Consider the following 44,260-nt stretch of genomic DNA (forward strand, 5'->3'; position numbering starts at 1 on the left):
AGCCGGACTGACGGAAATCACGGTTCATGTAGAAGTTACGCAGCTCGACGGTGGCCTTGCTGTCATCGAGAAATGCGGCGTTGGCGGTGCCGGCAGTGCCTAACGCAACGCCTAGGCAAAGGAGGCTTCGGGTGGTCTTGCGGTGGTCTTGCATGGTCTTTCCTCTTGTTGTTATTGGGTTGGCCTCAGCGAATGCCGTGCCAGCTCTGGCAGGGCGCGCTAACAAATCCCGGAACAGCGTGCGCAGAGCGTCATCGGAGCAGGATGTGCAGTTGCTGCGCCGAGGATCTGAGGCAGCGGCGACGGATCGGATGTCCAATGGTGCGGACATGTTCAGGGCAGGAGCCAGGAAGTGTTCAGTCCGCTGGACGCTTGTCGGGGAGGCTATGAAGCGCCGCATTCATCCTGAGCAGCATGAATGCGGCGGCGGCTTCAGTGCCGGCCTTGATGGCTCTTCACGCATACAAAGCTGGAGGCGTCGTTTACATCGCCGCGTCGCTTGTACTTCGGCCAGCCTGGGTATTCACAAAGTGGGCGAGTGCGACCGGGGACGGCGACGGTGTCAGTGACGACCTGGCGCTTGGGTGCCACGCCCAGCTCGACCCAGTTCTCCAGCGCTGACAGCGAGTCCCAGGCGGCGTTGAACACCGTGCTGGCCGCATGGGCGTAGCCAGGGATCTCGTAGTAGCGCATGAACCGACGTGTCTGCCCGACGCCCATGTCCTGTTGTACGCGCCGGTAGTACTCAGCCGTGGCGCGGGTGCTGACCAGCTGATCCGAAGTGCCGTGAGCCATCAGAATCTTGCCGCCATTGGCAACGAATGCCGACAGATCAGTCTGGTTGACGTCCTGACGCAACGACAGCGCATCGACTCGCGCTTGCCACGGGCCAAGGTTGGCGGGGTCAAGGGTCAACGAATTGAATGCCGGATTGCGGGTCACGAAATAGCGCACCCACTCATCCCAGAACCCGGAGTGGTAGGGCGCGCCCTCGGTAAAGCCTGTGCCGTGTACCGGCATCGGATAGTCGGGCTGCAGGGTATTGAGGCCAAGCCGGTTGACGATCGCTTGCAGGCCTTCGCCAGGCCGACCCAGATCGGTGCCCCAGGTATTGAAGCCGGGGTAGCCGCGTTCGCCACTGGCCAGGGGCTGGCTGAAACGGATCGGCGTATCGAACACCTTGAGCGCACTGATCTGCGCATCGGACAAGCAGTTGCGACCCGTGTCAGCGCCATCGGGGCAGCGCAAGGGGCGGCCGTTGAGCTTGGCGATTGCTGGATCGAACTGGGCGTTACATGCCGCCTGGTTGCTGATCACCCTGTCGCGCACGCCATCAAGCCCGTCGCAGGCCTGCATCGAGGCTTCCAGCAGGGCAGAGCGCTTTTCCAGGCTGGGGTAGGCGCCCAGCGAGGCTAGCGCGCGGGTAATGCGGCCAAATTGCAGATCGAGTGCGGCGGCGTTGTAGGCCGGGTAGAGCACGATCGCGCCGTGAAAATCCGTTGGCCACTGCTGCACCACCGCAAGCGCCTCTCGGCCGCCGGTGGAACCGCCGGCGAAGTAGCTGCGCACCGGAGGCTGGCCGTAGCGTTGCTCGATCAGGTACATCGCCGTATCACGGGTTTTCTTCAAGGCATCGTGACCGTAGTTGGCCAAGGCCTCTTCGTTCCAGGCGAAGTCGCCGGGGTTGAGGGGATTGGCCACGTGGCCAGAGTCGCTGGCGAACACCGCATAGCCCCGGCCCAGCGGCGTCGGCTGGTCGACCGGGCCGGCCGGAACATTGCCGGCCACGTTTGGCACGGTGCCGTTATAGCCGCCACCGCCATACATCATCGCTTTGCTGTTCCATTGTTCAGGCAGAACGATGCGCATCCTGATGTTGGGTGCGCTCCGGTCAATCGGCGCGATCTCCACGCTCAGGTCGCAATATGGGCCAAAGGTTTGCGGTGCGCTGCCACCGCCTGGCACCAACGTCGCAGCGGTGACTCTCGCACCAGAGGTCGGCAGAGCTATCGCAGCGGCAGGAATCCGGGCACCGCCCAACTCAGCGCAACTGGCAGCGAGCGTCGGTTCGGCCGCTGCCAGCGCGAGTAAGGCCGGGATCGTCAGCCGCAGCCGCTGGGATGTGGCGTAGCGAAAGCGGGGTGCATGGGGTGCTTTCATCTGGCGTTTCCTTCTTCTTGTTGTCATGCCTTGCAGCTGACGCCACAAGGTGGATACCCGAGAAGACAGCGCTGCAACCGGGCCTGGAGGTTGAGCCAAAGCTGTGCCAGTCATACGTGGGTGGAGGACGAGGCCGATGACCGGTCACCAGATCACCTGCGGACCGCTCTAGCGCGTCGAGCAGCAGGCTGAACGCGGTGCTCTCTGACGATCTCGTCTGTCCAGGTTGCAGGACATGGACAGGCGCAATGTCGTCCCGTCTGGACACTCTGTATGGCTACTCGGACTTTTTCGACAGGCGGTGCGGGGAGAGTCGCAGAAAAGCTGCGTTCAGGCGTGACGGGGCGCCTGAGCGATGACGTCTGTGCTTGTAGCACGCGAAGCGTCGCGGTTGTCGCCAGTTAGTCCAAGCGGATCTGATCCGCGAACCGGCTATTCCAAAACCTCCCGACTATACTTTCGTCGCGTGCGCGCACAGGCCGCATGCCCCCGCCTATTTTTTGTAGAGATCAGCCCGCCCCATGGAAACGCTTTACCTCATCTTCCTGCTGCTGCTCGCAGTCGGCGCAAGTCGCATCCTGGCCAATGTCGTTCCGCTACCACTGCCGATCATGCAGATCATCATGGGCAGCGTGCTGGCGCTCCCGCCGTTTGGTATGGGCGTGGAACTGCGGCCCGAGATCTTCATGCTGCTGTTCATTCCCCCGCTGTTGTTCTACGACGGCTGGAAGATACCCAAGCGCGAATTTACCGAGCACGGTCCGGAAATGACCGCCATGGCGCTGGTGCTGGTGCTGATCATTCTCGTGGTGGTGGGCTATTTCATTCACTGGTTGTTGCCGGCCATCCCGCTGGGCGCCAGTTTCGCCCTGGCCGCGATCCTTTCGCCAACCGATGCGCTGGCGGTGATCGCCATCGCCCAGGGCCGGCTGCCACGGCATATGTCTCACCAGCTGGAAGGTGAGGCGATGATGAACGACGCCACAGGCCTGGTCTCGTTCAAGTTCGCCTTGGCTGCGGCCATCACCGGTTCGTTCTCTCTATTGAACGTCACCGGAGAGTTCTTCGTTATTGCGCTGGGCGGGCTGGCAATCGGAGCAGGACTGAGCTGGTCGGTGGGCAAGGCCAAGCAGTGGATGACCGCGCGGGACCTGTTCGATCCGTCGACCTACGTGGTGATGATCCTGCTGCTGCCGTTCGCTGCGTTCTTCCTGGCTGAGCATGCCGGCATGTCCGGCATTCTTTCGGCAGTGGCAGCAGGCATGGTGCAGAGCCGCATCGACATGCTGCCGGTCAAAACCAGCACCCGCATCCTCAACCGTAGCATCTGGGAAATGCTCGATTTCAGCTTCAACGGACTGGTGTTCCTGTTGCTGGGTCTGCAGTTCCCGCGGATCGTTGAGCGTGTCTGGCAAGCGGCCGGGCACGAGACCTACAGCATGCCGATGCTGGTGTTCAGTGCGCTGGCGATCATGGCGCTGCTGCTGGTAGTGCGCTTCGGGTTCGTGTTTGCCTATCACTGGGGCGAGGCCCGGGTGCGCCGCCTGCTAGGCAAGACGGTTCAGCCCAAGCCCCTTGGCTTGTTCTCGGCACTCAGCGCGGTGGCTGGCGTGCGCGGCGCGATCACCCTGGCCGGTGTGCTCTCGATCCCATTGATGATTGGCGACACGCCGTTTCCCGGCCGGGATCTGATGATCTTCCTCGCCGCGGCGGTGATCATCCTGTCCCTGCTGATCGGGGCGCTGGGTATTCCCTATTTCCTCAAGCAGTTACCCAACAACGACTTCGAAGAACATCGGGAAGAGTTGAAAAAAGCCCGCCGAATCGCCGCTCAGGCGGCGGTCAGCTGGCTGGAGAACTGGAAACAGGCCAACCCGGTCGAGAACCCGGACGAGATGCTGCTGCGCAGTGAAGTCACGGCGCGGGTTACCGAATCCTACCGGCACGACATCGAGGCCCTGATGGATCATCACGGCCGGGCGAATCAGGCACGTGAAACCATGGCGCTGGAGCGCGATATCCGCCTCAACGCCATTGCTGTGCAGCGCAAGGAAATGTACCGGATGAGAAAGCGGCACGAGATCGACGAGCAGATGCTGCAGACGCTGCTACGTGAACTCGATTACGAAGAGGCTGCGCTGGGCGCTGGTGAGAGCGTCTAACCGCCTACCGAGTCCTGTTGTTGCTCGGGTTCAAGTACGGCGATCGTATGGTCGCTGTGCTTGAACGCCACCAGCTGGGTCAACCAGGCCTGCAGCACCGGAGAGTGAGATTTCCGGTTGCGCATCGCGATCGCCAGAATCTCGCGAGCAATGGTGACAACCGCGCTCTTGCTGCCGAGAAAGTGCCAGTTGAACCAGCCATCGCCATAGGTCAGCGGCGTGTGCTGCCCGGCTGGTAAGGGGATGTAGACCTTGACCGAAAGATCGAAAAGCACTTCCGGCTTGGAGATGATCAGCAGCTTTACATCCGCCACCTTGCTCAACCAATAGCGATGATCGAAACGCCCCCCCGTCAGTTCCGCAGACTGGCTCAAGGCATCGTTGATCAGCGCTCGGTTATCGATGAGTTGCACGGTAATGGCTTCCGTCTGCAGGGTGGTGGTTGCGCATTTCGGGCTGAAGCGATCAATACGCATCAGGACGAAATCCGCGAGGTAGCACCGCGCGAGGCTTACAGCTGTGAGCTGTTCAGCCTTCGCTTGGCATGACGGGTTATCGGTTGATCGAGGGTTTTGTTTAGCCCCGAGCGCGCGAAAAGTTTGTCCGTCACGCAGCTCTTATCTGCTGAATGCCTTTGTCGCTGCCACCATTCCCGGTGTAGGTGATCGCATAACCGTCGGGGCGTACACGAGCAGAACGAAGGCGTGCGGGGAGACAGCAGCCTGCAGCGAACGGATGACGCTCTGGCGGACGCCGTCTCGGAATCAGATGCGGAAGCCCGCTTAGTCGTTGGAGTCCAACCACACCCACAGACCAGCACGAGTGCGTTCCGGCCGGCGTTGCACCGGCACTCGCTCGCAGCGGGGTTTGAGCATCAGTAAGCAATCCGCCGCGAGGCTTCAACGTGATCTGCTGCATGCCTCTGATCAAGCACAGGGGCGTCAGCCCGAAAGCGGAAGGTCCAGCGGTTCAAGGCCGTCCATTAATAGTTGCTCGGCGTAGCCGACGATGCTCAATCAGCCAGACCATTAACGTCATTTGGCAAACAGCTGGCTCATGTCCTTGAAGGCTTTGAATTCCAGGGCATTGCCGCAGGGGTCGAAGAGGAACATGGTGGCCTGTTCGCCTACCTGGCCTTGAAAACGCACATAGGGTTCGATCACGAACTGAGTGCCGCGGGCGCGCAGGCGCTCTGCCAAGGCTTCCCACTCGGGCCAGATGAGCACGATGCCGAAATGCGGGACCGGGACGTCGTGACCGTCTACCGCGTTGGTGTGTGCGGCTTCCTGCGTAGCAGTGCGCGGGTGCTCGTGAATGACCAGTTGATGGCCGTAGAAATCGAAGTCGACCCAGTGCTCGGACGATCGTCCTTCGGCCAGGCCGAAGACTTCACCGTAAAAGCGGCGCGCGGCGGGCAAGTCGTAGACGGGAATCGCAAGGTGAAAAGGGGAGAGGCTCATCAGGGCTTCCTTCTGTTGTGGGGCCTTGAGTGCCATCTTGCCGATTTGTCGCACCCGTCAACAGCGGATATCGTTCATGTCGAGCCTCGAATATTTCGATCAATCTAGGTCTTTATGATCCGTGAACTGAGAACTTTTCTCGCAGTCGCCCGCTGCGGCAGTTTTGCTGCTGCAGGCAACAAGGTCGGCCTGACTCAATCCGCTGTCAGCGCTCAGATCAAGAATCTCGAAACGGCGCTGGGCCTGCGTTTGTTTGATCGAACGGGCCGCTCGGCTTATCTCAACCCGGCCGGGCTGCGCGCCGTGCCGATGGCCGAGCAGATCCTGGAGACGTTCAGTCTGATGGGGCAGCCGGACTCTCTCGAAGACTACCGGGGCGAACTGCGCATCGGCGCGATCGGGACCGTACAGACCGGACTGTTACCGTCAGTGCTGCTTCGCTTGCTGGAACAAGCGCCGGGTGTCGCGCCAAAGCTGATTCCCGGCGTTTCGCTGAATCTGCTGTCGCAGGTCGATGCTGGCGAGATCGACCTGGCCATCATGATCCGACCGCCGTTCGCCCTGCCCAAGGAACTGCATGCCGAGCTGATTCAACGCGAGCCGTTCGTGCTGATCACGCCGCTCGACGTAGCCGGTGATGACCCGCTGAAACTGCTCGTCGAGCAGCCTTTCGTGCGTTACGACCGCAGCTCTTTTGGCGGTCGGCAGGTGAGTCAGTTCTTGCGCAAACATCACCTGGATGTACGCCCAGGCCTGGAACTCGATGAGCTGGACGCCATCGTCAAGATGGTCGCCTGTGGTTTAGGCGTCGCGCTGGTGCCAGAGGCCGGCTTATGGCTCGAGCGTCAGCCGACCGTTCGCGTCCTGCGTCTGGGGGGCGCGACCTTTCACCGGGAGCTGGTCTTGGTTGGCCGACACAGCGCCCGACAGCTGCCGGTGCAGCAGCTGTTTCGCCGCTGTGTGCGGGAAGTGCTGGCGGAGCAGGGACGTCCGGCCCCGGCTTGGTGAATCGACGAGATAGAGCGTCTGCCTGCCGCGCCGAACGTCGGCTACAGAAGGCTTTTTCCGGGGCATGCCGGGCTCTCGGGCTACCCTAGTCAAGGTGGAAGGCAATGCAATGCCGCGCATATGGATTCGCCTCAGAACGGTAACCGACTCTGTGGGTCCAACCTGAAGCCCGCCATACACTCCATTGGATAATCTGCATGGCCCAACCAGATCTGCAATCCCGGCTTGCTTTCACGCTGCAATCGGCTGGATTGCTGGAGTGGTACGTCGAACTGGACGATTCGCTGAGCGATACCCAGGCGACGGTCGAAGCCGTTACCCATGCGCTCGATGCCTGTTCGTTAGGCAGCACCTCGCTCACCGAATTTCTTGAACATATCCATCCCGACGACCGCGATCCGGTTGCCGAGCATGTCGCCATCGCCCTTTCGACCGGTAATGAGGTGCGCTTCGAATGCCGTGTTCTGGTGGGCGACAGCGGCGTGCAGATGGTCAGCGTGTCTGGTCGCTCCACTGCCCATCCCGAACTACGCGCGCTGCACTTCATCAGCCAGGACGTGACTGACTGCCGCCGCTCCGAGGCGATTGCCGAAGGGCAGATGCGCTCACTCGAGCTGGCGGTGGCCGGTGCACCTTTGACGGAGGTGCTGGTTGAACTTACCCGCTCGGCGCAAAAGCAGTCGGCTGGAACCATTCGTGCAGCGATCATGCGCCTGGATGAGGACGGCAAGCTGCGATTCGTTGAAGCCTCCAGCCTCCCAGCGGATTTTGTCGCAGCGGTAGATGAAATGGATGCCGGTTCCAATGAATCGAGTTGCAGCTTGGCGGTAAGCACCGGCAAGCCAAGTGTTGCCGTGGATATCGGTAGCGATCCGTACTGGGCCACGCACCGGGACAAGGCGCTCGAAAATGGCCTGCGTGCCTGCTGGTCGACACCCGTGCTTTCCGACGGCGGCGAGGTGATGGGCACCATCGCCTGTTACAGCACTGTCTGTGCAGCGCCATCGTCTTTGGAGCAGGAAGGCATCACCCTCCTGGCCAACACGGCGGCATTGGTGGTGCAGCGAGATCGAGCCAACCGGGCGCGAGTCAAGGTTGAGCGAAAAATGGCAGCCAACGAGCGCCGCTTCAGGGGGCTGGTCAGGGCCACTAACAGTCTGGTCTGGTCGACCAGCCCGCTGGTGGACATCGTCGAGCCACAGCCTGACTGGATTGAATTCACAGGCCAGACGTTTGAGCAGTCGCGGGGCAAGGGCTGGCTTGAGGCCGTGCATCCAGAAGATCGCGCCGAGCTTGAATCCGTCATGGAAGAAATGCGTTCGGTCTATACCAACAAGCGCGCGGAGTACCGCATTCGTCGGGCGGACGGCGAGTATCGGCATATGTCCGGTCATGCCGTGCCCATCTTCGATGACCGCGGAATTATGAAGGAATGGTCAGGCGGGCTGACCGACATCACCGACCGCAAGCAGGTCGAGCACCGGCTGCACCACATGGCCACGCATGACTCCTTGACGGGACTTCCCAACCGAACCTACCTCAACGATCACTTGCGCGAATTGGTCAATTTCATCCCGGAAAACCAGCAGCTGATGATCATGCTGATCGACCTGGATCGCTTCAAGGAAGTGAACGACTCGATGGGGCATGGCTACGGCGACGTGCTGTTGGTGCAGATTGCCCATCGCCTGCGTGAGGCGCTGCCATCCGGTGATTTGGTGGCGCGCCTGGGCGGGGACGAATTTGTGGTGGTGGCCCATTTACCTGACGGCGTGCGCTCGGCCGAGCGGCTGGCGACCGACCTGCTGCGTGCGATCCAGGTGCCCTGCGATGTACTCGGCACCCGTTACTACCCCTCGGCATCGATGGGCATGTGTCTGTATCCAAACCCTGACACCACCATCGACGAACTGCTACAGCACGCCGATATCGCCATGTATCGCGCCAAGGATGCCGGCGGCACCGGGATGCAGTTCTTCTCCGCCGAGATGAGCATCGAGACGAAGAACCGCATGGCGCTGGAGCTCGATTTGCGCGAAGCGCTGGAACGAAACGAGTTCGTGCTGCATTACCAGCCGCGCATCTGCCTGGACGACGACACCCCGTGCGGTGTGGAAGCGCTGATCCGTTGGAACCACCCAAGCAAGGGACTGGTTTCACCGGCAGTGTTCATTCCCATCGCTGAGGCCACGGGCCTCATCTGCAAGATTGGTAACTGGGTGCTGCAGCAGGCGTGCAAAGACATTCAGCAGTTGACCGAGCGCATCGGTACCGAGTTGATGTTATCGGTCAACGTGTCACCGGTGCAGCTCAAATCGCCGACATTGTGCAGCGAAGTCAGTGGAGCATTAAGTGCGGCCGGGTTGGATACGCACCGTCTTGAACTGGAGCTGACCGAGTCCGGGCTTATCGAAGACACCGACACGTCTCATCAGCTGCTGAGAAACCTTGGGGCCATCGGCGTGCGGCTTGCCATCGATGACTTTGGCACCGGATACGCCGGAATCGCCTATTTGCGCCAGTACCCTATTGATGTCGTGAAGCTCGACAGGACATTTCTCTGCCCCTCGAGCAAGGCCGACAACTGTCTCGACTTCATCAAGGCAGTGACCGAAATGTGTCACTCGCTTGGCATGCGCGTTGTGGCCGAAGGTGTGGAGGATGCCGATATGCTGCGTCAGTTGATGCGGTCGTCATGCGACGAGGCGCAGGGCTATCTGTTCGCCCAGCCCATGCCGCTGACCAAGCTGGGGGACTACATCATCGATCGCCGGGCGAGTTGAGCTTTACGCCGTTACTGCCCGCGCTGCACTCGTTTCTTGTAGGAATCAGATGCACGGTGGCTTCTGCCCGCACGGTCGGCTCTGTACCATTTGCCTACACCACTACATTAGAGCGGCGGCTGACTGGCGCACTGCTGTCCAGCACAGCAGCCCCTTCAGACTATAGGGCGCTTACGTAGTGGCTTCTTCTATGCAGACGTTTGAGTGCTAAACGGACGCGAAGGGCAACCTCACCTGTTCCTAACTACCGGAAAGCACCGACGTGACTGCTGACATTTCATCCGAGGCCAGGCGGCTATTGATTGGCACTGGCTGCGGCGTCGATTTCTCTCACCTGATCCAGCTACTGGACGAAGAGGGCTATGAGATCGCTTTCTGCTCCAGCGACAGTTTTTTTCAACAGCTGGATCACCGTGTAGGTGCGGTGATCGCCACCGACCGGTTCCTTGCATCGGCGATGGCGAGCGGCGGCGCCATCGCGGAGCCAAGCGACAAAGCGGATATCCCGTTTATCCTGATTTCCGACATCCGGAGTGAATCACGCGACGACTTCACCGCGATCAAGGAGCGGTTGCCTGCATGGTTAACGGACCTGGTGATTCTTGAGCAACCGGTAACACCGGCAGCTCTGCTGAGTACTGTGGCGATGGCTTGGCGCTCACGGCTCCGTCAGTTCGAAATTGCAAACCGCCTTGTCGAACTTGCTGAGCAGCAGGCGACGCTAGAGAGGCTGGTCGAACATCTTCCGGTTGGCATATGCCTGATCGACGTGAACGGGACCACCGTACTCAGCAATCCCACCTACGAGCGGTATGTGCCCAATCGCAGAATCCCATCTGCCGACACTCAGCATGCCGAACGGTGGGTGGGGCTGGACAGCGAGGGTCAACTGATACCGCGCAATCGGTTCGCCGGCGCCCGTGCGCTGCGCGGAGAAACGGTGGAAGGAGCGGATTTCCGCTACTACCCAGACGAAGGGCCCGAGCTGTGGACGCGCGTCAATGCCGTGCCGTTGTATGACAGCCAGCGGAAGATCAAAGGCGCCGCTCTGGTGGTCATCGACATAAACGCTGAAAAGCAGAACGAAGAGATGCTGCGCCGTTTCAACGATGATCTCGAGTACCAGGTAAAGGCACGCACCTGTGCGCTGGAAGAGGCATTGGAAAAGCTGACGCAGGAGAGCCAGGAGCGCGCCCGAACCGAAGAGCAGCTCCGTCAATCCATGAAGATGGACGCGGTGGGTCAGCTCACGGGTGGCATCGCTCATGACTTTAACAACATGCTGACCGGTGTGATCGGCGCGCTGGACCTGATGCGCCTTCGTATTGGTCGGCAGCAATACGGCGATCTGGATCGCTACATGACGGCCGCTCACACGTCCGCCAGCCGAGCGGCGGCCCTGACCCAGCGTTTATTGGCGTTCTCCCGCCGACAGTCGCTGGAAGCCCGCGCTACGTCGGTGAACCCACTGATCCTGTCGTTAGGTGATTTGCTCAAACGGACCATGACGGAGCGAATCAAGCTTGAGCTTCAGCTTGACGACAATGCTGGACTGGCATTGGTCGACCCCAATCAGCTTGAAAACGCCTTGTTGAACCTCTGCATCAATGCGCGTGATGCCATGCCCGACGGGGGCACGCTGGCGATTGTGACCAGCCGAGCTGATGTCGACGAGGCAGACGCGATTCGTCTGGGTGGTAACAAGGGCTGCTATGTCAGCATCAGGGTATCGGACACCGGGGTTGGTATCCCTGAGTCTGTGCTGGGGAAAATTTTCGAACCGTTCTTCACGACCAAACCTTTGGGACAAGGTACTGGGCTGGGCCTTTCCATGGTTTACGGATTCGTCCAGCAGAGCAGCGGGTTCGTCTCGGTAACCAGCGAGGAGGGCGCCGGTACGTCGATCACCTTGTATATACCACTGGCGCAGACGTCTGCTGTCGAGAAGGCATCGACCGTCGCACCCGTGGATTTTACCTGCGGTAAAAGGCAGACGATCCTGGTGGTCGAGGACGATGATTCGGTACGCCTGCTGCTAGCCGCGGCGCTGGGAGACTTTGGCTATCAAGTCCACCTCGCTGAAGACGGTCAGCAGGCGTTGAGTCTGCTCGAGGGCTTGCAGGCGTTGGACTTGTTGATAACCGACGTCGGGTTGCCTGGCCTGAACGGTCGCCAGCTGGCAGAAATCATCCAGCAGAAACGGCCAGATCTGCCCGTCCTGTTTATCAGTGGCTACGCGGAAAACGCGGCGATTCGATCCGAGTTTCTCGGCGTGGGGATGAGCATGATGACCAAACCTTTCACGCTCGAGCATCTGGCAGATACGGTTTCAGCCGCCTTTGAAGCGCAGGCTGCATCGGGCGCTGTTTGAAGACGCACGCACGCAACGGGCAGGCGCAGGCACTGGCCAGTGCCTGCTGGCTTGATCGCCGTTTAGCACCCGCCGACCTCGACGACATGCTCCACCCGCGCATCCGCCAGGACCTGCTGGAACAGCAGCGGTGACATGGGGCGACCGAGATAGAAGCCCTGCGCCTGGTCACACGCAAGCTCGGTCAGCTTTCCAAGCTGTGCAACTGTCTCGATACCTTCGGCGGTAACGGTCAGCGAGAGGGCGTGACCCATGCTGACAATGGCGTGGACGATTGCTTCGCTGCTTTGTGACTGGTCAAGTCCGGAGATGAAGCTGCGGTCGATCTTGATGCCGTCGAACGGATAGCTGCGAAGGTAGCTCAGGGACGAATAGCCAGTGCCAAAGTCATCCATGGACAGGCGAGTTCCCAGCGCCTTGAGCGCGTTCATGGTCGTCAGCGCCGAGGCGGCATCTTCGAGCATGACGCTTTCGGTGATTTCCAGCTCAAGGCGCTGCGGCGCAATGCCCGTGCTCTTGAGAACGGTTGCGATACGGTCGACTAGATCACTGCGCTGAAACTCAACCGGAGACAGGTTCACCGAAACCATCAGCTCGTCGCCCCAGCTTAGGGCGTTAAGGCAGGCTTCACGCAGCACCCAGTCGCTGAGCTCCACTATCAAGCCGGTTTCCTCGGCCAAGGGTATGAAACAGGCCGGGCTGAGCAGGTCGCGGATTGGATGCTGCCAGCGCACGAGGGCCTCGGCACCGACGATGGTTTGCGAAGACGCATCGTAGCGCGGCTGGAAATCGAGGCGGAACTCATGGCGGCGCAACGCCTGCCGCATGTCCATTTCGAGTTGGCGACGCTCCATGATGCGCTCGTTCATCGCCGGCTCGTAAAACCGGAACAGGTTACGGCCGCTGGACTTGGCTTCGTACAGCGCGATGTCGGCATAGCGCAGCAGGTCCTCCGCGGTCAGCCCGTCGAAGGGCGCCGAAACGATACCGATGCTGGCGCCTACGCTGACGTCGTTGGTTCCGATTCGTATAGGTTGGTTGATCTGCTCGATCAGCCGCAGGCATAGGCGCTCTGCCTGCTCCTGGGTGCGGCAGTCGGTGGCCACAACGATGAACTCGTCGCCGCCAAGCCTTGCTACCAGGTCTGTCTCCCGTGTGCCGCCGGTGAGCGCTTTGGCCACTTCGCGAAGCACCACATCGCCCGCAGCGTGACCAAAGGTGTCGTTGACAGGCTTGAAGCGGTCCAGATCCAGAGCGAGAAGAAACACGGGGTGGTCACCACTCAGGCCTTCGCTCAAGCGGGTGTTGAGAAAATTGTTCAGACGGTGACGATTGGCCAGTCCCGTTAGGGCATCGTGCTGGCTGATGTGCTCGATGTGCGCTTTGGCTTCGATTTCCTCGGTGATGTCGCAGACAGTGCCCTGATAACCCTGCAACTGTTCTGCAACCCGCACGGCGCGGGCGGAGAGCTGGCAATAGCGTGGGCTCTGGTGGTCGTCGCGCATTTCACATGGAATGGGTCTGCGACCGGCAGCGACGCCGCCTTCGGCAATGGCTGCCATCAGCTGTTTGTCGTACGCCAGCAACTCGGTGAGCGGACGCCCTATCCAGGCGTGGCAGGCTAGCCCCGTGACCTGCGTGAAACGCTCGGACAGAAACGTCAGCCGCTGTTCTGAATCGGTTTCCCAGATCCAATCCGAGGACGCCTCCGAAATATTCTTGAAGCGCTGCTCGCTGACCCGTAACGCTTGCTGAGAGGTATCGATCATATCCGCTGCATGGATAACGCGCCGACGCAGCCAGAACATCAGCATGGCGACCAGTGTTCCGAGCAGCGACCACATCGGCAGGAATGTCTCCAGCACCGACCTGCCCAGCGCCTCGCTTTGCCATTGCAAAGTGGTCGCCATGCCGATGCTTTCTTGCAGCGTCAGCATGGGTCTCGAGCCGTCGGGAACGGTGCCGACGGTAGCGGTGAGGCCGATCAGGTCGAACGCTTCGTCCATCACTTTCAGTTTTGGGCCGGTCAGCACGTCGACATAGACGAGATAGGACAGGTTGTCGAAATCGTCGTAAGAGCTGTCTGGCCGTATCACAGCGGCTGACACAACCGCCGGCATTCCTGTGACTGAAAAGTAGACCTGCGTGACACCGTCTTCGGCAGACCGGCTGCGGGCGCTGGCCAACAGCGCGGGCAGGTCGCCGGCTATCCAGTCGTGCGCTTCGACGTCGCTCAACTCGCCATCGACGATGGCATAGCGGGTCGATGCGTCGGGACCCAGAACGAAAACGCCGTCCAGGCCGTACTTCGAAAACAGCGACGGGCCGATGTTATCGCCTTCGAACGCCCAGCCTACATCCACTTCGTCGCTCATATGCTTGTAGGCGTCGTTCCAGAAAGCGTAGTCGGCCAGCGCGGTGCCGATCTTGTCTCGCCGGCTCTCCATTGCCTTGGCTGCGTCTGTTTCGCTGTGCTGTACCTGTTGTTCGTCCAACTCCATGCACAGATAGACCAGCGCCAGGGCGACGGTGATGAAAAGCGCAGCGACCACATAGATAAAGCCGATCGACGCCCGGCGGGTCATGGCGGTGTAGCCCGCGGCTTCGTTGGGGATGCTAGTTGCGATGGGACGTATCATCGATATGGCCGGGCTCGAGTGAGTTGCGCTGAGAACGCTTGCACGGTCTGTATCGGCTGAAGCCCGTCTTGCCGCTGTGCTGGTCGGCAGATTCCGACCGATGGCGCGAGGCACGATTCCTATCGCTGCACAAACGTTCTAGCTCGCCTGCTCCTCCGCGAGTCGATAATCTCCGTTGGATACGCGGTGGCCAGAAGCCGGGGGCGACATGAATGACAGCAGCTGGATCGACCTGAAGTTGGATGCCGAAACAGGCATCGAGACCATCCGCGCGCATTTCGAAGGCCATGCCTACGATCCGCATTGGCATGACAGCTACCTCATCGGCTTCACGGAGCAAGGCGTTCAGCAGTTCCACTGCCGTAGGGCCCTGCACAGCAGCATTGTAGGTCAGGCGTTTCTGCTGGAGCCGGGCGAGATCCACGATGGCCGTGCGCCGACTCCCGGCGGCTTCACCTACTCGACCTTCTACCTGCAGCCCCATTGGCTGGAGGCCCAGCTGCGCGGGCTGTTCGAAGACGCACCGAGCGATTGCCTGCCCAGTTTCAAGGAAACCCTTGCCGATGAGCCGGGCCTGGTGAAGCACATCGCCTACGCATTTCAGGCCGTTCACCTCAACGAGATACGCATCGTGCGCCATGCCGCACTCGACGGTCTGCTGGATGTGCTGTCGAGGCGGATGCACTGGCGCAAGCGTCTGGAGACTTCCGCGCCGCTGCCGGCAGTTGCGGTCAGGACCAGGGACTACCTCCATGCCCATCTTGACCAGGACATCGGCCTCGACGAGCTTGCAGCCGTAGCCGGGGTAGACCGCTTCCGCTTGACCCGTGCGTTCAAGGCTTCCTTCGGACTGGCACCCCACGCCTATCTCGTTCAGCTCCGGCTAAGCGCCGCTCGCAAGCTGCTGCGGCAGGGTTTGGCACCCGCTAACGTCGCTATGGAGCTGGGCTTCGCGGACCAGAGCCACCTCGGACGGTGGTTTCGACGCACTTACGGGCTTAGTCCAGCGGCGTATCGAAAAAGCTGCTCAAACCTTCCAGACTGCTGAATCGAACAGACACAAAGTGGCAGGACCGAAACTGGAGACCTGCCCATGCCTTCCGCCGATTTACATTCATTTATCGCCACCCGAACCGTTGTCAGGGTGCAGCGATGAACCAGCTTCTTCCGTTTGTACTCTTCACCTTTGTCGCTTCGATCACCCCTGGGCCCACCAACATGCTCGTGCTCAGCAGCAGCGCCCGTTTCGGTTGGCGCGCCGCTCTCCCTCTGCTGACGGGCGCCTGCCTAAGCGCCGCGCTGATCGTCATGCTGGTCGGCCTGGGGTTGGGCGAAGTTCTGATGCGGCTACCAGCTGTGCAACATGCGATGGCCTGGTTGGGCGTTGGCTGGATCACGCTGTTGGCCTGGAAACTCTGGCGCAGCGCCGATGAGCCCTTGGACACAGACTCGGCAGGCATACGCATCGGGGCATGGGGCGGGGCGGCTTTGCAGCTGATAAACCCGAAGACGTGGATGATGGCACTTGCGGTAGTCAGCGTATTCGCGGGCGCTGACGCAGGTCTGGCAGGATACGCGGTCTACGCGCTCGTCTTTCTTGGCATAGCGATGCCTTGCCTGATCGGGTGGGCCGCGCTCGGCCGTGGGGCGGCCAAACTGCTGCGCTCCAGAGCGTCGCTGCGGCGTTTCAATCAGGCCATGGCGCTGCTGCTGCTTGTCTCGGCATGGAGCAGCCTGCTGATGTAAGGCGCTTTCTCGCGGCTGCGTTTAGCGCGCTACGCCTGGTTCGCAAAGGCAACTATCATGCGCCGACGGGACGCTTGCACTTTCATCGCGACGGCTGGGGAACCAAAGCCGGATCTATGAGGGTCGAAGCGCCTAGACAATGACCACCACCGGTCGTGGTTTTCGATTGCCTCCCGTGCGGCGCTGTTGCCTGAGGCGACCTACTTACCCTTCAAAGGAACGATAGATGAGCATCGACCTCAACGCAGGACGCCTCCCGGAAGAACATTCGCTAACCAACATTCCGCGCCTGATCTCGCGCTACTACAGCGAGCGACCAGATCCGTCCGATCCAGCGCAGCAGGTTTCTTTCGGCACCTCCGGGCATCGCGGCTCCTCGCTGAAGGCGAGCTTCAACGAGTGGCACATCCTGGCGACCACCCAGGCGATCTGTGACTATCGCCGGGAGCAGGGCATAAATGGCCCGATCTTCGTGGGCATGGACACCCATGCGTTGTCCGAGCCGGCATTCGTCTCCGCGCTGGAAGTACTGGCCGCCAATGGCGTCGAGACGCGCATCGACGCCGGCTGCAGCGAAACCAATGGCGAGCCGGGCTATACGCCGACGCCTGCTATTTCCAACGCCATTCTCGAGTACAACGTCGGTCGCAGCAGCGGCCTGGCTGACGGCATTGTCATCACGCCGTCGCACAATCCGCCCGCTGACGGCGGCTTCAAATACAACCCCACCAACGGCGGCCCGGCCGATACCGGCGTGACCAAGTGGATCCAGGAGCGTGCCAATGCGCTGCTGGTCGCCGGGCTCAAGGGCGTCCAGCGAATGGATTACGCCCAGGCGCTCAAGGCGCCCACTACTCAGCGCTTCGATTTCATCGACAGCTATGTAAGCGGCCTGGAGCAGGTGATCGATCTCGAAGCGATCCGTAATTCCGGGCTGAAGTTTGGCGTCGATCCGCTGGGCGGGGCTGGTGTGCACTACTGGACGCGCATTGCCGAGCGCTACAGCCTGCCGCTTGAAGTGCTCTCGACCCGCGTGGATCCCACCTTCCGCTTCATGCGCCTGGACTGGGACGGCAAGATCCGTATGGACTGCAGTTCACCGCATGCCATGGCTGGTCTGATCGAGAACAAGGACCGCTTCGACGTCTCCTTTGCCTGCGACACCGACCACGACCGCCACGGTATCGTCGCGCGCTCGGTGGGTCTGTTGAACCCCAATCACTACCTGTCGGTTGCCATCGAATACCTGTTCACCCATCGCCCCGAGTGGAGCGCCACTGCCGGCATCGGCAAGACGTTGGTGTCGTCTTCGATGATCGACCGCGTCGCCAAAGGCATCGACCGCAAGGTCGTCGAGGTGCCGGTGGGCTTCAAGTGGTTCGTCGACGGTTTGATGGACGGCAGCCTGGGCTTCGGTGGTGAAGAATCCGCTGGCGCGTCTTTCCTGCGCAAGCAGGGTGGCGCCTGGTCAACGGACAAGGATGGCCTGATCCTCGGCCTGCTGGCGGCAGAGATCACCGCAGTGACCGGCAAGGACCCAGGCGAGCGCTATCAGGCGCTGACCGAACGTTTCGGCGCTCCGGTCTATCAGCGTATCGATGCTCCTGCCAACCGTGAGCAGAAGGCCAAACTCGGCAAGCTCTCGGCGTCTCAGGTCACGGCGGGCGAACTGGCGGGTCAGCCAATTACCCAGATCCTTACCGAAGCTCCAGGCAACGGCGCCGCCATTGGCGGCCTCAAGGTGGTAACCGACAACGGCTGGTTTGCCGCGCGGCCGTCCGGTACCGAGGACGTCTACAAAATCTATGCGGAGAGTTTCGAGGGCGACGCTCACCTCAAGCGCATTCAGGACGAGGCCAAGGCGCTTGTCGACAACGTGCTCGCAGAATAAAAGTTTCTGCACTGCTTGGGCGGCAAGGTGTTGCAGGTTGGTTTGAACGGAGCAGGCGTTTGTTTGGTGCAACTCAAACGTCAGCTCCTGGCAGCGGAGCCGTTTACTCTCGGCGCGACCTGAAGCACACACCTCAGCTGGGGCACGATTCCCAGCTGAGGGTGTGAACGCGTTCGGTGTAATGGCGGTGGATGCAATCAGGTTGTCGTGCGGCCTGACGTCCATTTGGGCTCGCTCCGCCAAAGCCGGGGTGATTGTGCTTGTGTCGTATGAAGGCTGAATAAGGCCAACAGGTCATCTAGCCAGCAGGTCGCGGAGATTGGCCGCCGCCGTCATCAGAGAGAAAGGTATCGCTTGAAAGACCATACCCGAGAGGCGCTTGAGGCAGAGATAAAGCAGGCAGGAACCAATGCTGAGCAGCAGACGTGCCCCGATCTCCCGCAGCCGGCTGCCGGAATGATGACTCAGGCGACAAGCGCGGACGGTCCGGCGCATGTGCAGGGACCTGCCGGGGAAACTGCTACCAGTTCGGGCGCGCGTGTCAGTACCGACGCACGCCGACTTGCGGTGTTCCACAACCTCGACGAGCTGGCGATTATCCTGACCGACCCGGCCGGTGTCGTTACCGACTGGAATGCGGGCGCCGAGCGGGTGATGGGGTGGCGCGCGGAAGAAATGATCGGCCAGAGCATCGAACGTATCTTTACGGCCGCCGATCGAGCCACGCATCGGGCCAAACAGGAAATGGACGATGCCCTCCACCAGGGTCGCATGACCCATGAACGTTGGCATCTGCACAAGGATGGTCAGCAGTACTGGATGTCGGAGGCAATGTCGCCGCTGTATGCCGATGATCGAAGCCACATCGGCTACATGAAAGTGCTCCAGGACCGAACCAGCGAACAACTGGCGGGCCGTGCTATCGAGGAATCCCAACAGCGCTATCGCCTGGCTGCAGAAGCTACCAATGACGCCATCTGGGATTGGGATCTGAGCAGCAACCAAGTGCTTTGGAACGAAGCGTTGGAACAGGCGTATGGCTACTCGCTAGCGGACGTCGACAATGCGGCAGAGTGGTGGATCGGCCGCATCCACCCCGACGACCGCACACGGATTCATTCATCGATCTACGCCGTTATCGATGGAAACGGGGCCACATGGACAGATGAGTACCGCTTTCTACGTCAGGACGGCACATACGCCGAGGTAATCGACCGCGGCCAGGTCATTCGCAACGCTGCAGGTCGGGCGGTTCGCATGATTGGGGCGATGCTTGATCTGACGCGCCTGCGCGCCGTGGAAATAGCGTTACGTCAGAGTGAGGAGCGTTTCAGGACCATTCTGGAAACGATCGAAGCAGCGTTCGCGATTGTTCAGGTCAAATTCGATGCCAATGATCAGCCCGTGGATTACATGTTCGTGGAGGCCAACCCAGCCTTCGAACGGCAGGCTGGCGTCGATCTGAGAGGCAAATGGGTTACTGAATTCGCCCCGGAGCTGGAGCAGTTCTGGTTTGAAACCTACGGCCATGTTGCCAAAACCGGTGAACCGGCCAGTTTCGAGAATTATGCGGAAGCATTCGAGCGTTGGTTCGATGTCAGGGCGGTTCGGGTCGGAGACCCCGCCGAGCGCCAGATCGCGATTCTATTCAGCGATGTCACGCAAAGGCGAGCTGCCGAAGAGCGTCTGCGCATCAGTGAAGCGCTGGCGCGAGAAAACATTCAGCGCGTTCAGCTTGCCCTGGCGGCGGGCGCGATCATCGGCACCTGGAACTGGCATCTGCCGAACGACCGGTTCACGGTCGATGAAGGCTTTGCCCGTGCCTTCGGCCTCGACCCGGCTTTAGGTCGTGAAGGTCTGAGCCTTGCGCAGGTCATCGCCACTGTGCACGCCGAGGACCGGGAAGGACTGCAGGCTGCCATTGCGGAAGCAATTTCCCGCGGCGGTGCCTATGCCCACCAATACCGGGTACGGCGTGCTGACGGCAGGTACTACTGGATAGAGGCGAATGGACGTGTCGATCATGCCCTGGACGGTACCCCTCAAAATTTCCCGGGCGTTCTGATCGATGTCGAGCACAAGCGGTCGATCGAGGCAGAGCGCGACCGGGCAACCGCAGCACTGAGAACGCTCAATGACACGTTGGAACAACGTGTGGCCGACCGGACTGCAGCACTGATGCAGGCTGAAGACAAGCTGCGACAGGCGCAGAAGATGGAAGCAGTCGGACAGCTCACTGGCGGGCTCGCCCATGACTTCAACAACCTGCTCGCGGGTATCTCGGGTGCATTGGAGCTGATGAGCCTGCGTTTGTCCCAAGGCCGTCTGGACGATATCGACCGATACCTGGCGACCGCCCAGGGCGCTGCAAAACGCGCAGCCAGTGTGACCCACCGGCTTCTGGCGTTTTCACGGAGGCAGACGCTCGATCCACGGCCGATCGACGCAAATCTGCTGGTGGAGGGCATGACAGAGCTGATTCAGCGCACGGTCGGCCCTGGCATCCAGGTCAACACTGTCAGTGCAGATGACCTGTGGTCGGCGTCCGTCGACGCCAGCCAGCTTGAGAGTGCCATCCTCAACCTGTGCCTCAATTCACGCGATGCCATGCCGGACGGCGGACGGATCACCATCGAGACGGCCAACAGATGGCTCGAGGGCGAATCGGCCCGTGCCTACAATGTTCCTGAAGGCCAATATCTGTCATTGAGCGTTACCGACACCGGAACGGGCATGACGCCTGCAGTGATTACCAAGGCCTTCGAACCCTTTTTCACGACCAAGCCGATCGGTCAGGGTACAGGCCTGGGACTGTCGATGATCTATGGCTTCGCCAATCAGTCTGGTGGTCAGGTTCGTATTGATTCAGAGGTCGGGCGCGGTACCCGGGTGTCGCTGTTCCTGCCGCGCTATAGAGGCGACGTGACCGAGCCCCTAGTTGCCCCGGCGTGCACTGATAGTGTCCTCGGCGAAGCCAGGGGGACCATTCTGATTGTCGATGACGAACCCACCGTGCGCTTGTTTCTCATGGATGTACTGGGCGAACTTGGCTATACGCTGATTGAAGCGGCCGACAGCATCGGCGGCCTCAAGGTGCTGCAATCGGACGTCAACATCGATCTGCTCATCACCGACGTCGGCTTGCCCGGCGGCATGAATGGACGGCAGATGGCCGATGCGGGCCGGGAAGTCCGTGCCGATCTGAAAACTTTGTTCATCACCGGTTACGCAGAGAGCGCAGCCCTTGGGTATCAAACGCTTGGGCCAGGGATGCAGGTGCTGACGAAGCCGTTCGCTATCGACACGCTTACCACCAGGGTTCAGGGGCTGATGACTCGGTAGCCTGTCGGGCAGGAGCACCGTTAGCGATGGCGGCTTGCGCCTGTCTGAAGGCTGACGTCAGTGGGTAGATGACTCGGGCAGCTTCGCGATCACCTTGATTTCGAACTGAAACCCATAAAGCCAGGTCACGCCAACGGCCGTCACGGTAGGGTGCGGCGCGCTGCCCCAATATTCCGGCACAACGCTCCAGACTCGCTCGAAAATGGCCTGTGGGTCGACCATAAAGACGGTCACGTCAACCACATCGTCAAACGTGCAACTGGCAGCCTTGAGCACCGCGTTCAGGTTCTCAAAGGCGAGTCTTACCTGAGCTTCAAGTTCGGGTTCCGGCGATCCGTCCTCGCGGCTGCCGACCTGGCCCGATACGAACAGCATTCCATTGGATCGAACGGCCGGCGAGTAACGGTTCTGCTCATAAAGTGCTTGTCGCCCAGCAGGGAAAACCACGTCACGTGTGTTCATAAGAGCCTCTTGCGTCGGTTGATCTCGATGGAGACTGTAGAGCTGCCCGTTGCAGGGATAAACTCGCCAGCCTGTTCAGCACTGTTCTCAAACTCCAAACAATCTCAGCACCGGAGCCGACATGGACCGCTTTGTCGCGATGCAGGCCTTTGCTCGAGTGGTCGAAACCGGCAGCTTCACCAAAGCTGCCGACACACTGCACCTGAGTAAAACTAGCGTGACCCAACTGGTGCAACAGCTCGAAGCGCGGCTGCGCGTAAAGCTGCTCAACCGAACGACACGCAAAGTCAATGTCACCGCCGATGGTGCCGCGTATTACGAGCGCGTGGTGCGGTTATTGGCGGATCTGGATGATGCCGAAACCAGCCTGTCCAGTGCGTCGACATCGCCGCGTGGTCGTCTCAGGGTGGACGTGCCCAGCCCGTTTGCGCGTTCCATCCTGATACCGGCGCTTCCCACCTTTCATGCGAGGTATCCGGAAATTCAGCTGGACCTGGGTGTCAGCGACCGGATGGTGGATCTGATCGACGAGAACGTCGATTGCGTGGTGCGCGGGGGGGAACTCACCGACCTGTCACTCATGGCTCGACACATTGGTGACCTCCAGCTGGGGGTCTATGCCGCACCCAGCTACCTCGAGCGAGCAGGAACGCCGTCCCATCCACGTGAGCTGGAGGACACGCATCACCGCATCGTGGGCTTTTTGTGGGCGCGCACCGGGAAGGTCTTTCCCTACGCCATGCATCGCGACGGCGAACGCGTCAGCGTCATGGGTCGTTACGTGCTTTCTGTGGACGACGGCAACGCCTATCTGGCTGCCGGCCTGGCGGGATTGGGTGTGTTATGGCTGCCTGACTACCTGTCCCACGCTCATCTGGAAAATGGCGACTTGGTGCCATTGTTTGAAGACTGGCGCCTTGAGCCGATGCCGCTGTATGTCGCCTTCCCACCGAACCGGCACGTCAGCCTGAAGGTGCGCGTCTTCATCGACTGGATCGCTGAGCTGATGGCTCAGCAAGCGCCGGTTGCGCGTCGGGAGCGCGCGTAACCACTGTCGCACCCTGCGGATGCCTTGCTGTCACACCGAGGAGTAGACAGAACAGGAGGGTGCATGTCGGTCGAGGCGGATTTTTCACTGCTTGAATCACTGTTGCTAGCCCGCGGGCCTGGCGGCCAGGAAGAGGAAGTCCGGGCGGTGTGCCGCGCGGAGCTTGAAGCGAGCTGCGATGAGGTCTGGGTCGATGCAGCGAACAACCTGATCGGGGTGATCCGTGCTGCAAACGTGGCGCGAGAAACGGCGCAGTCACGAGCGATTCGGGTCATGGCACATCAGGATGAGATCGCGATGGTGGTCAAACGCATCGGCGACGATGGGCGGCTTCACGTCGTTGCGCTGGGTGGGGCCTTTCCGGTGAACTTCGGGATGTGTCCGGTCGATGTGATGGGCGAATCGCAGAATCTGGCGGGGGTGCTGTCGTTTGGCACCATGCACGGGACAGCCGAATCGACCCAGTCGATGGATATCCTCAGCGGCAATGTGCAGTGGCGCGATGTACACGTCATCACCCGGCGAACCAGAGACGAGCTGGCGCAAATGGGCGTAAGACCGGGCACTCGGGTCGTTCTGAGTCAACATTGGCGTCGACCATTCCGCGTACACGACGCCATTGCCGGCCACTTCCTCGATGACCGCGCGCCGGTGGTTGCCGTTCTGCGTGCAGCCGAGGCGCTGGCTGAGCGCAAGGGCGAGCTCGAACAGGACCTGTATTTCGTGTTGACCACCAACGAAGAGGAAACCAACTCGGGCGCGCAGTACGCGGCGCGAACACTGCCGGGCGTGGTGTGCATCGCGATTGAAGTGGGACCCATCGCGCAAGAGTACGGCACGCGGTTGTGCGCGGACCCGATCATCCTGACCGGGGACGAGAAGGGCCTGTACACCAAGTCCGTCTCCGATGATCTGTTGGGCGCGGCCATCCGCTGTGGCTACACCCCTCAACCGGCGCTGATGCCCGGCTTTGCCTCCGATGCCAGCGCAGTGCTCAGCTCGGGCTCTTCGCCTCAAGCCGGTTGCCTGGCTATTCCAACGGAAAATACGCACGGCTACGAGTTGATTACCGATGACGGCATGCACGCCTGTGCGCGCACGCTCATCGAGTACCTACTAAATGCAGCGTAAACAGGCTGGCCGCAGCTGGCCGGATTCTCGCCGTCACAGGCGCAACTGAGCCAAGGCGAAGCAGCAAACACGGGTGCTCTGCTTGTCTCAGGCTCTATCAGACCAAGCACCTCACCCCTTCGGCGTCATTGAACGCAAGGGCGTCCAGCCAATCGGACACTGGCGTTGCGCTATGTATGCCAGGGTACGCATGTACAGATTCCTAGACATCGGGTCGGCTGTCGTTGAGTCACGTAACCTTTTAAAAAGCCCTGCAACGTGGCGATTTCAGGGACGCCTGAGGCTTTTATAGCTCATCCAACCTATTGGCACGGCTTTCGCTCCATTGTCTGGGTCTTGCCTGTTCGCTCGGTACCTTTCAGCGAACCGGACCGCCAAATGTGGCGCCAGAACAATAAGGAATCTTGCAATGAAGCCCCGTCCCGAATCTGCTGACGCGTCAGTTTGCTTTGTGTCGTCTGTCTCCGTCTTACCCTTAATGGCCCATGCTGTGTATTGCACGCGCGGTATGTCCCGCGCCGCCATAGGTGACGCTGTGCGCCTGCGGAGGCCAGTATGAAACTCAACGGCCGATCGGCTCTCGTAACTGGCTCGACCAGCGGAATAGGGCTCGGCATCGCGTGCAAGCTGGCGGAGGCGGGCGCGAATGTGATGCTCAATGGTTTTGGCGATGTCGATGCCGCCGTTGCGCAAGTATCAGCGTATGGCACCCGCGTCCTGCATCACCCAGCTGACGTGTCGGACGCCGATCAGATTGCGGAAATGGTCGCCGAGACCGAGCGCGAATTCGGCACCCTGGACGTGCTGGTGAACAACGCGGGTATCCAGCACGTTGCGCCGATCGAGAGCTTTCCGGCAGAGCGTTGGAACAGCATCATCGCCATCAATCTGTCTTCGGCCTTTCACACCATCCGCCTGGCCTTGCCCGGAATGCGGCAGCGCAACTGGGGGCGGATCATCAACGTTTCCTCGGCCCACGGGCTGGTGGCTTCGGCTCAGAAGTCTGCCTACGTGGCGGCCAAGCACGGCTTGGTCGGATTGACCAAAAGTGTCGCGCTGGAAACCGCCACTACCGGAATAACCTGCAACGCCATCTGCCCGGGTTGGGTGCTGACGCCTCTGGTGCAGCAGCAGATCGACAGCATTGCCAAAACCCATGGCGACCCCAAGCGTGCAACGCGTGAGTTGTTGATGGAGAAACAGCCGTCACTGGACTTCGTGACGCCGGAGCAACTCGGTGAATTGACGCTGTTCCTGTGTAGCGATGCAGCCATTCAGGTGCGTGGTGTCGCCTGGAACATGGATGGCGGCTGGGTCGCGCAGTAGCTGCCTGAAAAAACCATGGTGCAGCGGTACGGTTCCAACCGGTTCCGCTGAGCTGCCGCAGGGTGCGGACGGAGAGACGCGATCACTCACACCCTGCGGCAAGTTTTCTGGACGGCTTGGGACGAAGCAGCCGACCGCGTGCAGCGGCGCGTTGACCTGTTCACGAGTTCGTGGCGTATCTCGATGATCTTGCGGCGTGACTTCAGCGCTCGCTCAAGCCATGCAACTGAAGCTTTGAGTACAGGCTTGCTCTGGAGATGCCCAGCTCGACCGCTGCGCGGCGGCGGTTGCCTTTGCAGGCGAGCAGGGCGGTCTGCAAGGCGCGGCGTTCAGCCTGGGCGATGCTCTCTGCGAGGAGTTGCAGGGGGGCGTTGGGTTCCGGAGTGGGTTCAGCAAGCATCGGCTCACTGGGGGTGAAGGCAGCCTGCGGCGCGGCGGCAGTCTTCGCGCCCAACAGCGGCAGGAAATGGCGCGCTTCCAGCGGTGTGCCATCCGCGCTCAGCTGTGCGCGTTCCAGCAGGTTGCCCAATTCGCGCACGTTGCCGCGCCAGGGCTGGTTACAGAGCAATGCAATGGCACTCGGTGCAAGTTCCATTGGTGCTTGTCCGGAGCGGTTGGCAATGTCATCGAGCAGATGTTCGATCACGGCCGGTATGTCAGCGGCACGGTCGCGCAACGGCGGCACCTGCAGCGCCAGCACGTTGAGCCGATAGTAGAGGTCATCGCGAAACTCGCCGGCGGCGACCTTGGCTTCCAGATCGATATGCGTGGCGGCGATCACCCGCACGTTCAGTGGCTTGACCTGGTTGGAGCCCAGCGGCTCGATTTCCTGCTCCTGCAGCACCCGCAACAGCTTGGCTTGCAGGGCCAACGGCAGATCGCCGATTTCGTCGAGAAAAAGCGTGCCGCCGTTGGCCACTTCGAACTTGCCGATGCGCGCCTTGCGATCTGCACCAGTAAAGGCGCCAGGCGCGGTGCCGAACAGCTCGGCTTCGACCAGCGTCTCGGGAATTGCCGCGACGTTGACGGCAACGAAAGGCCCATTGGCGCGCGGCGACAGGTTATGAATGCCCTGAGCCAGCAGCTCCTTGCCGGTGCCGGTCTCGCCGCGGATCAGCACGGTGGCGTCCAGCTGTGCGGCGCGACGAGCCTGACGTTTAACTTCACTGGCGGCCGGACTGGTGCCGATAAAGCCTGCAATGGTGTAGCGCGCCCGGCGAGCCTTGGCCAGTTCGTTCTGGGTCGCGACCAGCTGCGTCTGCAGCGTGGTGAACTTGGACATCAAGGGCTTCAGGTGCCGGGCTCGGTCGAATAGCACGAAACCCAGGGCGCCGACCAGGGTGCCGTCCTCGTCACGAAGCGGGATTCGCGTCACGACAAAATGCTCGCTGCCGAAGGCCATCAGATCGAGCATGCTCGGCTGGCCGCTCTCCACCACTTCGCGCAAGCGGCTGGCGGGCAGCACTTCTTCGATTTCCTTGCCGAGAACACTGCGCGGGTCGCTGATGCCTATCTTTTCCGCGTATTTGTCATTGATCCAGACGATACGCGCCTGGCGATTGACCGCGATGGTGCCTTCGCACTGGGCATTGAGGTGGTCGAACAGCAGCGGCATGGCCACCGCCCGGAAGCGTTCGGGAGATACGCCGATGGTCAGGCCGTTGAGGTCAAGGTCGTTGCGGGCGATTGCCATGGGTTCGAGCTGTCCGGTGAGGTTCGGCCGATTATGGAAGGCGCCGGCTGCCGTGGGCAAGGCAGCCGGTCCGGGCTCAGAGTCCGTACACCTCGTTGGGCAGCCACGTGGCCAACGGCGCAAAGAAGAACACCAATGCCAGGCCGAGCAGCTGAATCAGGATGTAGGGCATAACGCCGAGATAGACGTCTCGCGTCGTGACCTCCGGAGGGCAGACGCCTTTGATGTAGAACAGCGCGAAGCCCACGGGCGGAGTCAGGAAGGAGGTCTGCAGGCACAGCGCGAAGAGCACCGCGAACCACAGCGGGTCGACGCCCATGGAAAACAGTACCGGCGCAACCAGCGGCAGGATGATCAGCGTGATTTCCACCCAGTCCAGGAAAAAGCCCAGCAGGAAGGTGATGAACAGTACGGTTAGCAGCACGCCGGTCTGACCGAACGGCAAACCCGTGAGCGCGGCACGGATCACGTCATCACCGCCCAGGCCGCGCAGCACCGCGGCGAACACCGTGGCGCCGATAAAGATGCCGAAGATGAATGCCGAGGTGCGGCTGGTCTGGTAGAGCGCTTCCTTCAACACCGCCATGTTCAGCTTGCGGCTGAGGGCCGCCATCAGCACCGCACCAAACGCACCGACCGCAGACGCTTCCGTCGTTGTAGCAATACCGAAGAAGATCGAGCCGAGCACGGCCAGAATCAGGACGAAGGGCGGCACCACTGCCCAGAACACATCGATCAGCGCCTTGGCATCAAGCTTCTGGCGATTGGCAGGAGCAGGCGCAAAGTCCTTCTTCAGCCACGACACCACCACGATGTAGAGGATGTACATCAGGGCCAGCATCATCCCGGGTACCAGAGCACCCATGAACAGCTTGCCCACCGAGGCTTCGGAGGTGCCGAGTCGGTCGGCCATCAGGACCAGCATGATGCTAGGCGGAATCAGAATGCCCAGCGTACCGACCGAACAAGCGGTGCCGACGGCAAGGCTCTTGTTGTATTTGGCCTGCAGCATCGGCCCGATCGAGAGCATGCCGAGCAGGGCCACCGAGGCGCCGACGATACCGGTAGAAGCGGCCAGCAGGATGCCCACCAGCACGACCGTTACGGCGTAACCACCACGCAACGGACCGAGCACCCGGACCAGGCTGTGCATCAGCCGCTCGGCGATGCCGGAGCGGTCGAGCATGATGCCCATGAAGATGAACAGCGGAAGGGCAACCATCAGCTCATTGGCGACGATGCCGTAGATGCGTGCGTCCAGTACCCCAATGGTGCCGTCCCAGGTGAACCAGAGGTCAGCATCGAAGTGTTCGACCATGACGTGCCCGAGTACCGCGAACAACAATCCGATGCCGGCCAGTGACCAGGCGACCGGGAAGCCAAGCAGCAGTAGCCCCATGAAGGTGGCGAACATGCTGATGACGAGAATTTCTTCCAGACCCATGATTACGGCTACTCCATCAGGGCTGCGAATGGCCGCGGTCGCGGTCATGCGTCGGGGCTATAAAGGCCCGGGGAAAGTTGAATAGCAGCGTGCTGCAGCGTGTGGCCCGTGACAGCAAGGCCAGCGCAACCAGCGTCAGCCCGATGGGCAATACGCTCTTGAAGATATACCGGTGCGGCAGCCCACTTGGCGCCTGAGAACGCTCGTCATAGATGAAGGCTTGGTAGGCGAAGGGCACCAGCGCGTCGACCATCAACACCACGATCGGCAATGCCAATATCAGGATCGCCAGCAGTTCGATGATGGCCTGGCTGCGCAGCGTGAATTTCTCGCGCAGCACGTCGACGCGGACATGGTCGTCACGCACCACGGCATAGGCCAGGGCGAGCATCAAAGCGGCACCGAACAGATGCCAGGACAATTCTTCCAATGCAATCGAGCCGCGAGACAGCACGAAGCGGCTGAACACGTTGGTCAGCACCACCGCCAGGACCAGCAGCCAGATCCATGCGCTGGCTTCGCCAATGGCGACCAGCGCCTTGTCCAGCCACCAGGACAGTTTGTTGTGAGGCAATGCATCCGCTTGAGCGGCAGGCACTGCGTCATTAGGGGAAACGGGATGAGCGGACACGGCCACCTCGGAGATCCGAACCAGGAGAAAGCACGGCACGAACCGTGCGCTAGAGACCTGTCAGGTCGGCAAGATTCTTCACCTACTGTGCTAAGACTGCGTTACTGCGCTTCGGCAGTTGCCGACCGACCGCAGAGACCTCAGCACAGCAGGATCCAAACGTTGATGAAAGGCCAACCCTAGCGGGTACTAGGCTTTGCTGAGTGGATCACTCGTACTGGTAGTAATCGCGCGGCAAGTAGCCTTTGCCGTGCCAGATCGAGTGATGCTTCATGAAGTCGCGCTGGCTGCTCAGAACGCGGTTGAACATCTCGTCCTTGGCGGCGATTTCGTCGAGCACTTCGTTGGTTACGCGCTCCAGCTCACGCAGTACTTCTTCAGGCAGCACCTGGGCCTTCACGCCTTGCTTTTCGTACTCGCGCAAGGCGGTCGGCTGGGCCCACTCGCTCTCTGCAAAGCCTTTGAGCGTGGCCGACTCGCAACCCATCTCGATCAACGCGCGGCTCTGTGGCTCAAGCTTGTCCCAGACGTCCTTGTTGACCAGCAGGTGTGAAGTGGTCAGCGTCTGGTGCCAGCCCGGCATGATGTAGTTCTTGATGATCTGATCGAGGCCCAGCATCTTGTCGATTGCAGGCTGCGAGAACTCGGTGGCGTCGATGGTCTTGCGCTCCAGCGCCTGATAGATCTCGCCGCCGGGGATCATGGTGACCGAGGCGCCGAGCTTCTCCAGTACCTTGCCGCCGATGCCGGCAAAGCGGATGCGCAGGCCATCGAAGTCTTCCAGCTTCTCGATTGGCTGGGCAAACCAACCCGCACCCTCAGGACCGATGATGCTGCAGAGCATCGGGTGAATGTTGCGCTCGGCATAAATCTCTTCCAGCAGCTTCTTGCCATCACCCTCGTAGTACCAGGCCAGATAGGCTGGCGGCTCCATGTTGAAGGGTGCGCCGGAATACAGCGGTAGTGAGGCAATGGTGCCCTGGTCGTAGCCGATCCAGGTGTAGCCAGCGGGGTACTTGCCGTTGCTGACTGCATCCATGATTTCGAAGGGTGGCACCAGCTCGCCAGGCTCGTAGTAGCGCAGCTGGATATCACCGCCAGAAATGGCTTTGAGGGATTCTGAGAGATGCTTGATAGGTGTGGTCAGACCGACCAGGTGAGAGGGAAAGGCCAGGGGCACTTGCCAGCGAATCTTCTCGGCTGCCATGACGTCAGCGCTGATCAGGCTGGCGCTGAGAAGGGTGGTAGCACCGATGGCGCAGGCGAGTCGGGACAGCTTTTTGGATATCGACATTGCAGGTTTCCTTCTTTTTTTTGTTTTGGTAACCAGAGGCGCGGGCCGGCGTTCTGTTGGCCGGAAAGCGGGACGAGGCAGCACTGATTTTTCGTCCCGCCAGGTGTTCTGGCGTCTTGCCTGTATTACTTAGCAGGTTCTGTGCCTGACTGTGGGAAAACCTGATAACCCACGGGCCAGAGGCTTTTCGGCTTTCAGCCAATTTTGCATGTGTCCAACTGGCCGGACACTCATCCGGGCCGACCGAAGGGCTGTCCAAACCTCTGGACTGATGTCTATTTATCTGGACTTCAGACGCTCAATCCGGCAGCAAGCATGACGTTGAGGGCGCTGCGATCTTTCTCTCTAGGGTGCTTTTAGCGAAAGCGCGGGCGGACTCAGCCCACGTCCTTTTCCACGGTCGCCTTCAGCGCGGTGAGGCAACGTTCTTCGGCGGTATCGAGTTCCAGCTGCATTTGCTGAATATCAAGCAATTGCTGTTCGAGCTGCTGGCGGCGTTCGGCAATCATGCCAAGCATGATGTTCAGCTGTTTCTGATTGCCGGCCTTGGGGTCGTAGAGTTCGATCAGCGTCTTGCATTCGGCGAGCGAGAAGCCGATGCGCTTGCCACGCAGGATGAGCTTCAGGGCGACACGGTCCTTGGGGGTGTAGATACGCTCCTGGCCGCGCCGCTTCGGCGAGAGCATGCCTTGTTCTTCATAGAAGCGTATGGCGCGGGTGGTGATATCGAGCTCGTTGGCCAAATCGGAAATGCTGTACGTCTGCTTTGCCATGAAGGTATCCAGTTCTGCCTATCCACCCACGACTCACGGGGAGCCGGGCGCGTTTACTACGGTTTGAAAGCGAGTCAAGGCTACACGCTGCGTTGGCCCGGTGCACAGTGGCGTCGGGCCATATCGCGCCACTCACTGCTGGATCGAACAACCGGTGGCGTCTTGCAGCTCCTCGAAGCTCACCCCGTCGGCCAGCTCTACCAGCTTCAGGCCTTGCTCGGTCACGTCAAGCACGCCCAGATCGGTAATGATCCGGTTGACTACACCGACGCCGGTCAGTGGCAGGTCGCACTGCTTGATGATCTTGTGCGCGCCCTTGGCGGTGTGCTCCATCAAGACGACCACGCGCTTGACCCCAGCCACCAGATCCATCGCACCGCCCATGCCCTTGACCATCTTGCCGGGGATCATCCAGTTCGCCAGGTCGCCTTTCTCTGAGACCTGCATGGCGCCAAGGATGGCCAGATTGATATGGCCGCCGCGGATCATGCCGAAACTCATTGCATTGTCGAAGAAGGCGCTGCCGGGGAGGGCGGTGACGGTCTGCTTGCCGGCATTGATCAGGTCCGGGTCGATCTCGTCTTCGGTAGGGAAGGGGCCGATGCCGAGCAGACCATTCTCACTCTGCAGCCAGACGTCCATCCCTTCGGGAATGTAGTTGGCGACGAGAGTCGGCAAGCCTATGCCCAGGTTGACGTAGAAACCGTCCTGCAGCTCCTGCGCGGCGCGTTGCGCCATCTGTTCGCGTGTCCAGGCCATGATCAGCTCCTCACCGTACGTTTTTCGATGCGCTTCTCGGCGTTCGGGTTGTGGATGATGCGCTGCACGTAGATGCCCGGCAGGTGGATCCGGTCGGCGTCCAGTTCTCCGGTTTCCACCAGATGATCAACCTCGACCACGCAGACCTTGCCTGCCATGGCCGCCAGCGGGTTGAAGTTGCGCGCGGTCTTGTTGAAAACCAGGTTGCCAGCCTTGTCCGCCTTGTAAGCTTTGACCAGCGATACGTCGGCGGGCAGCGACTCTTCCATCACGTACCACTCGCCATTGAACTGGCGGGTTTCCTTGCCTTCGGCGATCAGCGTGCCGTAACCGGTACGGGTATAGAAGGCGGGTATGCCGGAGCCAGCGGCGCGCAGTTTCTCGGCCAGGGTGCCTTGCGGGGTGAATTCGAGTGCCAATTCGCCGGCCAGGTACTGGCGCTCGAACTCCTTGTTCTCACCGACGTAGGAGGAAATCATCTTGCGCACCTGGCGCGTCTCGAGCAGCAGACCGAGGCCAAAGCCGTCGACGCCGGCGTTGTTGCTGATCACGGTGAGGTCTTTCTTGCCCGTGTCGCGCAGTGCCTCGATCAGTGCCTCGGGAATGCCGCACAGGCCAAAACCGCCAACGGCGAGGGTCATGCCGTCCTCGACCAGGCCGTCGAGCGCCTGCTTGGCGTTGGGATAGATCTTGTTCATGAAATGCCTCTTGTTATCTGAGGTTGGCTACAGAGTTGGGTTACTCCGCGCTCAGTCGGGCCCGCGCGACGCGTGATCCGTTGGGACGACCCAGCACATCGCTGATGCGCTGACCGGCCGCGATCAGCGCGTTCAGGTCGATGCCGGTCTGAATGCCCAGGCCGTCGAGCATGTAGAGCACGTCTTCACTGGCCACATTGCCGCTGGCGCCTTTGGCATAGGGGCAACCGCCGAGGCCTGCGACCGAACTGTCGAAGGTGCCGACGCCTTCCAGCAGGCTAGCGTAGATGTTCGCCAGCGCCTGACCATAGGTGTCGTGAAAGTGACCGGCGAGCTTGTCACGCGGAACCTCGCGACTGACCGCCTCGATCAGCTGACGGGTTTTGCCCGGTGTGCCAGCACCGATGGTGTCGCCCAGCGAAACCTCATAGCAGCCCATGGCGAACAGCTCGTGCGCCACATGCGCGACGCGCTTGGGGTCTACTTCGCCTTCGTAAGGGCAGCCCAACACGCAAGAGACGTAGCCGCGTACCTGAATGCCGTTCTCGCGCGCTGCAGTCATCAGCGGAGCGAAGCGCGCCAGGCTTTCGTCGATGGAGCAGTTGATGTTCTTTTGCGAGAAGGCTTCCGAGGCGGCGCCAAACACAGCCACTTCACTGACGCCGGCTTCGATGGCTGCTTCGAGTCCTTTCATATTGGGCGTCAGCGCGGCGTAGGTGACGCCCTGCTTTTGCCTGATCTGTGAGAAAACCTCGGCAGACCCGGCCATCTGCGGCACCCACTTGGGCGAGACGAAGCTGCCGACTTCGATGTACTGCAGCCCGGCGGCGCTAAGGTCGTCGACCAGGCGGACCTTGTCGGCGACGCTGATGGGCTGCTTTTCGTTCTGCAGGCCGTCGCGGGGGCCGACTTCCACAAGGCGTACCCGACGTGGCATTTCAGTGGTTGGAGTCATTGGTTGTCCTCATGAACAAGTTCGAGCGCCGTGCGGTGAAAGCCGATGCAGGTCATAGCAAGACTCAGCGGCTCAAGTTATCAACAGCATGGCAGATAAAACTGGAAGCCCCGCCTCTTGCTGGCGGCACCACGTTTGAGAACCGCCATGCTACGCAAATTGAAAATCTCCCATCGCACGCTGCTGTTCTTTGCGCTTGTAGCCGTGCTGCTGGCCGCGCTTGGGTTGTTCAGCCTGATGCAGATGTCCGCGATACGTGCTGCGGGCAGCGAGATCGACTCCGATTGGATGCCAAGCCAGGCGGCCGCTGACGATATGGCGCTGAATCTTGCTCACGTGCGGATCGAATCCATGCGGCAGTTGGCCTTCCAAGACGCCGAAACGCTTCGCAAGAGCGACGAGCAGATCGCTGCAGCAATGACCAAGCTCAGCCAGCTGATGGCTCGTTACGAGGAGCACATATCCAATCCTGATGAGGCTCGCGTGTTCGGTGTCGTCAAAAATGTATACGCCAGCTATCCCCAAGCGCTTCAGGATCGCCAGCGCGTGCTTGCCGCCAACCCGAGCGAGGACAGGGCTGCCGCGGTGAACGCGCGGGTTAGCGAGCTTAGCCACCAGCTCGAACAGGCTTTGTTGGAACTCCGGTCGTTTAACGAGGAGGGCGCCCATCATGCTGTCGAGGCGGCCACGTCCGTTTATCGGAACGCGCAGAGGGTGATCGCCTCGGTAATCCTGGTTGCGTTGGTCTCGACCGTTGCGCTGGCGCTGCTGTTGACCGCCAGCATCGTGCGGCCCATGCGTCGCGCTGTCGCCGTTTCGAATCAGATTGCCAAAGGCGACCTCACCCATGAAGTTCATGTTAATGGCAACGACGAAGCCACTGAGCTGCTGACCTCGCTGAGCGAGATGCAGGCCAACCTGCGTAGCATCATCGGGCAGATCAACGATTCGGCCCATGTGCTGACGGCTTCGGCCGAAGAAATGAGCGCTGTCATGCTGGACAGCACCGAGGGCTTGCAGCGGCAGAACGATCAGATTGAACAGGCCGCCACGGCGGTGAATGAGATGACTTGTGCGGTCGAAGAGGTGGCCAGCAATGCCGTATCCACCTCCGAGGCGTCGCGGGCTTCCAGCGAGTCGGCTCAGCAGGGACGTATGCAGCTCGAAGACGCCATTGCATCGATACAGGCGTTGGCGGCTGATGTTGTCAGCGCCTCGGCCCGTGCCGGTGAGCTGGCCGATCAGACCCACAACATCACCCGTGTGCTGGATGTAATTCGCGCGGTGGCCGAGCAGACCAACCTGCTGGCCCTGAACGCTGCCATTGAGGCGGCGCGAGCCGGAGACGCCGGCCGCGGCTTCGCCGTGGTGGCGGATGAGGTGCGAGCGTTGGCGAAACGTACCGGTGAGTCGACCCGAGAAATCGAGTCGATGCTTGGCAGCATTCAGCAAGGCACCGGGCTGACAGTCGAAGCGCTGCAACAAGGCGCCTCGCGCGCGCAGACCACCCTGGACAAGGCTGAAGCGGCTGGCGTTGCCCTGGTGCGGATTGCCGAGACGGTCGCCGGAATCAACGAGCGCAACCTGGTTATCGCCAGTGCGTCGGAGGAGCAGGCGCAGGTCGCCCGTGAGATAGATCGAAACCTGGTCAGCATTCGTGATCTCTCGGTGCAAACCTCTGCTGGCGCCCAGCAAACCAGTGTGGCCACTCAGGAGCTGTCGCGCCTGGCGGTAGATCTGAATGGACTGGTGCGTCGTTTCCGGATGTAGCCGCTGCGCAGTGACTGCGCAGCTCCCGGAGCGTGAAGGGCGATTTATTGCTCGTCCGCGAGAGCGGCGACCTCTCGGGTAGCTGCCTTCGCAAGCAGGCTCGCTTCTACAACTGCCGCATTGAGCGGCCGGACCTACGCCACCAGCGCCTGGCGAGGCCGGCAGAGCCTGCCCGATTGCCTGGCCTGCGGCGGCTTTCATCACTCAAGCTCTACCAAAGTGGTGCCTTCACTGATCATCTCGCCTTCAGTGCAGTAGACGGCTTTCACCACGCCCGCTTCGGCGGCTCGGATGCTGTGCTCCATCTTCATCGCTTCCAGCACGACCAGTGTGGTGCCGGCCTCCACGGTCTGCCCGGCCTCGACCAGTACGCGAACAATGCTGCCATTCATGGGGGCGGTGAGGCCGCCGTGATGTTGGTGGCTGGCCTCGACTTCAGCGATGGGATCGAACGCGGTGACCGCCTGCAACTCGCCATTCCATTCAAGGTAAAGCGTTTCGTCCTTTCGGATGGTCTTTGGCTGACGGCTGGCTTGCGAGGCGGCCAACTCGCTTCTGGCGGTGGCAGTATCGATGCGCACCAGTCGGCTTTCACCGTTGCATTGCAGGTGCACGCCGATCCGCTCCGGCATACCGAAGCGCAGGCCATCGCGCTTTGCCCAAGGCGAATGAAGGTCGTCCTCACGAATTTTCGCTGGCTCGGTCTGCACGAACAGCCCGGCGGCCAGCTGCCAGAACGCGTCGGGCAGTTCGCCGGGTGCGCGCATCAGCTCGGTTTCGTGGCGCGGGATGAAGCCGGTGTCCAGCTCTGCCGCTGCGAAAGCCGGATGCCCAATTACGCGACGCAGAAAAGCAAGGTTGGTGCGCACGCCGCCAACGCAGGTCTCATCCAGCATCGCCAGCAAACGCAGGCGTGCTTCTTCACGGTTTTCACCCCAGGCGATGAGTTTGCCGAGCATCGGGTCGTAGAACGGCGAAACGGTGTCTCCTTCTGTCACGCCGCTGTCGACCCGACGCCCAGGCCCTGCGGCCGATTCGCGGTAGAGGTCGAGCGTACCGGTGGCCGGCAGGAAGTCGTTGTCCGGATCTTCGGCATACAGCCGCACTTCGATGGCGTGGCCTGTGAGCGGTACCTGATCCTGGGTGATTGGCAGCGGTTCGCCACGGGCTACGCGGATCTGCCAGGCCACCAGATCGAGTCCGGTGATGGCCTCGGTGACCGGGTGCTCGACCTGCAGGCGGGTGTTCATTTCCATGAAGAAGAACTCGCCACGGGCATCGAGCAGGAACTCGACCGTCCCGGCGCCGACGTAGCCGATGGCCTGCGCAGCCTTGACCGCGGCTTCGCCCATGGCCCGGCGCAGCTCAGCGGAGAGGCCCGGGGCGGGCGCTTCCTCGACGACCTTCTGGTGCCGGCGCTGGATCGAACAATCGCGCTCATTGAGGTAGAGGCAGTTGCCATGCTGATCGGCGAACACCTGGATCTCGACGTGACGCGGCTTGAGGACGTATTTCTCGACCAGCATGCGCGAGTCGCCAAACGACGACTGCGCCTCGCGCTGGGCCGATTGCAGCGCCTCGGCCAGATCAGCCTCGCGCTCGACCACCTTCATGCCTTTGCCGCCACCGCCTGCAGTGGCCTTGAGCAATACCGGGTAGCCAATCTTTTCTGCAGCGATGCGGAAGGTTTCCACGTCCTGGGCTTCGCCGTGATAGCCGGGCACCAGTGGCACGCCGGCCTTTTCCATCAGTGCCTTGGCCGCCGATTTGCTGCCCATGGCATCGATGGCCGAGGCAGGCGGGCCAAGGAATATCAGGCCGGCATCCTCGATGGCGCGAGCGAAATCGGCATTCTCGGAAAGGAAGCCGTAGCCCGGATGGATCGCCTGCGCGCCGCTGGCCTTGGCGGCGGCGATCAGTTTGTCGATCAAAAGGTAACTGTCGGCCGGCTTGGCGCCGCCGAGGTCAACGCGAATGTCGGCTTCGCGGGCATGCCGGGCATCACGGTCGATGGCGCTGTGCACAGCTACGGTGGTGAGGCCCATGGCCTTGGCGGTACGCATCACGCGGCAGGCGATTTCGCCCCGGTTTGCGACCAGCAGGGTAGTTATCATCGTTCTGGCTCCTGCGTCCAATTGGGTTTGCGCTTCTCCAGAAAGGCGTTGAGGCCTTCCTGTCCTTCGGGGCTGACCCGTATGCGCGCAATGGCATTTTCGGTGTAGCGACGCAGCGCCGGGCTCAGCGAGATGCTGGCGGCTTCGCGTAAGAGATCCTTGCTGGCTCGCATGGCCTGCGGGCTGTTGAGCAACAGGTTGTCGAGCCAGCCGTGCAAGGCGTCATCCAGTTCGGCGGCGGCGTAGGTGTCGGACAACAGGCCGAGGTCGCGGGCGCGCTCGCCACTGAAGCGTTCGCCCGTCATGGCGTAGCGGCGTGTGGCGCGTTCGCCCATGGCCTTGACCACGAAGGGGCTGATCACCGCGGGTGCTAGACCGATGCGCACTTCGGAGAGGGAAAACAGCGCGTCGTGCGCACCGATGGCCATGTCGCAGCAGGCCACCAGTCCGACCGCACCGCCGAAGGCTGCGCCTTGCACCACCGCCAACGTCGGCAGTTTGAGGTGGTAGAGGCTGTACATCAGTTCGGCCAGTTCGCGGGCGTCGGTAAGGTTGGCATCGAAATCCAGCTTCGCCGACTGTTGCATCCAGGCCAGATCCGCCCCGGCCGAAAAATGCTTGCCGCGGCCGCGAAGCAGCAGGAACCGCAAGCTCTTGTCCGCCTGCACCGTGTCGATTGCCTGTACCAGCTCGCGGATCATTTCGGCGTTGAAGGCGTTGTTCTTTTCCGGTCGGTTGAGCCACAGGGTGGCGAAGCCGCGCGCGTCTTTGTTCAATTCGATGGTCTGGAAATCGGTCATCTGCTTCTCCTATACGAGCCAGCCAGCGGTCAGTACTGCGCTCTGTCGCGGGCCTTACATCCGGAATACGCCGAACCGGGTCGGTTCAATCGGTGCGTTGAGACTCGCCGAGATTGCCAGGCCCAGCAGGTCGCGCGTCTGCGCCGGATCAATAACACCGTCATCCCACAGTCGCGCGCTGGAGTAGTAGGGGTGCCCCTGGTGCTCGTATTGCTCGAGGATCGGCTGTTTAAGTTGCGCCTCGTCTTGCTCCGAAAAGGTCTGTCCGCTGCGCTCGGCCTGCTCTCGCTTCACCTGCACCAATACCCCGGCAGCCTGCTCGCCACCCATCACGCCGATACGGGCGTTGGGCCACATCCACAGGAAGCGCGGGTCGTAGGCTCGGCCGCACATGCCGTAGTTGCCGGCACCGAAACTGCCGCCGATGACCACGGTGAATTTCGGCACCTGGGCGCAGGCGACCGCAGTGACCAGCTTGGCGCCGTGCTTGGCAATGCCGCCGGTTTCGTATTTCTGGCCAACCATGAATCCTGTGATGTTCTGCAGGAACAGCAGCGGGATGCCGCGCTGGCAGGCCAGTTCGATAAAGTGCGCACCTTTCTGAGCGGCTTCGGCGAACAGAATGCCGTTGTTCGCCAGGATCGCGATCGGGTAGCCGTGCAGCGTGGCAAAGCCGCAGACCAGTGTGGTCCCGAACAGCGCCTTGAACTCGTCGAATTCGCTGCCATCGACCAGCCGCGCGATGACTTCGCGCACGTCGTAGGGCTGCTTGGATTGTGCGGGGATCACGCCATAAAGCTCGTCCGCGGCATACAGCGGCGCACGCGGTTGGCGCGGCTGTACCTGGCCAAGCTTTTTCCAGTTGAGGTTGGCGACGCAGCGCCGGGCAATGGCCAGGGCGTGCTCATCGCTCTCGGCATAGTGGTCGGCCACGCCGGAGGTTTTGCAGTGCACATCGGCGCCGCCCAAGTCTTCAGCAGTCACCACTTCCCCGGTCGCCGCCTTCACCAGCGGCGGGCCGGCGAGGAAGATGGTCGCCTGGTTGCGCACCATGATGGTTTCGTCGGCCATCGCCGGTACATAAGCGCCACCTGCAGTACAGGAGCCCATCACCACGGCAATCTGCGGAATGCCAATGGCGCTCATGTTGGCCTGGTTGAAGAAAATTCGGCCGAAGTGTTCGCGGTCAGGGAATACTTCATCCTGGCGCGGCAGGTTGGCTCCGCCGGAATCCACCAGGTAGATGCATGGCAAGCGATTCTGCTGGGCGATAGCTTGAGCACGGAGGTGCTTTTTAACGGTGAGCGGGTAGTAGCTGCCGCCTTTTACCGTGGCGTCGTTTGCAATGATCATGCATTCGACGCCCTCGACTCGACCGATACCGGCAACCACGCCGGCGGCAGCGACGTCCTCGCCATACACCTCGTGGGCGGCCAGTGGCGCGACCTCGAGAAAGGCCGAGCCAGGGTCGAGGAGGGCGTTGATGCGGTCACGCACCAGCAGCTTGCCGCGAGCGACATGGCGCTGCTGGGACTTCTCACCACCGCCTTCGCTGACCTTGCCGAGCAGCGTGCGGAGGCTTTCCACCTGCTCGAGCATGGCGTCGCGGTTGGCGGCGAATTCGGGCGAGCGGGTGTTGATCTGGGTGTTCAGGATGGCCATGTTCGGCTCCGGTTCAATCCGCGGGGTGGATGCGCTCGGTCGCGTAGGGTGGGCCGGGCGGCGTTCCGCTTTAGCCCACCGCCGTGACAGGGGAAGGTGGGCGAAAGCCCACCCTACTGAGTTCGCCTCCAGCCCTTTTATTTGGTTTCGTTGAACAACTCGCGGCCGATCAGCATCCGACGAATCTCGCTGGTGCCAGCGCCAATCTCGTAGAGCTTGGCATCTCGCAGCAGGCGGCCGGTGGGGAATTCGTTGATATATCCGTTGCCGCCGAGAATCTGGATAGCCTGAAGCGCCATTTGCGTGGCCGCTTCGGCGGTGTAGAGAATGACCCCGGCGGCATCCTTGCGGGTGGTTTCGCCACGGTCGCAAGCCTGCGCGACCGTGTAGAGGTAGGCGCGGCTGGCGTTGAGCTGGGTGTACATGTCGGCCACCTTGCCCTGGATGAACTGGAACTCGCCGATGCTCTGGCCGAATTGTTTGCGGTCGTGGATGTAAGGCACCACGACATCCAGGCAGGCCTGCATGATCCCGACCGGGCCGCCGGCAAGCACCACGCGCTCATAGTCCAGGCCGCTCATCAGTACTTTGACGCCGCCATTTTCGGCGCCCAGCACGTTCTCTTCCGGCACCTCGACGTCATCGAAGAACAGCTCGCAGGTGTTGGAGCCGCGCATGCCGAGCTTGTCGAATTTGCTGCCGCGTGAGAACCCCTTCCAGTCGCGCTCGACGATGAATGCGGTGATGCCATGGGCGCCCTTGTCGAGGTCGGTCTTGGCGTAGATCACGTAGGTGTTGGCATCCGGACCATTGGTGATCCAGGTCTTGCTGCCGTTGAGTACGTAGCGGTCGCCTTTCTTGTCGGCGCGCAGCTTCATCGAGACCACGTCGGAGCCGGCGTTGGGCTCGCTCATGGCCAGTGCGCCGACATGCTCACCGGAAATCAGCTTGGGCAGGTACTTCGCCTTCTGCTCTGGTGTGCCGTTGCGGTTGATCTGGTTGACGCAGAGGTTGGAATGCGCGCCGTAGGACAGGCCCACCGAGGCTGAACCGCGGCTGATCTCCTCGATGGCGATGACATGCGCCAGGTAACCCATGCCAGCGCCGCCGTATTCCTCGTCTATGGTGATACCGAGCAGGCCCATGTCGCCGAACTTGCGCCACATGTCGCTGGGGAAAAGGTTGTCACGGTCGATGGCTTCGGCGCGGGGCGCCAGTTCATTCGCAACGAAACCGCGGGTCTGGTCGCGGAGCATGTCCACGGTTTCACCGAGAGCGAAGTTGAGGCCTGAATAGTTCATGTGCCACCTGTCTGTCTTTGTAGTTGTTCTCATCCGGCCGCCGAAGGGAGTAGGAGCCGGTTTTCACCTGTGGTTCAGCCTGTCGTTTGTCCCGCTTCCATACCGACTTTAGGCGTAGGGTGCGGTGGGTTGTCACGCTGTTACCTTTACGTTAACGTAACTACGTCCCGAATGACTGTCAACTGCAGCCGTCGTGGCAGTAAGGCCTCATAACAAACATAAGACTGAGGAATTTCGACATGAGTCTTCCGAGCTACACCTGCGGACCGCAGACCAAACCCCTGTTGCCGATGACCATCGGTGCGGCGTTCGACCGGGCTGTCGAGCGGTTCTCCGATCGTGAGGCCTTGGTCGTTCGTCACCAGAACCTGCGTTACACCTGGGCACAACTGGCCGATGAAGTGGACCGTTGCGCACGAGGCTTGCTGGCGCTCGGCCTTAAGCCTGGCGAGCGGGTGGGCATCTGGTCGCCCAACAATGCGCAGTGGTGCATCACTCAGTTTGCAACCGCCAAGGTGGGCGTGGTGCTGGTGAACATCAACCCGGCCTATCGCCTGAACGAACTCGAATACGCGCTGAAGCAGTCCGGCTGCCGTTGGTTGATCTGCGCAGATGCGTTCAAGACTTCCGACTATCACGCGATGCTCCATGAGCTGCTGCCGGAGCTGGAGCGCTCCGCTATCGGCGCGCTGCAGAGTCATATGCTGCCGGAGCTACGTGGCGTCATCAGCCTGTGCGACAAACCGGTAGATGGCATGTTGCTGTGGAAGGGTCTGATGGACATGGCTGATAACGTAGGCCCGGAACAACTGCGCCAGTGCGGTGAGCAGCTGCAGTTCGATGACCCGATCAACATCCAGTACACCTCCGGCACCACAGGCTTCCCCAAGGGCGCCACGCTCAGTCATTACAACATCCTCAATAACGGTTACATGGTCGGTGAGAGCCTCAAACTCAGCGAGCATGACCGGCTGGTGATTCCGGTCCCGCTTTATCACTGCTTTGGCATGGTCATGGGCAATCTGGGTTGCGTCACCCACGGCACCACGATGGTCTATCCAAGTGCCGCGTTCGAACCGCTTGCGGCGCTGCAGGCAGCGGCCGAAGAAAAGGCCACTGGCATGTACGGCGTGCCGACCATGTTCATCGCCATGCTCGACCACCCGGAGCGGCAGTCGCTGGATCTGAGCAACCTGCGTACCGGAATCATGGCCGGTTCCACCTGCCCGATCGAAGTCATGAAGCGCGTCATCGACGACATGCACCTGGCCGAGATGCAGATTGCCTACGGCATGACGGAAACCAGTCCTGTCTCGACCCAAACCGGCCCGGATGATGACCTCGATCGCCGCGTCACCAGCGTTGGGCGTACCCAGCCGCATCTGGAAAGCAAGGTGGTCGACGAGCACAACCGCATCGTTCCGCGCGGGCAGATCGGCGAGCTGTGCACACGCGGCTACAGCGTGATGCTCGGCTACTGGAACAATCCGGAGGCTACTGCTGGCGCGATTGACGGTGCGCGCTGGATGCATACCGGCGACCTGGCAATCATGGACGACGAGGGCTATATCAAGATCGTCGGACGTAACAAGGACATGATTATTCGCGGCGGTGAGAACGTTTATCCGCGGGAAGTCGAGGAGTTCCTGTTTACCCATCCGGCCGTCGCAGACGTGCAGGTGATCGGCGTGCCTGACAAGACCTACGGTGAAGAGATCGTTGCCTGGGTCAAACTGCATCCGGGTCATGAGGCCAGTGCTGACGATCTGCGCGGTTTCTGCAAAGGCCGCATCGCGCACTTCAAAACGCCTAGGCACATCAAGTTCGTGGAAGAGTTTCCAATGACGATCAGCGGCAAGGTGCAGAAATTTCGCATGCGTGAGGTGAGCGTCGCCGAGCTGGGGCTTGCCGACTAGAACGGTTACCCGGTCGGCAGAGGTCGGCCGGTAGTTCATCCCTGTATCTGTTCGGAGCGCCATATGACTCAAGCCATCAGTCGTTTTCCAATGGTCGATGACCTGGACGCGCTACCGGCAGATATCCGCGAGCGGATTGTCGCCGTGCAGGAAAAAGCAGGCTTTGTGCCTAACGTTTTTCTTATGTTGGCTCATCGACCCGATGAATTTCGTGCCTTCTTTAACTACCACGATGCTTTGATGGAAAGGGAAGGTGACAGCCTGACCAAAGCCGAGAAGGAGATGATCGTCGTGGCGGTTAGTGCCGATCACGGCTGTCTGTACTGCGTCGTGGCGCACGGCGCGATTCTGAGAATTCTCGCCAAGGATCCGTTGCTCGCCGACCAGATATCGGTCAATTACCGCACCGCGACAATCAGTGAGCGTCAGCAGGCTATGCTCGATTTTGCGCTGCATCTCGCCGCTGAGCGTGGCGTGCTGGATGACGCGTGGCAGGCGCGACTGGAAAAGATGGGCTTCACTCTAAACGACATTTGGGACATTGGCGCGATTGCCGCGCTGTTCGGTCTTTCCAATCGTCTGGTGTCGATGGCGAGAACACCGCCCAACGACGAATTCTATTTGCTGGGCCGGGTGCCCAAGGCTGTCGCGAATTGAGCGGCAGTAAAGAGATTTACCGCTCTGACGGTAAATGAGGCTCGACAGGAGCGAGGTCGGGTCCATCAGCTGCACCAACGAAGACAATAACAAGAGAGATGATCATGCAATTGAAACCCCTGAGCCGTTTCTTCCTCTTCAGCAGCCTGGCAGCATCTGCGCTAGGTACCTCAACCATGGCATCCGCCGCGTTTCTCGATGACAGCAAGGCCACCGTCGAGCTGCGTAACTTTTACATGAACCGTGATTTCCGTCAGTCCGGCG

33 protein-coding genes are annotated in these 44,260 nt (G+C 61.0%); 15 read left to right on the forward strand and 18 right to left on the reverse strand.

Annotation, left to right across the window (positions count from 1 at the left end; translation table 11 throughout):
* On the reverse strand, positions 1-154 hold a 154-nt coding region (locus tag ACSSNI_RS21520), incomplete at its 3' end, for an OprD family outer membrane porin (protein WP_448260252.1).
* Positions 155-432: 278 nt separating this feature from the next.
* On the reverse strand, positions 433-2,160 hold the full coding sequence (locus ACSSNI_RS21525; RefSeq protein WP_234484567.1) for a tannase/feruloyl esterase family alpha/beta hydrolase: 1,728 nt from the start codon (positions 2,158-2,160) through the stop codon (positions 433-435).
* A 521-nt stretch (positions 2,161-2,681) separates the two neighbouring features.
* Here ACSSNI_RS21525 and ACSSNI_RS21530 point away from each other — a divergent pair.
* Complete coding sequence (locus tag ACSSNI_RS21530) at positions 2,682-4,322, forward strand: Na+/H+ antiporter (RefSeq protein ID WP_102835066.1); 1,641 nt, start codon at positions 2,682-2,684, stop codon at positions 4,320-4,322.
* Here the strand turns inward: ACSSNI_RS21530 and ACSSNI_RS21535 are convergent.
* Positions 4,319-4,798, reverse strand: a complete 480-nt coding sequence (locus ACSSNI_RS21535; protein WP_234484568.1) for a hypothetical protein — start codon at positions 4,796-4,798, stop codon at positions 4,319-4,321. The two genes, ACSSNI_RS21530 and ACSSNI_RS21535, sit on opposite strands and share 4 nt — an antisense overlap.
* Before the next feature lie 558 nt (positions 4,799-5,356).
* On the reverse strand, positions 5,357-5,782 hold the full coding sequence (locus ACSSNI_RS21540) for a VOC family protein (protein WP_200639566.1): 426 nt from the start codon (positions 5,780-5,782) through the stop codon (positions 5,357-5,359).
* 114 nt (positions 5,783-5,896) lie between these two features.
* Between ACSSNI_RS21540 and ACSSNI_RS21545 the strand changes: the two genes are divergently transcribed.
* The 3 genes from ACSSNI_RS21545 to ACSSNI_RS21555 all read left to right on the forward strand — a co-directional run bounded on the left by ACSSNI_RS21545 (position 5,897) and on the right by ACSSNI_RS21555 (position 11,944).
* Positions 5,897-6,790: a LysR family transcriptional regulator gene (locus ACSSNI_RS21545; RefSeq protein WP_200639567.1), complete on the forward strand. Its 894-nt coding sequence runs from the start codon at positions 5,897-5,899 to the stop codon at positions 6,788-6,790.
* Positions 6,791-6,987: 197 nt separating this feature from the next.
* Positions 6,988-9,573, forward strand: a complete 2,586-nt coding sequence (locus tag ACSSNI_RS21550) for a bifunctional diguanylate cyclase/phosphodiesterase (RefSeq protein WP_448260241.1) — start codon at positions 6,988-6,990, stop codon at positions 9,571-9,573.
* A gap of 262 nt (positions 9,574-9,835) precedes the next feature.
* Positions 9,836-11,944 carry an ATP-binding protein gene (locus tag ACSSNI_RS21555; protein ID WP_448260243.1) on the forward strand — a complete coding sequence of 703 codons (2,109 nt, stop codon included), beginning with the start codon at positions 9,836-9,838 and terminating at the stop codon, positions 11,942-11,944.
* Positions 11,945-12,006: 62 nt separating this feature from the next.
* On the opposite strand, the gene ACSSNI_RS21560 is transcribed toward ACSSNI_RS21555, so the two are convergent.
* On the reverse strand, positions 12,007-14,583 hold the full coding sequence (locus ACSSNI_RS21560) for a bifunctional diguanylate cyclase/phosphodiesterase (RefSeq protein WP_200639570.1): 2,577 nt from the start codon (positions 14,581-14,583) through the stop codon (positions 12,007-12,009).
* A 208-nt stretch (positions 14,584-14,791) separates the two neighbouring features.
* Between ACSSNI_RS21560 and ACSSNI_RS21565 the strand changes: the two genes are divergently transcribed.
* The 4 genes from ACSSNI_RS21565 (at position 14,792) to ACSSNI_RS21580 (ending at position 21,562) form a co-directional block, all read left to right on the forward strand.
* Positions 14,792-15,631, forward strand: a complete 840-nt coding sequence (locus ACSSNI_RS21565; protein WP_200639571.1) for an AraC family transcriptional regulator — start codon at positions 14,792-14,794, stop codon at positions 15,629-15,631.
* 104 nt (positions 15,632-15,735) lie between these two features.
* Positions 15,736-16,329 (forward strand): LysE family translocator, encoded by a 594-nt coding sequence (locus tag ACSSNI_RS21570; RefSeq protein WP_200639572.1) that lies wholly within the window; start codon positions 15,736-15,738, stop codon positions 16,327-16,329.
* 226 nt (positions 16,330-16,555) lie between these two features.
* Positions 16,556-18,220, forward strand: coding sequence for a phosphoglucomutase (alpha-D-glucose-1,6-bisphosphate-dependent) (pgm, locus tag ACSSNI_RS21575; RefSeq protein WP_200639573.1), 1,665 nt, complete (start codon positions 16,556-16,558; stop codon positions 18,218-18,220).
* 459 nt (positions 18,221-18,679) lie between these two features.
* Positions 18,680-21,562, forward strand: coding sequence for a PAS domain-containing hybrid sensor histidine kinase/response regulator (locus ACSSNI_RS21580; RefSeq protein ID WP_200639788.1), 2,883 nt, complete (start codon positions 18,680-18,682; stop codon positions 21,560-21,562).
* A gap of 57 nt (positions 21,563-21,619) precedes the next feature.
* Here the strand turns inward: ACSSNI_RS21580 and ACSSNI_RS21585 are convergent, their stop codons facing one another.
* Positions 21,620-22,024 carry a RidA family protein gene (locus ACSSNI_RS21585; protein WP_200639574.1) on the reverse strand — a complete coding sequence of 135 codons (405 nt, stop codon included), beginning with the start codon at positions 22,022-22,024 and terminating at the stop codon, positions 21,620-21,622.
* A gap of 121 nt (positions 22,025-22,145) precedes the next feature.
* Here ACSSNI_RS21585 and ACSSNI_RS21590 point away from each other — a divergent pair, with 121 nt between their 5' ends.
* From ACSSNI_RS21590 to ACSSNI_RS21600, 3 genes are all read left to right on the forward strand, one after another.
* The gene (locus tag ACSSNI_RS21590; protein WP_200639575.1) at positions 22,146-23,072 is read left to right on the forward strand and encodes a LysR family transcriptional regulator; all 927 of its coding nucleotides are present in this window, start codon (positions 22,146-22,148) and stop codon (positions 23,070-23,072) included.
* Between the two features lie 63 nt (positions 23,073-23,135).
* Positions 23,136-24,203: a M28 family peptidase gene (locus tag ACSSNI_RS21595; RefSeq protein ID WP_200639576.1), complete on the forward strand. Its 1,068-nt coding sequence runs from the start codon at positions 23,136-23,138 to the stop codon at positions 24,201-24,203.
* Positions 24,204-24,758: 555 nt separating this feature from the next.
* Positions 24,759-25,529: a 3-hydroxybutyrate dehydrogenase gene (locus ACSSNI_RS21600; RefSeq protein ID WP_200639577.1), complete on the forward strand. Its 771-nt coding sequence runs from the start codon at positions 24,759-24,761 to the stop codon at positions 25,527-25,529.
* A gap of 202 nt (positions 25,530-25,731) precedes the next feature.
* On the opposite strand, the gene ACSSNI_RS21605 is transcribed toward ACSSNI_RS21600, so the two are convergent.
* The 8 genes from ACSSNI_RS21605 to ACSSNI_RS21640 form a co-directional block, all read right to left on the reverse strand.
* Positions 25,732-27,222, reverse strand: coding sequence for a sigma-54 interaction domain-containing protein (locus ACSSNI_RS21605; RefSeq protein ID WP_102835079.1), 1,491 nt, complete (start codon positions 27,220-27,222; stop codon positions 25,732-25,734).
* Positions 27,223-27,298: 76 nt separating this feature from the next.
* On the reverse strand, positions 27,299-28,666 hold the full coding sequence (locus ACSSNI_RS21610; protein WP_102835080.1) for a TRAP transporter large permease: 1,368 nt from the start codon (positions 28,664-28,666) through the stop codon (positions 27,299-27,301).
* Positions 28,667-28,682: 16 nt separating this feature from the next.
* Complete coding sequence (locus ACSSNI_RS21615) at positions 28,683-29,297, reverse strand: TRAP transporter small permease subunit (protein ID WP_418952673.1); 615 nt, start codon at positions 29,295-29,297, stop codon at positions 28,683-28,685.
* Between the two features lie 208 nt (positions 29,298-29,505).
* Positions 29,506-30,591, reverse strand: a complete 1,086-nt coding sequence (locus tag ACSSNI_RS21620; RefSeq protein WP_200639578.1) for a TRAP transporter substrate-binding protein — start codon at positions 30,589-30,591, stop codon at positions 29,506-29,508.
* 377 nt (positions 30,592-30,968) lie between these two features.
* Positions 30,969-31,364, reverse strand: a complete 396-nt coding sequence (locus ACSSNI_RS21625) for a MerR family transcriptional regulator (protein ID WP_102835083.1) — start codon at positions 31,362-31,364, stop codon at positions 30,969-30,971.
* Between the two features lie 132 nt (positions 31,365-31,496).
* Complete coding sequence (locus tag ACSSNI_RS21630; protein ID WP_102835084.1) at positions 31,497-32,123, reverse strand: CoA transferase subunit B; 627 nt, start codon at positions 32,121-32,123, stop codon at positions 31,497-31,499.
* A 2-nt stretch (positions 32,124-32,125) separates the two neighbouring features.
* On the reverse strand, positions 32,126-32,821 hold the full coding sequence (locus ACSSNI_RS21635) for a CoA transferase subunit A (protein WP_200639579.1): 696 nt from the start codon (positions 32,819-32,821) through the stop codon (positions 32,126-32,128).
* A gap of 40 nt (positions 32,822-32,861) precedes the next feature.
* The gene (locus ACSSNI_RS21640; protein ID WP_325166587.1) at positions 32,862-33,776 is read right to left on the reverse strand and encodes a hydroxymethylglutaryl-CoA lyase; all 915 of its coding nucleotides are present in this window, start codon (positions 33,774-33,776) and stop codon (positions 32,862-32,864) included.
* 147 nt (positions 33,777-33,923) lie between these two features.
* On the opposite strand from ACSSNI_RS21640, the gene ACSSNI_RS21645 reads away from it, so the two are divergent.
* On the forward strand, positions 33,924-35,546 hold the full coding sequence (locus ACSSNI_RS21645) for a methyl-accepting chemotaxis protein (protein WP_200639580.1): 1,623 nt from the start codon (positions 33,924-33,926) through the stop codon (positions 35,544-35,546).
* Positions 35,547-35,746: 200 nt separating this feature from the next.
* On the opposite strand, the gene ACSSNI_RS21650 is transcribed toward ACSSNI_RS21645, so the two are convergent.
* From ACSSNI_RS21650 to ACSSNI_RS21665, 4 genes are all read right to left on the reverse strand, one after another.
* The gene (locus tag ACSSNI_RS21650; protein WP_325166588.1) at positions 35,747-37,660 is read right to left on the reverse strand and encodes an acetyl/propionyl/methylcrotonyl-CoA carboxylase subunit alpha; all 1,914 of its coding nucleotides are present in this window, start codon (positions 37,658-37,660) and stop codon (positions 35,747-35,749) included.
* The gene (locus ACSSNI_RS21655; protein WP_200639582.1) at positions 37,657-38,460 is read right to left on the reverse strand and encodes a gamma-carboxygeranoyl-CoA hydratase; all 804 of its coding nucleotides are present in this window, start codon (positions 38,458-38,460) and stop codon (positions 37,657-37,659) included. The genes ACSSNI_RS21650 and ACSSNI_RS21655 overlap by 4 nt, the downstream gene beginning before the upstream one ends.
* A gap of 54 nt (positions 38,461-38,514) precedes the next feature.
* Positions 38,515-40,122 (reverse strand): carboxyl transferase domain-containing protein, encoded by a 1,608-nt coding sequence (locus ACSSNI_RS21660; RefSeq protein ID WP_102835089.1) that lies wholly within the window; start codon positions 40,120-40,122, stop codon positions 38,515-38,517.
* Positions 40,123-40,259: 137 nt separating this feature from the next.
* Entirely contained in the window at positions 40,260-41,423 is a 1,164-nt protein-coding gene (locus ACSSNI_RS21665; protein WP_102835090.1) for an isovaleryl-CoA dehydrogenase, read from the reverse strand.
* Between the two features lie 239 nt (positions 41,424-41,662).
* Between ACSSNI_RS21665 and ACSSNI_RS21670 the strand changes: the two genes are divergently transcribed.
* The 3 genes from ACSSNI_RS21670 to ACSSNI_RS21680 all read left to right on the forward strand — a co-directional run.
* Positions 41,663-43,339 (forward strand): AMP-binding protein, encoded by a 1,677-nt coding sequence (locus tag ACSSNI_RS21670; protein ID WP_200639583.1) that lies wholly within the window; start codon positions 41,663-41,665, stop codon positions 43,337-43,339.
* 63 nt (positions 43,340-43,402) lie between these two features.
* Entirely contained in the window at positions 43,403-43,996 is a 594-nt protein-coding gene (locus ACSSNI_RS21675) for a peroxidase-related enzyme (RefSeq protein ID WP_200639584.1), read from the forward strand.
* Positions 43,997-44,100: 104 nt separating this feature from the next.
* Positions 44,101-44,260, forward strand: a 160-nt coding sequence (locus tag ACSSNI_RS21680) for an OprD family outer membrane porin (protein ID WP_448260255.1), incomplete at its 3' end; no start/stop codon positions are given.

The organism is Stutzerimonas tianxiuensis, assembly GCF_053470365.1.

What these genes read in the sequence shown, in the direction of transcription:
- ACSSNI_RS21525 (WP_234484567.1), bottom strand. Translation starts at nt 2,160, where the DNA reads ATGAAAGCACCCCATGCACCCCGCTTTCGCTACGCCACATCCCAGCGG.
- ACSSNI_RS21530 (WP_102835066.1), top strand. Translation starts at nt 2,682, where the DNA reads ATGGAAACGCTTTACCTCATCTTCCTGCTGCTGCTCGCAGTCGGCGCA.
- ACSSNI_RS21535 (WP_234484568.1), bottom strand. Translation starts at nt 4,798, where the DNA reads ATGCGTATTGATCGCTTCAGCCCGAAATGCGCAACCACCACCCTGCAG.
- ACSSNI_RS21540 (WP_200639566.1), bottom strand. Translation starts at nt 5,782, where the DNA reads ATGAGCCTCTCCCCTTTTCACCTTGCGATTCCCGTCTACGACTTGCCC.
- ACSSNI_RS21545 (WP_200639567.1), top strand. Translation starts at nt 5,897, where the DNA reads ATGATCCGTGAACTGAGAACTTTTCTCGCAGTCGCCCGCTGCGGCAGT.
- ACSSNI_RS21550 (WP_448260241.1), top strand. Translation starts at nt 6,988, where the DNA reads ATGGCCCAACCAGATCTGCAATCCCGGCTTGCTTTCACGCTGCAATCG.
- ACSSNI_RS21560 (WP_200639570.1), bottom strand. Translation starts at nt 14,583, where the DNA reads ATGATACGTCCCATCGCAACTAGCATCCCCAACGAAGCCGCGGGCTAC.
- ACSSNI_RS21565 (WP_200639571.1), top strand. Translation starts at nt 14,792, where the DNA reads ATGAATGACAGCAGCTGGATCGACCTGAAGTTGGATGCCGAAACAGGC.
- ACSSNI_RS21570 (WP_200639572.1), top strand. Translation starts at nt 15,736, where the DNA reads ATGAACCAGCTTCTTCCGTTTGTACTCTTCACCTTTGTCGCTTCGATC.
- pgm (WP_200639573.1), top strand. Translation starts at nt 16,556, where the DNA reads ATGAGCATCGACCTCAACGCAGGACGCCTCCCGGAAGAACATTCGCTA.
- ACSSNI_RS21580 (WP_200639788.1), top strand. Translation starts at nt 18,680, where the DNA reads ATGACTCAGGCGACAAGCGCGGACGGTCCGGCGCATGTGCAGGGACCT.
- ACSSNI_RS21585 (WP_200639574.1), bottom strand. Translation starts at nt 22,024, where the DNA reads ATGAACACACGTGACGTGGTTTTCCCTGCTGGGCGACAAGCACTTTAT.
- ACSSNI_RS21590 (WP_200639575.1), top strand. Translation starts at nt 22,146, where the DNA reads ATGGACCGCTTTGTCGCGATGCAGGCCTTTGCTCGAGTGGTCGAAACC.
- ACSSNI_RS21595 (WP_200639576.1), top strand. Translation starts at nt 23,136, where the DNA reads ATGTCGGTCGAGGCGGATTTTTCACTGCTTGAATCACTGTTGCTAGCC.
- ACSSNI_RS21600 (WP_200639577.1), top strand. Translation starts at nt 24,759, where the DNA reads ATGAAACTCAACGGCCGATCGGCTCTCGTAACTGGCTCGACCAGCGGA.
- ACSSNI_RS21605 (WP_102835079.1), bottom strand. Translation starts at nt 27,222, where the DNA reads ATGGCAATCGCCCGCAACGACCTTGACCTCAACGGCCTGACCATCGGC.
- ACSSNI_RS21610 (WP_102835080.1), bottom strand. Translation starts at nt 28,666, where the DNA reads ATGGGTCTGGAAGAAATTCTCGTCATCAGCATGTTCGCCACCTTCATG.
- ACSSNI_RS21620 (WP_200639578.1), bottom strand. Translation starts at nt 30,591, where the DNA reads ATGTCGATATCCAAAAAGCTGTCCCGACTCGCCTGCGCCATCGGTGCT.
- ACSSNI_RS21625 (WP_102835083.1), bottom strand. Translation starts at nt 31,364, where the DNA reads ATGGCAAAGCAGACGTACAGCATTTCCGATTTGGCCAACGAGCTCGAT.
- ACSSNI_RS21630 (WP_102835084.1), bottom strand. Translation starts at nt 32,123, where the DNA reads ATGGCCTGGACACGCGAACAGATGGCGCAACGCGCCGCGCAGGAGCTG.
- ACSSNI_RS21635 (WP_200639579.1), bottom strand. Translation starts at nt 32,821, where the DNA reads ATGAACAAGATCTATCCCAACGCCAAGCAGGCGCTCGACGGCCTGGTC.
- ACSSNI_RS21640 (WP_325166587.1), bottom strand. Translation starts at nt 33,776, where the DNA reads ATGACTCCAACCACTGAAATGCCACGTCGGGTACGCCTTGTGGAAGTC.
- ACSSNI_RS21645 (WP_200639580.1), top strand. Translation starts at nt 33,924, where the DNA reads ATGCTACGCAAATTGAAAATCTCCCATCGCACGCTGCTGTTCTTTGCG.
- ACSSNI_RS21650 (WP_325166588.1), bottom strand. Translation starts at nt 37,660, where the DNA reads ATGATAACTACCCTGCTGGTCGCAAACCGGGGCGAAATCGCCTGCCGC.
- ACSSNI_RS21655 (WP_200639582.1), bottom strand. Translation starts at nt 38,460, where the DNA reads ATGACCGATTTCCAGACCATCGAATTGAACAAAGACGCGCGCGGCTTC.
- ACSSNI_RS21660 (WP_102835089.1), bottom strand. Translation starts at nt 40,122, where the DNA reads ATGGCCATCCTGAACACCCAGATCAACACCCGCTCGCCCGAATTCGCC.
- ACSSNI_RS21665 (WP_102835090.1), bottom strand. Translation starts at nt 41,423, where the DNA reads ATGAACTATTCAGGCCTCAACTTCGCTCTCGGTGAAACCGTGGACATG.
- ACSSNI_RS21670 (WP_200639583.1), top strand. Translation starts at nt 41,663, where the DNA reads ATGAGTCTTCCGAGCTACACCTGCGGACCGCAGACCAAACCCCTGTTG.
- ACSSNI_RS21675 (WP_200639584.1), top strand. Translation starts at nt 43,403, where the DNA reads ATGACTCAAGCCATCAGTCGTTTTCCAATGGTCGATGACCTGGACGCG.